At 61.1% G+C, this 57671-nt stretch carries 51 protein-coding genes and 1 pseudogene (1 of these 52 running past the window's edge); 31 read left to right on the top strand and 21 right to left on the bottom strand.

Annotated features, from left to right (window positions below; genetic code table 11):
* The 3 genes from PMI03_RS28245 to PMI03_RS28255 form a co-directional block, all read left to right on the top strand.
* The coding region (locus PMI03_RS28245) for an ABC transporter substrate-binding protein (RefSeq protein WP_007702229.1) at positions 1-1282 on the top strand (1282 nt) is incomplete at its 5' end.
* 89 nt (positions 1283-1371) lie between these two features.
* Positions 1372-2166 carry an ABC transporter ATP-binding protein gene (locus tag PMI03_RS28250; RefSeq protein WP_007702232.1) on the top strand — a complete coding sequence of 265 codons (795 nt, stop codon included), beginning with the start codon at positions 1372-1374 and terminating at the stop codon, positions 2164-2166.
* Positions 2167-2195: 29 nt separating this feature from the next.
* Positions 2196-3443, top strand: a complete 1248-nt coding sequence (locus PMI03_RS28255; RefSeq protein ID WP_007702234.1) for an SfnB family sulfur acquisition oxidoreductase — start codon at positions 2196-2198, stop codon at positions 3441-3443.
* A gap of 57 nt (positions 3444-3500) precedes the next feature.
* Here the strand turns inward: PMI03_RS28255 and PMI03_RS28260 are convergent, their stop codons facing one another.
* The 4 genes from PMI03_RS28260 to PMI03_RS28275 form a co-directional block, all read right to left on the bottom strand.
* Positions 3501-4673 (bottom strand): lactonase family protein, encoded by a 1173-nt coding sequence (locus PMI03_RS28260; protein WP_007702248.1) that lies wholly within the window; start codon positions 4671-4673, stop codon positions 3501-3503.
* A gap of 70 nt (positions 4674-4743) precedes the next feature.
* Positions 4744-5652, bottom strand: coding sequence for a 5-dehydro-4-deoxyglucarate dehydratase (gene kdgD / locus PMI03_RS28265; RefSeq protein WP_007702249.1), 909 nt, complete (start codon positions 5650-5652; stop codon positions 4744-4746).
* A 38-nt stretch (positions 5653-5690) separates the two neighbouring features.
* A complete protein-coding gene (locus tag PMI03_RS28270) occupies positions 5691-6665 on the bottom strand; it encodes a mannonate dehydratase (RefSeq protein WP_007702252.1) in 975 nt (324 codons plus the stop codon).
* A 67-nt stretch (positions 6666-6732) separates the two neighbouring features.
* Positions 6733-7443: a FadR/GntR family transcriptional regulator gene (locus PMI03_RS28275; RefSeq protein WP_007702254.1), complete on the bottom strand. Its 711-nt coding sequence runs from the start codon at positions 7441-7443 to the stop codon at positions 6733-6735.
* Between the two features lie 131 nt (positions 7444-7574).
* On the opposite strand from PMI03_RS28275, the gene PMI03_RS28280 reads away from it, so the two are divergent.
* The 5 genes from PMI03_RS28280 to PMI03_RS28300 are packed head-to-tail and all read left to right on the top strand — an operon-like array spanning position 7575 to position 12684.
* On the top strand, positions 7575-9170 hold the full coding sequence (locus PMI03_RS28280; RefSeq protein ID WP_007702270.1) for an ABC transporter substrate-binding protein: 1596 nt from the start codon (positions 7575-7577) through the stop codon (positions 9168-9170).
* 20 nt (positions 9171-9190) lie between these two features.
* The gene (locus PMI03_RS28285) at positions 9191-10219 is read left to right on the top strand and encodes an ABC transporter permease (RefSeq protein WP_007702274.1); all 1029 of its coding nucleotides are present in this window, start codon (positions 9191-9193) and stop codon (positions 10217-10219) included.
* Entirely contained in the window at positions 10216-11118 is a 903-nt protein-coding gene (locus PMI03_RS28290; protein WP_007702285.1) for an ABC transporter permease, read from the top strand. Before PMI03_RS28285 ends, PMI03_RS28290 begins: the two co-directional genes overlap by 4 nt.
* Complete coding sequence (locus PMI03_RS28295) at positions 11105-11950, top strand: ABC transporter ATP-binding protein (protein ID WP_007702289.1); 846 nt, start codon at positions 11105-11107, stop codon at positions 11948-11950. Before PMI03_RS28290 ends, PMI03_RS28295 begins: the two co-directional genes overlap by 14 nt.
* Complete coding sequence (locus PMI03_RS28300; protein WP_007702292.1) at positions 11947-12684, top strand: ABC transporter ATP-binding protein; 738 nt, start codon at positions 11947-11949, stop codon at positions 12682-12684. The genes PMI03_RS28295 and PMI03_RS28300 overlap by 4 nt, the downstream gene beginning before the upstream one ends.
* A gap of 35 nt (positions 12685-12719) precedes the next feature.
* Here the strand turns inward: PMI03_RS28300 and PMI03_RS28305 are convergent, their stop codons facing one another.
* A complete protein-coding gene (locus PMI03_RS28305; RefSeq protein WP_039974843.1) occupies positions 12720-13070 on the bottom strand; it encodes a GFA family protein in 351 nt (116 codons plus the stop codon).
* Positions 13071-13436: 366 nt separating this feature from the next.
* Here PMI03_RS28305 and PMI03_RS28310 point away from each other — a divergent pair, with 366 nt between their 5' ends.
* From PMI03_RS28310 to PMI03_RS28320, 3 genes are all read left to right on the top strand, one after another.
* The gene (locus tag PMI03_RS28310; RefSeq protein WP_015917948.1) at positions 13437-14159 is read left to right on the top strand and encodes a response regulator; all 723 of its coding nucleotides are present in this window, start codon (positions 13437-13439) and stop codon (positions 14157-14159) included.
* A complete protein-coding gene (locus PMI03_RS28315) occupies positions 14156-15538 on the top strand; it encodes an ATP-binding protein (protein ID WP_007702302.1) in 1383 nt (460 codons plus the stop codon). The genes PMI03_RS28310 and PMI03_RS28315 overlap by 4 nt, the downstream gene beginning before the upstream one ends.
* A gap of 176 nt (positions 15539-15714) precedes the next feature.
* Positions 15715-16374 carry a DUF3313 domain-containing protein gene (locus tag PMI03_RS28320; RefSeq protein ID WP_007702305.1) on the top strand — a complete coding sequence of 220 codons (660 nt, stop codon included), beginning with the start codon at positions 15715-15717 and terminating at the stop codon, positions 16372-16374.
* A gap of 121 nt (positions 16375-16495) precedes the next feature.
* Here the strand turns inward: PMI03_RS28320 and PMI03_RS28325 are convergent, their stop codons facing one another.
* A complete protein-coding gene (locus tag PMI03_RS28325; RefSeq protein ID WP_034515914.1) occupies positions 16496-16804 on the bottom strand; it encodes a helix-turn-helix transcriptional regulator in 309 nt (102 codons plus the stop codon).
* A gap of 317 nt (positions 16805-17121) precedes the next feature.
* On the opposite strand from PMI03_RS28325, the gene PMI03_RS28330 reads away from it, so the two are divergent.
* Positions 17122-17367 (top strand): hypothetical protein, encoded by a 246-nt coding sequence (locus PMI03_RS28330; protein ID WP_007702307.1) that lies wholly within the window; start codon positions 17122-17124, stop codon positions 17365-17367.
* On the opposite strand, the gene PMI03_RS28335 is transcribed toward PMI03_RS28330, so the two are convergent.
* From PMI03_RS28335 to PMI03_RS28355, 5 genes are all read right to left on the bottom strand, one after another.
* Positions 17349-18431 carry a siderophore-interacting protein gene (locus tag PMI03_RS28335; RefSeq protein ID WP_007702309.1) on the bottom strand — a complete coding sequence of 361 codons (1083 nt, stop codon included), beginning with the start codon at positions 18429-18431 and terminating at the stop codon, positions 17349-17351. The two genes, PMI03_RS28330 and PMI03_RS28335, sit on opposite strands and share 19 nt — an antisense overlap.
* 72 nt (positions 18432-18503) lie before the next feature.
* Positions 18504-19736, bottom strand: a complete 1233-nt coding sequence (locus tag PMI03_RS28340; protein ID WP_309574493.1) for an ABC transporter substrate-binding protein — start codon at positions 19734-19736, stop codon at positions 18504-18506.
* Complete coding sequence (locus PMI03_RS28345) at positions 19664-22138, bottom strand: TonB-dependent siderophore receptor (RefSeq protein WP_007702313.1); 2475 nt, start codon at positions 22136-22138, stop codon at positions 19664-19666. The genes PMI03_RS28340 and PMI03_RS28345 overlap by 73 nt, the downstream gene beginning before the upstream one ends.
* A gap of 128 nt (positions 22139-22266) precedes the next feature.
* Positions 22267-23274: a FecR family protein gene (locus PMI03_RS28350; RefSeq protein ID WP_007702316.1), complete on the bottom strand. Its 1008-nt coding sequence runs from the start codon at positions 23272-23274 to the stop codon at positions 22267-22269.
* Between the two features lie 163 nt (positions 23275-23437).
* Positions 23438-23953: an RNA polymerase sigma factor gene (locus PMI03_RS28355; protein ID WP_007702319.1), complete on the bottom strand. Its 516-nt coding sequence runs from the start codon at positions 23951-23953 to the stop codon at positions 23438-23440.
* Between the two features lie 648 nt (positions 23954-24601).
* Here PMI03_RS28355 and PMI03_RS28360 point away from each other — a divergent pair.
* From PMI03_RS28360 to PMI03_RS28385, 6 genes are all read left to right on the top strand, one after another.
* Positions 24602-25786 carry a M20 family metallopeptidase gene (locus tag PMI03_RS28360; RefSeq protein WP_007702320.1) on the top strand — a complete coding sequence of 395 codons (1185 nt, stop codon included), beginning with the start codon at positions 24602-24604 and terminating at the stop codon, positions 25784-25786.
* A 185-nt stretch (positions 25787-25971) separates the two neighbouring features.
* Positions 25972-27555, top strand: a complete 1584-nt coding sequence (locus PMI03_RS28365) for an ABC transporter substrate-binding protein (RefSeq protein WP_007702321.1) — start codon at positions 25972-25974, stop codon at positions 27553-27555.
* Between the two features lie 187 nt (positions 27556-27742).
* Positions 27743-28723, top strand: coding sequence for an ABC transporter permease (locus tag PMI03_RS28370; RefSeq protein ID WP_037220249.1), 981 nt, complete (start codon positions 27743-27745; stop codon positions 28721-28723).
* Positions 28720-29550, top strand: a complete 831-nt coding sequence (locus PMI03_RS28375; RefSeq protein WP_007702323.1) for an ABC transporter permease — start codon at positions 28720-28722, stop codon at positions 29548-29550. The genes PMI03_RS28370 and PMI03_RS28375 overlap by 4 nt, the downstream gene beginning before the upstream one ends.
* Complete coding sequence (locus tag PMI03_RS28380; protein WP_007702324.1) at positions 29543-31153, top strand: ABC transporter ATP-binding protein; 1611 nt, start codon at positions 29543-29545, stop codon at positions 31151-31153. Before PMI03_RS28375 ends, PMI03_RS28380 begins: the two co-directional genes overlap by 8 nt.
* Before the next feature lie 43 nt (positions 31154-31196).
* Positions 31197-32111 carry a homocysteine S-methyltransferase family protein gene (locus PMI03_RS28385; protein ID WP_007702325.1) on the top strand — a complete coding sequence of 305 codons (915 nt, stop codon included), beginning with the start codon at positions 31197-31199 and terminating at the stop codon, positions 32109-32111.
* A gap of 56 nt (positions 32112-32167) precedes the next feature.
* Here the strand turns inward: PMI03_RS28385 and PMI03_RS28390 are convergent, their stop codons facing one another.
* The gene (locus PMI03_RS28390) at positions 32168-33058 is read right to left on the bottom strand and encodes an SMP-30/gluconolactonase/LRE family protein (RefSeq protein ID WP_007702328.1); all 891 of its coding nucleotides are present in this window, start codon (positions 33056-33058) and stop codon (positions 32168-32170) included.
* Positions 33059-33137: 79 nt separating this feature from the next.
* On the opposite strand from PMI03_RS28390, the pseudogene PMI03_RS28395 reads away from it, so the two are divergent.
* Positions 33138-33556: pseudogene (locus PMI03_RS28395) on the top strand (GlcG/HbpS family heme-binding protein).
* A gap of 72 nt (positions 33557-33628) precedes the next feature.
* Here PMI03_RS28395 and PMI03_RS28400 read toward each other — a convergent pair.
* Both PMI03_RS28400 and PMI03_RS28405 read right to left on the bottom strand, forming a co-directional pair.
* Positions 33629-34660 carry an L-idonate 5-dehydrogenase gene (locus PMI03_RS28400; protein ID WP_007702335.1) on the bottom strand — a complete coding sequence of 344 codons (1032 nt, stop codon included), beginning with the start codon at positions 34658-34660 and terminating at the stop codon, positions 33629-33631.
* 10 nt (positions 34661-34670) lie between these two features.
* Positions 34671-35618 carry a 2-hydroxyacid dehydrogenase gene (locus PMI03_RS28405; RefSeq protein WP_007702338.1) on the bottom strand — a complete coding sequence of 316 codons (948 nt, stop codon included), beginning with the start codon at positions 35616-35618 and terminating at the stop codon, positions 34671-34673.
* Between the two features lie 87 nt (positions 35619-35705).
* Here PMI03_RS28405 and PMI03_RS28410 point away from each other — a divergent pair, with 87 nt between their 5' ends.
* The 4 genes from PMI03_RS28410 (at position 35706) to PMI03_RS28425 (ending at position 38965) form a co-directional block, all read left to right on the top strand.
* Positions 35706-36464, top strand: a complete 759-nt coding sequence (locus PMI03_RS28410) for an SDR family oxidoreductase (protein WP_007702339.1) — start codon at positions 35706-35708, stop codon at positions 36462-36464.
* A gap of 138 nt (positions 36465-36602) precedes the next feature.
* Entirely contained in the window at positions 36603-37490 is an 888-nt protein-coding gene (locus tag PMI03_RS28415) for an NAD(P)-dependent oxidoreductase (protein WP_007702341.1), read from the top strand.
* Complete coding sequence (locus tag PMI03_RS28420; protein WP_007702343.1) at positions 37487-37819, top strand: hypothetical protein; 333 nt, start codon at positions 37487-37489, stop codon at positions 37817-37819. Before PMI03_RS28415 ends, PMI03_RS28420 begins: the two co-directional genes overlap by 4 nt.
* Positions 37820-37951: 132 nt before the next feature.
* The gene (locus tag PMI03_RS28425) at positions 37952-38965 is read left to right on the top strand and encodes a LacI family DNA-binding transcriptional regulator (protein ID WP_007702345.1); all 1014 of its coding nucleotides are present in this window, start codon (positions 37952-37954) and stop codon (positions 38963-38965) included.
* A 67-nt stretch (positions 38966-39032) separates the two neighbouring features.
* Here PMI03_RS28425 and PMI03_RS28430 read toward each other — a convergent pair whose 3' ends face one another.
* The 3 genes from PMI03_RS28430 to PMI03_RS28440 are packed head-to-tail and all read right to left on the bottom strand — an operon-like array spanning position 39033 to position 42750.
* Positions 39033-40127, bottom strand: coding sequence for a substrate-binding domain-containing protein (locus tag PMI03_RS28430; RefSeq protein WP_007702347.1), 1095 nt, complete (start codon positions 40125-40127; stop codon positions 39033-39035).
* Between the two features lie 43 nt (positions 40128-40170).
* Positions 40171-41238, bottom strand: coding sequence for an ABC transporter permease (locus PMI03_RS28435; RefSeq protein ID WP_007702350.1), 1068 nt, complete (start codon positions 41236-41238; stop codon positions 40171-40173).
* Positions 41239-41253: 15 nt separating this feature from the next.
* A complete protein-coding gene (locus PMI03_RS28440; protein ID WP_007702352.1) occupies positions 41254-42750 on the bottom strand; it encodes a sugar ABC transporter ATP-binding protein in 1497 nt (498 codons plus the stop codon).
* A 575-nt stretch (positions 42751-43325) separates the two neighbouring features.
* Here PMI03_RS28440 and PMI03_RS28445 point away from each other — a divergent pair.
* The 8 genes from PMI03_RS28445 (at position 43326) to PMI03_RS28480 (ending at position 53750) form a co-directional block, all read left to right on the top strand.
* On the top strand, positions 43326-44312 hold the full coding sequence (locus tag PMI03_RS28445) for an AraC family transcriptional regulator (protein ID WP_007702354.1): 987 nt from the start codon (positions 43326-43328) through the stop codon (positions 44310-44312).
* Between the two features lie 566 nt (positions 44313-44878).
* Entirely contained in the window at positions 44879-46768 is a 1890-nt protein-coding gene (locus tag PMI03_RS28450; protein ID WP_007702365.1) for a methyl-accepting chemotaxis protein, read from the top strand.
* Between the two features lie 230 nt (positions 46769-46998).
* Positions 46999-47883, top strand: coding sequence for an AraC family transcriptional regulator (locus PMI03_RS28455; protein WP_007702368.1), 885 nt, complete (start codon positions 46999-47001; stop codon positions 47881-47883).
* A gap of 212 nt (positions 47884-48095) precedes the next feature.
* Positions 48096-49181: a sugar ABC transporter substrate-binding protein gene (locus tag PMI03_RS28460; protein ID WP_007702372.1), complete on the top strand. Its 1086-nt coding sequence runs from the start codon at positions 48096-48098 to the stop codon at positions 49179-49181.
* An 89-nt stretch (positions 49182-49270) separates the two neighbouring features.
* Positions 49271-50092 (top strand): ATP-binding cassette domain-containing protein, encoded by an 822-nt coding sequence (locus tag PMI03_RS28465; RefSeq protein WP_007702379.1) that lies wholly within the window; start codon positions 49271-49273, stop codon positions 50090-50092.
* On the top strand, positions 50089-51339 hold the full coding sequence (locus PMI03_RS28470) for a sugar ABC transporter permease (protein WP_007702382.1): 1251 nt from the start codon (positions 50089-50091) through the stop codon (positions 51337-51339). The genes PMI03_RS28465 and PMI03_RS28470 overlap by 4 nt, the downstream gene beginning before the upstream one ends.
* Before the next feature lie 36 nt (positions 51340-51375).
* The gene (locus PMI03_RS28475) at positions 51376-52104 is read left to right on the top strand and encodes an SDR family oxidoreductase (protein WP_007702385.1); all 729 of its coding nucleotides are present in this window, start codon (positions 51376-51378) and stop codon (positions 52102-52104) included.
* Between the two features lie 2 nt (positions 52105-52106).
* Positions 52107-53750 (top strand): FGGY-family carbohydrate kinase, encoded by a 1644-nt coding sequence (locus tag PMI03_RS28480; RefSeq protein ID WP_007702388.1) that lies wholly within the window; start codon positions 52107-52109, stop codon positions 53748-53750.
* A gap of 15 nt (positions 53751-53765) precedes the next feature.
* Here PMI03_RS28480 and PMI03_RS28485 read toward each other — a convergent pair whose 3' ends face one another.
* The 4 genes from PMI03_RS28485 to PMI03_RS28500 form a co-directional block, all read right to left on the bottom strand.
* Positions 53766-55088, bottom strand: coding sequence for an FAD-binding oxidoreductase (locus PMI03_RS28485; RefSeq protein WP_309574494.1), 1323 nt, complete (start codon positions 55086-55088; stop codon positions 53766-53768).
* Between the two features lie 14 nt (positions 55089-55102).
* Positions 55103-56002 carry an ABC transporter permease gene (locus PMI03_RS28490; protein ID WP_007702394.1) on the bottom strand — a complete coding sequence of 300 codons (900 nt, stop codon included), beginning with the start codon at positions 56000-56002 and terminating at the stop codon, positions 55103-55105.
* A 10-nt stretch (positions 56003-56012) separates the two neighbouring features.
* On the bottom strand, positions 56013-56963 hold the full coding sequence (locus tag PMI03_RS28495) for an ABC transporter permease (protein ID WP_007702396.1): 951 nt from the start codon (positions 56961-56963) through the stop codon (positions 56013-56015).
* 82 nt (positions 56964-57045) lie between these two features.
* A protein-coding gene (locus PMI03_RS28500; protein ID WP_007702399.1) for a peptide ABC transporter substrate-binding protein crosses the window boundary here: on the bottom strand, positions 57046-57671 show its final stretch. The gene runs 1048 nt beyond the window's last position; 626 of the gene's 1674 nt are visible here — the last part of the coding sequence; its start codon lies beyond the right edge, outside the window; its stop codon occupies positions 57046-57048.

Genomic DNA, 57671 nt, shown 5'->3' on the forward strand with positions numbered 1-57671 from the left:
CTCGCCCGCCATACCGGCGGCGCATGCGGACGAGCAATATTTCCCGCTGCAGAGCTACCGCGTCGGACCCTATGCGGCCGGCGGCACCGGCTTCTTCGGCGGCTTCATCGACTATCTCAATCTCATCAACACGCGTGACGGCGGCGTTAACGGCGTCAAGCTCACCTGGTCCGAGGCTGAGACTCAGTATGAAGTCGAGCGCGGCGTGGAGGCCTATGAGCGCCTGAAGAGCAATCCGAACATCGCCGCCTGGAACCCGCTTTCCGTCGGCATCGCCTACGCCATGATCGACCGTATCACCCAGGACAAGGTGCCGCTGATCACCATCAACCACGGCCGTACGGATTCCACCGATGGCCGCGTCTTCCCCTATGTCTTTCCGTTGCTCCTCAATCCCTATAGTGAGACGTCGGGCATCGTGAACTACATCGCGTCGAAGCTAGGCGGCGTCGACAAGCTCAAGGGCAAGAAGATCGTTGTGCTCTATCACGGCTCGCCCTACGGCAAGGAAACCATCCCGATCTACGAGCTGCTGTCGCAGAAATACGGCTTCGACCTGCAGCAGATCGAAGTGCCGCATCCCGGTAACGAGCAGCAGGCGCAATGGCTGACGATCCGTCGCGCCAAGCCGGATTACGTGGTGCTGCGCGGCTGGGGCGTCATGAACCCGGTTGCCCTGAAGACGGCGGCCAAGACCGGCTTCCCCGTCGACCACATCATCGGCAATGTCTGGTCGAACTCCGAGGAAGACGTGATCCCGGCGGGCGATGCGGCCAAGGGATACACCGCGATTACGACGCAGGCTTCCGGCACGGAATATCCGATCGTCCAGGAAATCGTGAAGACGCTCTATGACAACGGCAAGGGCAATCTCGAGGACAAGAAGCGTATCGGCTCGGTCTACCACAATCTCGGTATCGTCAACGGCATCCTGAACGTCGAGGCGATCCGTATCGCTCAGGGCAAGTTCGGCCACCGCACGCTGACCGGCGACGAGGTTCGCTGGGGCTTCGAGCACCTGCAGCTTGATCCGGCTCGCGTCGAAGCGCTTGGCGCCAAGGGTCTGTTCCACTCGATCAACGTCACCTGGGACAATCACGAGGGCAACGGCTACGTCACCTTCCAACAATGGGACGGCAAGAAATGGAATGTCGTCTCCGATTGGATCGCGCCGGACTGGGCGCTGCTGCGGCCGATCATCGAAAAGTCCTCCGAGGCCTATGCCAAGGAAAAGGGCATTAAGTTGCGCACGTCCGAAGACGCGCAGACCGTGACGAACTGAGCCCAGTGGCCGGGCGTTGGCAAGAGGCGGGCTCTCTCTTCTTGTTGGCGCCCGGCTGCCCTGCAAACCACACAGAGATCGGGTGGACCATGGCTGGAAAAGACGTCCTCTTGAGCGTCGATGGCATCAAGGCGACCTATAACGGAGCGATCACCGCGCTTCATGGAGTGAGCTTCACGTTGCGCCGCGGCGAGATCCTTGCCCTGCTCGGCGCCAACGGCGCCGGCAAGACGACGACGCTTAAAGCCATTTCGAACCTGCTGCCGGCCGAACGCGGTGAAATCACCGCCGGCAGCATTCTTTACGAAGGCCGGGATGTCACGACGGCAACACCTGCCCAGCTCGTGCGTGACGGCCTGGTGCAAGTGCTGGAGGGCCGGCATTGCTTCCGCAATTTGACCATCGAGGAAAATCTCGTTTCCGGTGGTCTCGGGCGCAGCGGTTCGCGCGCGGAGATCGCCTTCGATCTGGAGAAAATCTACGCGCTTTTCCCCCGGCTAAAGGAAAAACGCCGCGCTCTGGCGGGTCTCACCTCCGGCGGCGAACAGCAGATGACGGCGATCGGCCGCGCGCTGATGTCGCGTCCGGCACTGCTGGTCCTCGATGAGCCTTCCATGGGGCTCGCGCCGATCGTCGTGCAGGACATTTTCAAGACGCTGCGGCGGCTGAATGCCAAGACCGGCCTCTCCATTCTGGTCGCGGAGCAGAATTCTGCGATTGCGCTGCGCTATGCCGACCGAGCGACCGTCCTCGAAAACGGCGTCGCCGTGCTTTCGGGAGAAGCAGCCGAGCTGCGCCAGCGCGACGACGTCAAGGCGTTCTATCTGGGCCAGAAATCGGCTCCCGTGCCTGCGCTTACGCCAGCAAACCTTCCATCCGCCTGACTGTCCATCTTCAACGAGGAGAATTCAGCATGACGCTTTCACAGGTTAATACAGAAAACGCCGTTCAGGCCGTACCGGCCATACCTCGCCCGACCGCACCTGCCCATGTCATCAAGGATGATGCCGAGGCGATTGCCGTCGCCAGAGGGCTTGCCACCGAGTTCGTCAAGGAGTCGGCCAAGCGCGACCGGGAGCGGATCTGGCCGGTTGCCGAGCTGGATGCCTTCTCTCAAAGCGGCCTCTGGTCCATCAATGTGCCCAAGGCGTTCGGTGGCCCGGAGGTCTCCTACGCCACACTCGCCAAGGTCATCGAGATCATATCGGCGGCGGACTCCTCGATCGGCCAGATCGCCCAGAACCATCTGGGTGTGGTCGCCGCCATTCGGACCGTGTCGGATCCCGAGCAGCAAAAGCTTCTTTTCGCCGAGGTTCTGAAGGGCACACGCTTCGGCAATGCCTTCTCGGAGTTCGGCTCAAAGCGGGCTGTCGATTTCGAGACGCGTTTCACCGATGCCGGCGATCATGTTGTCGTCAACGGACGCAAGTTCTATTCCTCCGGCGCTCTGCTTGCCCATCTCGTACCGATCGTGGCGCTCGATGACGAGGGGCGGGCCTGGTATGCGATTGCGGAGCGCGACGCGCCCGGCCTCACCGTCATCGACGACTGGTCTTCCTTTGGCCAGCGCACGACGCTCTCCGGCACCGTGCTGCTCGACAATGTCAAGGTGCCGAAGACGCATCTCGTGCCGGGATACAAGGGATACGAAGTGCCGACCGCCGATGGAGCGATCTTCCAGATCATCCAGGTCGCGGTCGACACCGGCATCGCACAGGCAGCTATCGATGAGACGGTCTCCTTCGTACGCACCAAGAGCCGCGCCTGGGTGGATAGCGGTGTCGAGAACGCATGGGACGATCCCTATACGATCCAGGCAGTCGGCGACCTGACACTGCGGCTGCATGCGGCGCAAGCGCTGCTGGAAAAAGCCGGCTACGCGATCGACCGGGCGGTGTTGAACCCGACGGCCGATACCGTCGCCGAAGCGCAGATCGCGACGGCGGAAGCCAAGGTGCTGTCGACGGAAATCGCGATTGCGGCCACCAACAAGTTGTTCGAGCTGGCGGGCACCCGCTCGACGCTCGCCGAACACAATCTCGACCGCCATTGGCGCAATGCCCGGACGCACACATTGCACGATCCGGTGCGGTGGAAATATTCAATCCTCGGCAAGTTCTTCCTCAATGGCGAGAAACCGCCGCTCCACGCCTGGAGTTGATGCGGAGCGGCCACTCCGCCTCATCGCGAGGTGGGGTGGCCGGTATCATTCTTTCCCTTAGGGCAGGGTGACGATTTCGACCCAGTTCGCGCCGGCATCGACCGGATAACGGTCGATCGGCGTCAGCGCGCCGTTGACCTGGTCGATGACATAGACCGCTATCTTGTCGGATTTTTCACCAGTCGCGACAAGAAAGCGTCCCGACGGATCGATGCGGATGCCGCGTGGCTGCTTTTCTGTCGCGTAGTTGGTCACATAGCGCAGGTTTCCGCTCCCGTCCGCGACGTGGAAGAGGGCGATCTTGCTGGTGGTTCGCTCAGTCGTATAGAGGAACTTGCCGTTCGGGGTGATGCCGATATCGGCCGCCCAGACCTTCGGTTTGCCGTCATCGACAGTTGCTGCTGCCGGTGCCGTAGCATTGAATGCTGGCGGGGCCGGCGGGGCTATGCCCGGAGAAAGCCCCGCGTCATCCGGAACCGACGCAACGCTTTCGACTTCGCTCAGCGTCCCCTTGGCCGAGTCTAGCGCATAATGAATGACATGGCCGGTGAGTTCGGTGAGGACATAGACCGATTTTCCGTCCGGGGAGAAAATGATGTGGCGAGGCCCGAAGCCCGGCTTGGTGGCGACTTGCGCCGGAGTGTTCGGTTCCAGCATGCCGGTCGCGGGATTGAGCACGAACTGAAGCACGACATCGGAGCCGAGATTGGTCGCAAAGACGTATTTGCCGGAGGGGTCGCTGACGATCGAGTGAGCGTTGCGGCCGGTCAGGATCATCTGGCGAGCGCCGTCGGTCACGCGGCCATCGGCGCCGATCGGCAGTACGGCGATCTTGTTGCCGCCATAGGACGAGGTAAAGAGCAGACGTCCGGATGGATCGGTCGACACATAGGGCATGCTGTCGGGCAGGGCTGCGATCGCCTCTTGCGTGAGCTTGCCGGTGGCAGGGTCGATCGCCAGCGTCAGCACCCGGTAGGGCTGCGCGCGGACCACGGCATAGAGATGCTTTTTGTCCGGGCTAACCGTCATCGGCATGACCATCTTGCCCGCGTCGAAGGTCGAGCCAGGCGTCAGTGTGCCGGCCTTTTCGTCCATGCTGTAGCTGTCGATCTTCCCGTCGGTTGCGGCAGAGACGTAGACGAATGTCCTCGCAAGCGCGCTGTCGGTCGCCGTGAGTATTGCCGAGGCGGCAATAACCGAGGCGAAAATTCCAGATGATAACCTAACCACGAGTGTTCCTCCTCCTACCAAAAGACTGATCGCCGGCTTTGCCGACGATCATTTCCTACGCGACTATGATTTACGCGGCCTTGGCTGTCTCGATGATCTTTGCGAGAGCTGCCAGTTCCTCCGGCGTCAGGTCGGTCAATGGCGGGCGCACGGGGCCGGGATCCTGTCCGAGCACGCGCAGGCCGGCCTTGATGATCGAGACCGCATAGCCCTTTTTCCGGTTGCGCAGCGCAACGAACGGGAAGAAGAAGCCCTTGAGGATCTCATCGACGGTTGCCTGATCGCCGGTCCGCAGTGCGCCATAGAAGCGCTGGGCGAGCGCGGGCACGAAGTTGAAGACCGCGGAGGAATAGGTCGTGACGCCGGCGGCGAAATAGGCCTGGGCATAGACTTCATGGGTCGGCATGCCGCCGACATAGACCAGGCGATCCTGAAGCTTGGTGGTAATCTCGATCACCTTGTCGACATCGCCGACGCCGTCCTTGAAGCCGATGAGGTTCGGGCATTCGTCGGCAAGCCGGGCGATGCTATCGGCGTTGAGGATCGCATTGTCACGATTGTAGACGATGACGCCGATGCCGACGGACTGGCAGACCGCCTTGACGTGGGCAATCAAGCCTTCCTGTTCAGCAAACATTAGGTAAGGCGGCAGCAGGAGCAGGCCATCAGCGCCAGCTTTTTCAGCCGACTTGGCGATCTCGACGGCGATCGAGGTGCCGTATCCGGTTCCCGAAATGATCGGCGTGTTGCCGGCGACTGCCTTTGCAGCCTGGACGACCTGCGGGACTTCGGCGGGATTGAGGGAGAAGAACTCCCCGGTGCCGCCGGCTGCGAAGAGGGCGGCTGCATCATAGCCGGACAGCCATTCGACATGGCGGCGATATTTCGCCTCGTCGAATTTCAGGTCGTTGTCAAAATGAGTAACGGGGAAGGACAGCAGACCGCTGCCGATAGCCTTTTTCAGTTCAAGCGGGTTCATCTTGGAATCCTATTATCGATTGGTATGGGCAATGATTCTCAGGCGCCTTCGAGCGACTGAACGAGAGCGGCGATGTAGCCATAGCAGTAGGCGAAGGCGACGCCGGTCGGGTCGCGGCCGCTGATGGTCGGTACGTGATCGGGCATCAGCATGTATTGATAGCCGATCTCTTTATAGATCCGGGTGGAGCGGACCATGTCCATGTCGCCCTCGTCCGGGAATGTCTCCATGAAGGACAGCTTGCCGCCGCGGATATTGCGGAAGTGGACGTTGAAGATCTTTCCGCGCGTGCCGAACCAGCGAATGATGTCGTCGATTTCCTCGCGCGGATTGTCGAGCATTTCGCCGATCGAGCCCTGGCAGAAGTTCAGGCCGTGATAGGGGCTTTCGCGCATCAGCACGAATTTCTTCAGGCCTTCCACCGTGCCGAGGACACGCGTCACGCCACGATAGCCCGGCGGCGTATATGGGTCATGCGGATGGCAGGCGAGGCGGACGCGATTGCTCTCCGCAATGGGAACGACGCGCTCAAGGAAATAGTCGATCCGTTCCCAGTTTTCGTCTTCCGACAGGACACCGGCCAGACCGGGGGCGGCCTGGTGATCCGCCTTGTCCCAGCGGAAGCTGGCATTGAGCGAGCCGCCGCGTCCCAGCTCTTCCGGTGTGCGGGGGATGCCGATCAGGTTGAGATTGTATTTCGCGGCCGGAATCCCGGCGGCTGCGACATCCTCGATCAGCTTGCACACGGCGTCGATCTGCCGGTCGCGATCAGGGCCTGCCAGGAGGATATCGGGATAGGAAGCCTGCTCGATCGGGTTGGAAGGCAGGGGCAGTTGGATCATGTCCAGGATGAGCCCATAGCTTTCGACTTTGTCGCGGAGACGCTCCAGATCGGAAAGTGTCCAGCTTTCGGGCTTTCCGGGCGGGTCCGCACAAATATGCTTCAGCCCCAATTGCGCGAAAACGCGGTAATCATCATCGTCCCGCGCGCCGACCTGTGTTCCTACATACACTGAGCGTTCTCCCATGAGATTGTTTGATGTCATATGACATAATATGAATCTCGTGAGGTGTCGAGGGCTATTGCTGCTCGGCGAGCATCCGATAGCGTCTTTGGCTCGCGAGCATATGCGCCCGCATCGCCTGGCGTGCACGCTCCGGATCCTGTTCGGCGATCGCCGCCAGGATCTCACCGTGCTCGGCGTGGACCTTGGCGAGATAGGCGGGATCGTTGGCTTCGGGTAAGTTTGGGAACTGCCTGCGCGGGATGGTCCGTGCACCGAAATGCCGGAGAACATCGACATAGAACCGGTTGTTTGTGGCGGCTGCGATTGCCATGTGGAATTCGTAATCCGCTTCGACAGTCGGCTGGCCCAGCTCGATGAGAGCAGCCATTTTCCGGTTGGCGGTGCGAATCGCTGCCTCTTGCTCTGCCGTGCGGCGATAGGCGGCGATTGCGGCTGCTTCGCCTTCGGCTGCCATGCGAAACTCCAGCAATTCCAGGGTTTCCGGGATGCTCTTGATCTCCACCGGCGTTAGCGACAATCCGGGGCGTTCAGCGAGGTCGGCAACAAACACGCCCTTGCCCTGGATCGGCTTGACGAGACCGGCGGCGCGGAGATCGGCGATCGCTTCGCGCACGACCGTGCGGCTGACGCCGAATGTCGCCTCAAGCTGCGGCTCCGTCGGCAGCTGGTCGCCCGTGCGAAGCTTGCCGGTCTCGATCTGAGCGCGCAGCTGATCGATGACTTGTTGTGCCAGTCTTTGCCGGCCCCGGCTAAGTGTTGTCATTCCTGGTCCCCCGGTTCATTTGCATCAAGCCATCCGTGCGGTCTTGCAAACCCTGTCGATCTTCGATAAATCATCATACGACATACGGACGACATAATACGTATTCTATATTAATCCAGGGAGGAGGCATAATGAAGCACTTTTCGAAGGCGATGTTTATTGGCGCTGCAATCAGCATGCTGACGCTGACGGCACCGCAGCTTCAGGCCGCCACGCCCAAAGATCAATTGGTGATCGGCACGTCGCTGGCGCAGGTGCTTTCCCTCGATCCGCAGCAGGCTACCGAACCCAAGGCACTCGAAATCCTTGCCAACCTCTATGACCGGCTTGTCGCCACGACGGCGGACGGCAAGATCGTGCCGCAGCTCGCCGAGAGCTGGACGGATGACGGCAAGTCGCTGACCCTCAAATTGCGCGATGCCTCCTTTGTTTCCGGCAATCCGGTTACCGCCAACGACGTCGTCTTTTCGCTGACCCGGCTGCTGAAACTCAACCAGTCGGGCTCCTCTTATTTCAAGCGTATCGGCTATTCCACCGAGACGATCGCCGAGCAAATTCATGCGGTCGATGCCAAGACGGTGCGTATCGACCTGACGGACAAGGTGACCACCGAAGGCCTGCTCTATCGGTTGGCGCTGGGCGTTTCGAGCATCGTCGACAGCGTTGAGGTGCAGAAGCATGTTGTCGACGGCGATTCCGGAAATGCCTGGCTGCGCACCCATTCAGCCGGTTCCGGGCCGTTCACGCTGAACAAATGGACCCCGAACGAGATCGTCCTCCTGGACGCCAACAAGGCCTATGTCGGTGGAGCGCCGAAGATGCGCCGCGTCATCATCCGCCATGTGCCGGAAAGCCAGGTCGAACGGCTGATGCTGGACCGAGGCGATATCGATATCGGCAATGCCTTGTCCAAATCCGATCTCGAAACCTTCGAGACCAAGAGCAATTTCGTCATCCAGCGCGTGCCGACCGGCGGGTTCTATGTGCTGGCGATGAACGCCAGCAATCAGTATCTCGCCAATCCCAAGGTCCGCGAAGCCATTGCCTATGGCATCGACTACAAGGGCATCGAGAAGACCATCATGGGGCCATACGGGCGGGCAAGGAATATCCCCGTTCCGGAGAATTTCGAATATGCGATGCCCAACCCGGATTGGCACCTTGATGTCGACAAGGCTAAGCAATTGCTGGCCGAGGCGGGTTTCAAGGACGGCTTTTCGCTGACGCTGAAGACGATCTCGCAGACGCCGCGCATCGATCTGGCGACCGCCATTCAGGCTTCACTTGGCCAGATCGGCATCAAGGTCGAGATCCAGCAGGGCAATGGTTCTGAAATCATCGCCGCCCACCGTTCGCGCAACTTCGACCTGTTGCTGCCGCAGACGAGCGCGCTCATGCCGAACGTTCTCGGCTCGATGGACGATTTCGCCAACAACCCCGACAATAGGCTTGAAGCCAACAATGCCGGCAACTTCGCCTGGCGTTCGGCCTGGGATATTCCGGAGCTTACGGCACTCGCTCAGAAAACCTCCGTTGAGCCCGATGCCAAGAAACGAGCCGAACTCTATGGGCAGATGCAGCAGATGTTCGTCGACCTGAAGCCGGCACTGCTGCCGCTCTTCGAACGGTTCGAACCGCTGGTTCTTTCCGGCAGGGTCAAGGGCTATCTCGGGCATCCCAACCAGATGACCCGTCTTGAAAATGTGACCAAGGCTGAGGCCGAATAAGCAATCGAAAGCAGCCGATCATGAAGGAACTATCCGTAGCCGAATTCGGCCGACGCATCGCGCATCTGATCGTCAGCCTGTTCATCCTCCTATGTGTCACCTTCGTGATCGGCCGCGTCCTGCCGGCCGATCCGGTGGGGGCGATCGTTGGCGAACTGGCCGATCCCGCCGCCTATGCGGCGATGCGTCAGCGGCTTGGACTGGATCTTCCCCTTTACGAGCAATTCTTCATCTACCTGAAGGGCCTCGCCCATGGCGATTTCGGCACGGCGATCCTGACGGGAAACCCCGTCTCTGCGGATCTCGCGCAGGCCTTTCCCGCGACATTCGAGCTTGCAACGTTTGCCGTCATCATCTCGACCTTCGTCGGTGTTCCGCTCGGCCTCGTCGCGGCGTTATTCCGTGATCGGCTCATCGACAAGATCGCCCGCGTCGTCTCTCTCGTCGGTCACTCTATTCCGGTCTTCTGGTTCGGGATCGTCGGGCTTGTCGTTTTCTATGCGGGCCTCAACTGGGTCGGCGGTCCCGGCCGGGTCGATGTCTATTATGAAGGCATCGTCACGCCGCGAACCGGTCTGCTGTTGGTGGACAGTCTCCTGCAGGGCGAGACGGATATCTTCTGGAATGCGCTCAGCCACATCATCCTGCCGGCCTTCATCCTAGCCTATGCGGCGGTGGCCTATATCACGCGCATGACCCGCAGCTTCACCCTGGAGCAACTCAGCCAGGATTATGTGATCGCGGCTCGTGCCAAGGGCGTCAGCCCGGCCCAAACCATCATCGGTCATGTTCTCCCAAATATCGCCGTGCAGCTCATCACCATTCTCGCCATTTCCTATGGTGGGCTCCTTGAGGGCGCGGTGGTGACCGAAATCGTCTTCTCCTGGCCGGGTATCGGCCAGTACATGACGAACGCGCTGATGATCGGCGACATGAACGCCATTCTTGCCGCGACCATCATTGTCGGATTCTTCTTCATGCTTTTGAATTTCCTAGCGGATATCGCCTATGCGGTCTTCGATCCGCGCACCAGGGAGGCCGCTCGATGAGTGATGCGATCCATGCGGACGTAACCGTCCGCCCGCCGAATATGTTGAGCCGTATGGCAACATCGGTGAAACGCGCCGGCGGCAAGCTGACGCATGAGCCGCTTGGTCTCGTGGGCTTCATCATCCTTGGCCTGCTTTGCCTGATCGCGATCTTCGCGCCGCTTCTGGCGCCTTATGATCCGAACGTGCAGGTGCTCTCCAACGCACTGCAGCCGCCGAGCCTCGCGCATCTGGCAGGCACGGACGAATTCGGCCGAGACATCCTCAGCCGGCTGATTTTCGGTACACGTATCACCATCCAGACGGTGCTGTCGATTTCCGTGATCGTCGGGCCGATCGGCCTTGTGATCGGTGTCGTCGCCGGCTTCTTCGGTGGTCGCGTGGATGCGCTCCTGATGCGCGCTACCGATATCGTGCTGTCCTTTCCTTCGCTGATCCTGGCGCTGGCTTTTGCCGCGGCGCTCGGCGCCGGCCTCACGACGGCGATTATCGCCATCTCGCTGACGGCCTGGCCGCCGATTGCGCGACTGGCGCGCGCCGAAGCGCTCGTCGTCAGGAATACCGACTATGTCGCTGCAGCGCGGCTCTATGGCGCCTCTCGGCTGCGTATCCTGTTCTTCTATATTGCACCGATGTGCATCCCCTCGGTGATCGTGCGCCTGACGCTCAACATGGCCGGCATCATCCTGACGGCAGCGTCGCTCGGCTTCCTCGGTCTTGGCGCCCAGCCGCCGGCGCCCGAATGGGGCGCGATGATTTCCAACGGACGCAAATACATGCTTGATTTCTGGTGGGTCGCCGTCATGCCCGGCATTGCGATCCTTCTGGCAAGCCTGGCCTTCAACATCGTCGGCGACACCCTGCGTGATATTCTGGATCCCCGCCATGCAAGATCGTGATCTCCATCCCGTCCTCTCCGTCAAAGGGCTGAATGTCCGGTTTGGACGCAATTCTCTGGCGGCCGTCTCCAATGTCAGCTTCGATGTCGGGCGAGAACGCGTCGGGATCGTCGGCGAATCCGGCTCCGGCAAATCGACGACAGGGCGTGCGATCATGCGCCTGCTGCCGCCAAGCGCGAGCGTTGCGGCCGAACGCATGGATCTGGATGGCGTCTCCCTGCTCGACAGGACGGAGCGCCAGATGGGCGCCCTGCGCGGCAAGGATATTGCGCTGATCATGCAGGACCCGCGCTACTCCCTCAATCCGGTACTGACCGTCGGCAAGCAGATCGCCGAGGCGGCGCGGCTTCATATGGGATTGCGCGGCAGCAAGGCGCGCGATGCGGCGCAAGCCATGCTGGAGCGCGTCCGCATCAGCGATCCGGAGCGCGTCATGGCGCTTTACCCACATCAGATCTCGGGTGGCATGGGCCAGCGCGTGATGATCGCGATGATGCTTCTGGCAAAGCCGAAGCTGGTGATCGCCGACGAGCCGACCTCGGCCCTCGATGTCAGCGTTCGCAGGGACGTGCTTACCTTGCTCGATGAACTTGTCCGCGAGAACAATTCCGGGTTGCTGCTCATCAGCCATGACATTCGAATGGTCGCTGCCTTCTGCGAACGCATCATCGTCATGTATTCCGGCCGCATCGTCGAAACTCTGACGCGCCTGGAAGATGCCCAGCATCCTTATACGCGCGGCCTGATGTCCGCGCTGCCGGATCCGCACAATCCGGTGCGCCGTCTGGCGGTGCTCGACAGGGCGAAGCTTGATCTGGAGACCAGCCGATGATTAGCGTGCGTGATCTTGATGTCGTCTTTACCTCCGGCAAGACCGAGAACCATGTCGTCCGGCGGGTGAGCTTCGACGTCGGGAAGGGGGAGACACTCGGTATCGTCGGTGAATCCGGATGCGGCAAGTCGACGGTACTGCGTTGCCTCTCCGGCATGGAAAAAGGATGGTCTGGCAACATCGGGCTCGCCGGCAAAGCTGTCGGCAAGATCCGGACGCGCGATGAACTGCGGCATGCCCAGATGGTGTTTCAGGACCCCTATGGCTCGCTGCATCCCCGGCACCGCATCGGCACAGCCCTGGCGGAGCCATTGAGAGCGATGGGGCATGGCGATGTCTGGACGAAGGTGGACAAGGCATTGCGGCAGGTCGGCCTGCAGCCAGCCTTTGCCAACCGCTACCCTCATGAACTTTCCGGCGGTCAGCGCCAGCGCGTCGCGATTGCCCGCGCGCTGATCCTGTCACCGCCAATCCTGCTGCTCGACGAGCCGACCTCGGCGCTCGACGTCTCGATCCAGGCCGAAATCCTCAATCTCCTGGCCGATCAGCGTGACGAGCGTTCCCTGACCTATGTCCTCGTCAGCCACGATCTGGCTGTCATCGCGCATATGTGCGACCGGGTGCTGATCATGAAGGGCGGCACTTTTGTCGATGAGCTGACCAAGGCGGATTTGCAGGCGGGCATAACGCATGATGCCTATACCCGCGAGCTGTTCGAGGCGAGTTTTCTGTAAAGCGGATATAGGCGGCAGCGGCCGGCGCTGACCGCCTACTTGTCGGCGCCGTTATAGTACTGAATTTCCAGGGAATTCAAATCGAGAGCCGGGACGCAGCGCAGGTTGACCGCCCGCGTGGGTGTGCCATCGGGGCTCGTGGCCATAGAGAATGGCTGCGTGCCGCAATCGACGCAAAATTGATGATCGATCCGGTGTGTATTGAATTTATAGCTGCGGAGTGAGTCCTCGCCGCTGTCCAGTGTGAATTTTTCCGTCGGGAAAAAGGCAAGCAACATGCCCTTGCGGCGGCAATATGAGCAGTTACAGCTAAGGGCCTGGCCCGGCAGATCGGCGTCGACCATGAACGCCACTTTTCCGCAGTGACAACTTCCTTGGAATGCCATTTTATCTTCCCGATTCTCGAATCATTGTGCGGATATTCTGCAATATCCGATCGCAACATATCTCAATATTATCGAACACAGCATTACACTCGTCTTGCTATTCTAGGGGAACCCCAATCTCTGGAATATGATCGTGTCACAAAAATCCGACGGCAGGACCCGGGTCCTGCTCTGCCTGCCCGGCGCCGATGTGAGCACCACCACCAACGTCGTCTTAGGGCGACATTGCTTCGCGGTAACGGCAGCTGCTTTTCGATTGGCACAGGTCATGGAAGCATCAGCGTGACATATTCGTATCCAGGTGAGATAATTTCGCGCGCGATAGACCGTGCGATGGGCACTCAAACGAAGGCGATGGCCTCCGAAATGGCAATGTTCGACCAACCTCATATTCTGATCGTCGAAGACGATACCGACATAGCGCATATGCTGGTCGAACTGGTGAAGAGCAATGGTTTCGAGGCGACGTCGGCGGCAAGCGGCGGAGAGATGGATCGCTTGCTGGCACGACACAAGTTCGATCTGATCGTCCTCGATGGCATGCTTCCCGGCGAGGACGGCTTCAGCATCTGCCGGCGACTGCGCTCGTCCCGATCGATTCCGATCCTGATGCTGACCGCGTTGCGGGAGGATGTCGACCGCATCCTGGGTCTCGAGCTTGGTGCCGACGATTATGTCACCAAGCCCTTCAACTCCCGTGAGCTGATGGCCCGCATCAAGAGCATTTTGCGACGGGCGTCATTTTCCCAGCAACCGGAGGAGGACGTCGCGCCGATGACGTTCGCGGGTTGGCGCATCGATCCGAAAAGCCGGCAGCTCTTCGACGCCGAAGGCGCCGAAGTCTCCATGACGACGGCGGAGTTCGATCTGCTTTGGGCGTTTTGCAGTAATCCGAACAAGGTGCTGACGCGCGAACAGCTTCTGTCCATGACGCATGCCGGATCGGCCGGCCCGGTCGAACGCAGCATCGATGCCCATATCAGCCGCGTCCGCCAGAAGATCGAGCCCAACCTCAAGGATCCAACCTTCATCAAGACGGTGCGTCTTGGCGGCTATCTGTTTGCTTCCAAGGTGGAGCGTCTGCCGTGAAGGGCCTTCGCACCGCCTCCATACGAACGCAGATACTCGTATTGGCGACGTTGCTGATCATCCTCGTTTCCGTCGTGGCGACGCTTTCCGAGCCGTTTATCTACGGCCGGCATGACAAGGGCGTTGCGATCGGCTTGTTGGCGGGACGAATTGAAAGAGTGCTGGATCGGTACCGACAGGCGCGTTCGCCCGATGAGGAAGATGCTGCCTTAAAGTTCGCCGCAACCCTCGGGATTTCCGCGGAGAAAATGCCGGCAAGTCAAATCCCGCCGCAACAGGAAGCTATTGCTGCGTCGAGCGAGATCGTCGAGCGGGCTAGAGCGCTGCTCGAAACCAATGTTTTCAAGTCAGTTGAGAATGCATTCGCGGATCAGTCGGTGGGGAATGTCCTGACCGTCAAGGTCGATGCCGATCGCGCGCTGGTTTTCCACTTGCCTGTCTTCCCCAACTATCTATGGCTGTTCCCAGCCATGGCGAGCGGGATTTTGAAGATCGTCATTCCGCTGGCGCTGATGGCCTATTTCAGCAGCTGGCTCATTACCCGGCCGGTGGTCCGGTTCGCCGCCGCCGCCGAGCGTGCCAGCATGGACGACAGCCTGGAAAAGCCGTTCGTGGCTGACGGCGCCTCGGAAATGAGAAGCCTGGCCGCCTCGCTCAACGTGATGCGAAGCCGAATATTGGAAATGGTCGACAGTCGCACGCGCATGCTCAGTTCCATCAGTCATGATCTGAGAACACCGCTGACCCGTCTGCGGATGCGCGCCGAGCGCTGCGAGCAGCCGGAGCTTCAGCGTCAGATGCTGGCCGATATCGCCACCCTGGGCTCGATGATCGATGAGAGCCTGACGTTTCTGACAAACGCCTCCCATAGCGTGCCTTCGCGCAAGGTGGATATTTCAAGCCTGCTTCAGACGATCGCGACCGACTTTTCGGACACCGGCATCGAGGTGGGCTTCAAAGGCCCCCGCCGGCTTACCTGCATCTGCAAGCCGCAAGCCATTACCAGAGCGATTACCAATGTGGTCGAGAATGCCTCCCGCTATGCGACCGAGATTGAGATTGAGTTGCAAAGCGCCAGCAATGGCGGGGTTTTGATCAAGGTGAGCGACAATGGCCCTGGCTTGACGGATGCACTCAAAGTACGGGCTCTGGAGCCCTTCTTCAAGGCGGACAAAGCCCGGACGACGGGAATGGGCGGCGGCTTCGGCCTTGGCCTTCCGACCGCCGAGGGTATCGTCAGAAAGGGGCATGGCGGGACGCTCAAGCTGCTCGACCGCAAGCCCAATGGCCTGATCGTCGAGATCACCCTGCCGCCAACTCAGGACGAGGCGATGGGGCGCCTTGCGGGTGATCCAAAGAAGGTCCCGTCGGCAGGCTGAGTTTTCATTCTTGCGGATAATGGAACGGCTACCCAACCTTCGGTTGGCAACAGACTCTTTAAGTCCCGCCATCATCTTCGCGAACATTTCCATATATTAAAGAAAACACCGCAACACACCGATTCAATAGAACTGGCTCTGGCAACACTCTGCCATATTTTCCAGGAGCCAAATCTTTGCTGAGAACACCCACCACCAGTGTCGCGCTGATCGCCCTGTGTGCGACCATTGCGGGATGCACCACTGCCGACCCCACCGTTTACGCGGGCCTGGCCTCGGCACCGCAGCTTCAGCCGAACCCGGACGACAAGGGCGGCCGCGTACCGTATCGGTATAAGGGCAATGTCGACTGGAGGCAGTACAACAAGATCATCGTCGATCCCGTCACTGTCTACAACGGTCCAGACAACCAGTTCGTGAAGATCGCCGACGAAGACAAATCAGTCCTTGCCGGTTACATGCAGGACCAATTCACGCAAAAGCTGCGGACGCGCTTCGCTGTCGTCAACAATCCCGGCCCCGGTACACTTCGGCTCCATCTGACGCTGACAGGCGCCAAGGATACCACCCCGGTTCTTGGACCGTTCTCGCATCTTGATGTCGGCGGCAACGCGATCAATGCCGTTCAGGCGGTGCGTGGTCGCGAAGGGACGATGGCGGGCTCGGTGAACTATGCCGTGGAAATCTACGATGCGCCGAGCAATCGCCTGCTCTCCGCCTATGTCGCCAAGCAATATCCGAATGCAATGAACGCTGGTGCAACCTTCTCGCGCTTGAAGGGCTCCAAGATCGGGATCGAGAAGGGTGCCGATGCGCTTCTCGAGCAGCTGCAGTAAGCCAAGCGGCCTTGCCCGCCTCAGATAACGGAATTGGCCACGCGTACATTGACTGCGCGGGGCCTTGTCCGTCTGAAGCTCACAAAGCCTTCGGCGTTCTGCTGAGGGTCGGCATTTTGTCCTAACTCAGGTCGGGACTGTAAAGCTCTGTCAGGGTCTTCAGCAGTTCGAGTACGTCCGGATGATCGCAGGAATAGTATCTGAATTGGGCGTGGCTGCGAAATTTGATGATTCCCGATCGATGAAGGCGCGCCAAATGCCGGCTTAGGGCCGGCTGGGATATGCCGATCTTCCGGGCCAGGCTATTTACGTCCTCTTCGCGATCCGACAGAAAAATGCAAACCTGCAGCCTGCTCGGATTGGCAAGCTGGCCGAGGAGATCTGCATGCCATGCGAGGCGTTGGTCTCGTGTTGCGTGATCTGAATACATTGGACGTTCTATTGCTGAGGATGAATCTGATGGATTTGCGCGGGGGCATAATCCTGCCAGGATACACGCACTGGCTGTAAAGTTTTATTCTGATTTGTTGCGATATGTTGCGTCTTGCGGGGCGGTCTGCCGGCTTGAACAGCTCTGACGAACGGTGCACGACGAAACCGTCGACTGAATGTATCGATGTATCACCGCGACGCCGCTTGCGACAAACTGTAACAAAAACGAACCGATTGCCTTGTTTTGGTCCGGCTTTTGACATCACGCTGCTAATTAGACCGGTTATCTCTGTGTCTAGTGAACAGGAGGTAGCCATGACTTATAAAGAATTGACGATAGCCGATGTTCTCAACGATCCGTTGATCCGGCAGGTAATGCGCGCGGATCAGGTGTCTCTGACCGGGATGACGAACCTGCTGCAAGATGCAGCGCATAGGCTGAAGAGCGCGAAGACATTGCGCGGCAAGGCGGAGATCGGCTTGCCGAGTGGCATGAACCCGATCGTGGCCAACGTGGCTTGCAACGATGCGTGGCGGCCACATCAATCGTGTGGCCGTTGATGATCGCTTTCGCTGAAGCCCAGCTTCCAAAAACTGACGGCGCGCGTGTTTGCGCGTGAGAGGCCGAGATCCCTCCGCCAATAGGTCCTAAGCGCCCGCGCCGTCGCTGATTCCGCTCCGGCCCACAGGCCGAACGATACGTCACTCGGCGGCCGGATGGCCTTCACGGCCCCTTCGAGCAATCGTGAACGTCCGGCGGCCTCACCGTTTCTATGAAGCCATCTGATATCGATGCCGGCCGGGCCTAAAAGCGTCTGTTCTTCGCCCTTGTCTGCCACCTCGATCAGGACAATGCCCTGTGCCGTCTCAGGCAGAGCCTCGAGCATGCGGGCAATCGCAGGGATGGCCGTCTCGTCGCCGGCGAGCAGGCACCAATCCATCGCCGGCATGCTGCCGCCGCCGGGACCCATCATGCCGATGACATCGCCGGCACGCGCCGTCTCGGCCCAGGCACTCGCGACGCCCTGGTCGCCATGCAGCACAAAGTCGACATCGATCTCGCCGGCGGCAACATCGATGCGCCGGATCGTATAGGTGCGGGTCGTCGGCCGCTTGCCGTAGGGCGGCCAGGCCGGGCGTCCGTTCGGGCCGAGAACCGGCCATTCGGGAACCTCAAGGTCGGCCGGGGGAAACAGCAACCAGATATGAGGATCGCCAGTGGTGAACCAATCGAGGTTCTCGCCCTTCAGTGTGATGCGGCGCATGCGCGCCGTCAGGTCGGTCATGGTCGCGACCGTCATGATCCGCAGATTGGGAACGACGCTGCTGTCGCAGCCGTCGCCGTTCCAGCGAATATCCGGCTTTTCGCGCCAGGTGAATTCCTCAAGGTGGCTCGCCATCACATCCCTGACGGTCGCGAGTGATGGCAGGTCTCCAGCTTCCGCGTAGAGACGCAGGCCCTGATCGGTGACCTCCATCGTGCCGATCCCCCAGGGGAACACGGCGCTTCCCATCGCCCCCGAAAGGGTGGTGGGCACTTCCTCGGCGAAATGTTCGAAGACTTCGGCGAGATATTGCTTCGGCGTGGGCAGGGCGACTTCGGCGCGGGATGTCAGCTTTGTCATGAGGCGGTGTGTCCTGAGTTGGCGATGCCGAGGCGGAGCGATGGTGGGATCTCCGTTTCGGTGGGAGAGGGGTCACGGATCGAGAAGATCGGCCCAGTAGGTTCCTTGCATCGGAACCGCGAGAAATTTTTCGTTGATCTCCGCCAGCGTTTTCTGCGGGTCGATATCGGCGAACAGATCCGGATGAAACCACTTCGCCATCGCCTCGACCGCAAGCACATTGGTTGGGGAATGGAAGAAGAAGAGCCAAAGCGCATGCGCGCGGCCCTTTGCGAAAGCCGAGAGCGTGCCGATCCCCGGCTCTTGTGCCGCATCCTTCAGCGCGGAATGAACAAGCTCCGCGGAAGCGCCGGGACCGATCATGAAGCCGCCGCTGCCGGGAAGATCGGCTCCGCCGGCTGCGATATAGATGTCCGGGTCCTGCGATAGGACATATTCGAGGCTGAGCTGGCCAGTCGCGCCCTTGACAACCGATTTCGCGATGTTCTCGCCGCCGGCGAACTCGATGAATTCACCGACCTTGCCGCCTGCCGACCAACAGCATTCCCAGCCACCGGCGCGGGCATGCAGGAAGACCTTGGGCCTGGTGACGTCGGCACCGGCCAATCGCTCCGAAATCCGCCGCATATGGCTTTCGTAGAAATCGATATAGGCCTCGGCACGGCCTTCCTGCCCGAGCGCCTTGCCAAGAATCCGCATGCTGGCGGCGGTATTCTTGATCGGGTCGTTGAAGAAATCGACATAGGCGACGGCGACGCCAGCCGCGTTCAACTGCGTCTCCATGGTGCTGGACGTGCCGAACCAGAGCGGGACGATGACGAGGTCCGGCCGAAGGCTCAGCGCCTTTTCGACGGAGAACGTATCGGCGGTCGTCCCGCCAACGACCGAGATGTCCGCCATACGGGGAAAGCGCTGCCTGTATTGGCCATAAGTCGATGGATCGAACCGAACGAAATTATCCGCCCAACCGACGACTTGTTCAGTCGGATCGGACTCGAGTAAGGCCAGGGCGGTCAGCAACTGGCCATCGGCGAGGATGACGCGGCGGGCCGGATGGGACAGTTCGATGGTCCGTCCGGCGATGTCGGTGAAGGTCGCGAGCTGTGCGTTTGCCGCCTGTGCACCGCAGACGATCGCGGCGTAAGTGACAATGATCAGTATGCCGCGTGCGATGAGACGCGCGCGGCATACTACCGTTGTTCGAAGCAGGAGGTTCAGCCCGAGCACTTGCACTACCACCGATATTTGAGGTTGGCGGTAATCGTCCGGCCATTGCCGTAGAAGCACGAAGTCTCGCTCCAGCATGATGATACGAAGGTCTTGTTGAACAAGTTGGTCGCATTGACCGAGAGCTGCAGATTTTTAATGTCGGGGTTCAGTTTGCCGAAGTCGTAGCGCAGGGCAGCGTCCACCAGCGTGTAGGAGGGAACCTTCAAGCTGTTGGCGGCATCGCCATAGGACGAGCCGACATAGCGGACACCGGCTCCGAGGCTGAGGCCGTCCAACGTACCATCGTCGAATTCGTAGTTGGCCCAGAGCGAGGCGAGGTTGCTTGGCACGCCATAAGGACGCTTGCCCTGATAGGTCGTGTCCTCGGTATTCTTGATATCGATATGGGAGTAGGAGGCGATCAGACTCAGATTGTCGTTGACGTTGACATGAGCCTCCAGCTCGACGCCGCGTGACCGGACCTCGCCCGTCTGCACGGAGGCATAAGGATGCGAAGTATCCGGGTCCGCCGTCTTTACGTTCTGCTGGGTGATGTCGAACAGCGATGCCGTGAGGAAGCTTTCCCAGCCATCCGGCTGGTATTTGACGCCGACTTCATATTGCTCGCCCTTGGTCGGCTTGAACGGATTGCCCGACCAGTCCGTGCCGAGCACCGGTTCGAAGGACGTCGAATAGCTGGCATAGGGTGCGATGCCATTATCGAAATTATACATGAGGGCGGTGCGCCAGGAAAAAGCCTTGTCCGACTGGGGCACGTAGGCCGGCGCATAATTGTTGCGGGTCTCGGCGTCGACCCAGTCGCCACGGATACCCGTCAACAGCGACAGGTTGTCGAGTTTCATCTGGTCCTGAACGTAAACGCCGGTCTGGTTGAGCCTCTGGCTGGTCACATAATCGAGGCTCGGCGATGCGATGGTCTGGTAGTAGACCGGATTGAGCACGTCGAGCGGATCGACTGCCCCATAGCCCATCTTCACGTCGGCATTGTTGCGGCGATAGTCCAGCCCGAACAGCGCGGTGTGCTGGATCTCGCCCGTCGAAAACTCGGCCTGGGCCTGGTTGTCGATGGCGAGACCATCGAAGGATTCGACCGAATGGATCGACATGCGCGACAGCTGGGTCGGCGTCAGCCATCCATTCTGGAAGACCGATTTGTAATCATAGTCGGCGTGCATGAAGCGCAGGTTCTGCCGCACGGTCCAGATGTCGTTGAAGCGATGCTCGAACTCATAGCCGATCGAATATTGCGACCGCTGCGACTGGTCGAAATTCGGATCGGCCTCGGTGAAGTTGCGTGACAGCTTGCCCCAGGATGCCGATTTCACCGTGCCGACATAGGGGAGATAGTTGAAGTTCCCGGCATCCGGATCGCGCTGGGCATTGCCGAGAATAGTCAGCTTGGTGTCGCCGTCCGGCTGCCATGTCACCGCCGGAGAGATCGAGAGACGCTGATCTTTGGCGAAATCGACCTGAGAATCCGCGTCGCGCGCAACGCCGGTCAGGCGATAGAGTACCGTGTTGTCGTTGTTGACCGGACCGCTGAAGTCGAAGCCGATCTGTTTGCGGTTGAAGGTGCCGTATTGCAGGTCGACCTCGTGCAGGGGCTCTTCCGTCGGGCGCTTGCTCCAGAGGTTGACCACGCCGCCCGGATTGACGGCGCCGTAAAGGATAGAGGAGGGGCCTTTCAGCACCTCGACCCGCTCCAGCATATAGGGGTCGATTGACGGCGCGATGTAGTAGATGCCGCGCGGCATGCGCAGCCCATCCATGAGCCCGACCCAATTCGCCTCGGAGCCGCCCGGCGTACCGAAACCGCGGATGTTCGGATAGTCATAGCGCCCGGTGCGCGTCTCGGCGGCGACACCCGGCGTGTAGCGCAGTGCCTCCGAAACGGTCTTCGAATTCTGGTCTTCCATCTGCTTGCGCGTAACGACGGAGACCGACTGCGGCGTTTCGATCAGGGGCGTGCCGGTTTTCGTCCCTGTCAGGGCATTCTGCGCGATATAGCCGTCGGTTGGGCCGAATGCCCCATCCTGACCGGTCACGGTGATCGGCGCGAGCACGGTCGAGCCATCGGCCGCCGTTCCGCTTGCTGCCGTGGTGGTGGGATCGACGAGGGCGGCCGAGCCGGGTGCGCCGATGCGAAGGACGATGCCGGTGCCGGCAACGAGGCGCTGCAAGGCCTGCGTCGGCGTCATCGACCCGATCGCAGCACCGGATGTCTTGCCGCGTGCGATTGCCGAGGAATAGCTGATCTGCCAGCCGGTTGCGCGAATGAAAGCGCTGACGGCCGAGTCGAGCGGCTGGGCCGGGATCTGGAAATTCATCGCCTGCGTGGCGGCCGGACGCGCTTGCTGCCCCATGGCGGGCGATACGGAAGTGACACTGAGGCAGCTTAGAAGTGTCGATGCCAGAAGTGCCCGCGCCAGAATGCGCTCGTTCCCATGTTTCCTGATCTGCTGCCCATGCGATGACATTCGCCCCATTTCCATCTTGCCGATAATCCCTTCTGGCCCCAGAGGGTTCGGACCGCAACGCGCGCAACCGTCACCCTTCAATACCTAGACGCAGTGGGAATGCGGAACCGGCAAAAAAAGTTGAGGAATTATCGCAAGATTATGATTCCGCCTGGAATCCGGGTCATTCCTACGCCCGCCGCATCCGCCAGGGTGCGAATGGCGCCTTCGATACTGTCGAGACGATAGTTGCCGGTAACGATCAGGCGGCTGATGCGGCTGTCGGCAACAATGATCGTGCCGCCGTAATAGCGGCGCAGCTCGTTGAGCACGGTTCCAAGCGGCTGATCGTCGAAGATGATGCGTCCATCGCGCCAGGCGAGTGCGCGGGACGGATCGGTCTTTCGCACCGCCGACAATGACGTGGCTGTCGCCGTTACCGCCTCGTCGGGCTCCAGCCTGACCTGCTCGGCCGCATTGCAAAGACAGGTGACTTCGACATGACCGCGTTCCAGCACGACATCGTCGGAGTCGTCATCGGTCCGTACCGAAAACGCCGTGCCGGTGACTTCGACTTCGCCGAAATGGCCGGTCACCCTGAAGGGATGGGACGCATCGTGCTGCACGTCGAAGAAGGCCTCGCCCTTGAGCAGCCGCACTGTGCGCTGGCCGTTCTGGAAATCAAGCGCGACGGCCGACGCCGTGTTGAGGATCATGGTCGAGCCGTCGGGGAGGTGGATCGTGGATTGATCGCCGGTCGCGGTGATATAGTCGGCCTGCCAGGCCAGCATCAGTTTCGGATATTGCCAGGCACCCAGCACGGCCAATACCACCGCAGCCGCGGCCGCAAGGCGCGGAAGCCAGCGCAATCCCTGCCGCCGCGACGTGGCGGTCTGCTTGGCGGCGCTTTCCGCCATCGGGAGAGAGGCGACCGCTTTTGCAAAGGCGCTTGAGCCCCACATTGCCTCAAGGGCGTGAAACTCCTCCGCGTGTCGCGTGTTGTGATCGAGCCAGGCTTGAAAATCACGCATGGTGCCGGCGTCGGGTTCGGCGTTGCGCAGGCGGGCGAACCACTCGAGCGCCGCATCGGCGATCGGATCATCGTGAACGTAGCCTTCGCCCGTCTCGTCCTCATTGTCCGTGCCGTTCCGTCCCACTCAGGCCATCCCATCTTCAGTGCATCGCGGGTCCCTATAACCTAGACGTTCGGTAATCTGAAACCCGGCAAAAAAGGCTTCCCTCGGGCATACGATGTCTCGCAAGCCAGTGACGGGAAGGGTTAAACCCCGCAACGTGATAGATGTCATTACCATCAGGGGATCACTTCTTGTCGAGCCGCGCAAGCGCGTCCCGGCAATGCCCCATGGCGAGCTTCAGATCATTGAACACTGTCCGTTCGGAGACGCCAAGATGGTCGGCAATGCGGACATTCGACCATTCCTCCAGGCGACTGAGAACCATGATCGTCTGCGCCCGCTCGGGAAGTCCGGAAAGCGCCTTTTTGAACCAGCACAGCCTCTCCCGCTCGATGATCGCATCCTCGACGGAGGGGATATCGGCGGCGATGGCGGCGATGGCCGCTTCCTCGACGCCCTCGGCCTCGACGTTGGCGCGGGTGTTCTTGCGGCGCAGATGATCCAGCGCAAGATTGCGGGCCGTCTGGTGCAGGAAGGCCTCGACATGTTCGATCGGGCCGCTGTCGGCTGCCCGCCGCGCCCTGACATAGGTCTCCTGCGCGAGATCCTCGGCCGTCTGGGGATCACGCACGATACGCATCACGCTCCACAGCAGGGAGCGCCGCTGGGTCTCGAATATGGTGTTCAAGACGGAGGGCATGACGACGCCTCCTTCCTCAAGCCTGACGATACCCAATAGTCGAAATCAACGCATATCGCGGCGGCAGCCGCGAAACCTGCCGGTTTCCACGCCCGCTCGTGTCCCGTTCCCGTGTCCCGGTCAGTTCGCGTCGACAATCAATCACACCCGTGTCATCGGTCTTGGGCAAAGGGCTTTACCCAAACACCGATCCTGCCATAGGCGGACTGAAAAAACCTTGCAACGGCAGTGATTTAGAATGGATGCAAACTTTCGTGCGGACGCGAATAAAAGTGGATTGTAATTCACATGTTTTCTACTTGATTTTATTGCGCCTCTGCCGTCCGGCTGAATGATAGGCGGGGCGTTACACGCCCTTGGCAGTCTATGAATTGATCAGCCGGCGTTGCGCCCGTGCAACAGTTTCGTCATGCCGACTAGCCTGCGGGTGAAGCGCGGCGAAAAAAGTGGGGAATGAGCGAAGATCGGGGCGTCTTGGCCTTGCGGTGTCCGCGAATGATCGGGGATTTGCAGGATCAAGGCTTGGAAATGTTGCTCTCCAAGCAGCTCGAGGCTAATCGTTCAAATACTCAATGTCCGTTAGGTCGCTTGCCGCACCGAATGAAGGCAAAGCGCTCTTCTCCACAGGCTCTCCGGGATACCAGCAAGATGAATTCGCACGTCAATGATCTCAATGCGCTCATACAGCAGCTTTCATCGCAGCAAGAAGAGCATTTGATCGAGGTTCGCCGCGATATCCACGCCCATCCCGAGACCGGCTTCGATGTCGTCAGGACGAGCGGCGTGGTCGCCCGTGAGCTCGCAAACCTCGGGATCGAGCATCAGACCGGCATTGGCCGCACCGGCGTCGTCGGCTTTATCAAGGGCGGGCGTCCCGGCCCGACGCTCCTCATCCGGGCCGACATGGATGCCCTGCCCATGCAGGAGCAGACCGGCCTGCCTTTTGCCAGCCAGATCGAAGGCAAGATGCATGCCTGCGGCCACGACCTGCATACGGCGACGCTGATCGGCGTCGGCGCGATCCTCAAGGAGATTGCCCCCCGTCTCAGCGGCAACGTGAAACTGATGTTCCAGCCGGCCGAGGAAACCCAGGAAAGCGGCGCGGCGGCGATGATCGTCGACGGCGTGCTTGATGGTGTCGACTATGCGCTCGGCTTCCACAATTATCCGGATGAGCCCGTCGGAACGTTCAGCTTCATCCGGGGCATATCGAACGGCTCCTCCGACGAGTTCGACATTACCATCCATGCCAAATCCGGCCATGCCGCGCGCCCGCATGCGGCAATCGATCCGGTCGTTGCCACTGCGCATCTCATCACACAATTGCAGGCAATCGTTTCGCGCGAGGTCGACCCGATGCGCCCGGCGGTCCTGACCGTCGGCTCCATTCATGGCGGCAACACGCACAACATCATTCCCGACTCCGTTGCCATCATGGGAACGGTTCGTTGCCAGGACGCGGAATCCCGCGACGTGATCGAGGCTGCCATGCGCCGCGTCTGCGAGGGGCTGGAAGCATCCATGCGCGTTCGCTGCGAGGTGAACTACGTGCGCGGCGTGCCCTCGCTGATCAATGACGAGCATATTCTGACGACCACCATGTCGGCGATCCGCGAGCATTATGGCGACGTCGTCCTGGAGCGCGAGGCAGGCCTCGGCGCGGAGGACTTCGCTCTGGTCGGCGCGAAGGTTCCGGCCTTCCAGCTTGGCGTCGGCTCCTCCCAGGAAGGCCGCAACGATCGCGTCCACAATTCCGACTACCAGCCGGACGAGCGCTGTATCGCAAACGGTGTCGTAGCGCTGTCGTTGGCCGCCGCAAAGCTCCTGGCTTAGCCGGCGAAGCCTCTATTTACGACACGGGACCGGTCGCCAAACCGATTTTGCATTTTGTTTCTTCCGGATCGTTGATTTTTAGGAGGAAATTGCGGGCTTGATGTTAGCCGATACCATAGGAAATGTGCCACGCGGCCACCGCAATGCGGAGCCGGAAGCCATCAGATGAAGAGGAATAGATTTTAATGCCGGGCGAAAAGACGATTTCGAACATCCTGCAGCCGACACGGCGCCGGTTCCTGCAAACAGCGGGCGCCCTGTCGGCGACGCTTTCGGCAGGCGGGCTTTTGCTTCCCGGCAGCGCTGCGGCGCAGGCGGAAACGCCGGTCAAGGGCGGACATCTCGTGCTGGGGTTGGATACGGCGTCGAGCTCGGACAGGCTCGATCCCGCCTTCTATACCGAAGCCTATATGTACACGGTCGGCTTTCAGCTCTTCAACACCGTCGTCGAGCTCGGCCCGGATGGCAAGCTGATCGGCGCGCTCGCCGAAAGCTGGGAACCGGCAACGCCCGATGGCAGCAAGTGGGTCTTCAAGCTGAAGAAGGGCATCCAGTTCCACAATGGCAAGGAACTGACCGCGCAGGACGTCGTCTATTCGCTCAATCATCACCGCGGCGAAAAGAGCAATTCCGGCGGCAAGGGCCAGCTTCTGGCGGTTACCGACATCAGCGCCTCCGACACGCATGAAGTGACCGTGACGCTGAATTCGGGCAATGCCGATTTCCCGGCCGCTCTCGTCGACTACCATCTCGGCATCGGCCCCGACGGCGGCGACTTTGACAAGGGTGTCGGCACAGGTGCTTTCATCCTCGAAGACTTCCAGCCGGGCGTTCGCGCGCTGACCAAGCGCAATCCGAACTACTGGGCATCGGACCGCGCCTTCGTCGATTCCGTCGAAACCATCGCCATGAGCGATGCGACTGCCCGCATGGCGGCGCTGTTGAGCGGACAGGTGCATATCATCAACCGTGTCGAACCGCGATCCGTCAGCCGGCTTACCGCCCGCCCTGGCGTGCAGATCCTGCGCTCGCAGGAAAACACGATGTACTGCTTCCCGATGCGGGTCGATACTGCTCCCTACAACAATCTCGACCTGCGGCTGGCGCTGAAATATGCGATCGACCGCGAGGAGTTGCAGAAGAGCCTTCTCGTCGGCACCGGCGCTATCGGCAACGATAATCCGATCGCCTCCTGGAACCCCTATTTCGCCAAGGATATTCCGCAGCGCGCCTATGACCCCGAAAAGGCGTCGTTCCACTTCAAGAAGGCGGGCTCGCCAAGTGGCATCCAGCTTAGTGCGTCCGACAACGGTTTCCCCGGCTCGGTCGACGCGGCACAGCTCTATCAGGCTTCCGCCGCCAAGGCCGGCATCACCATTGATGTCGACCGTGTTCCCTCGGATGGATATTGGGACGAAGTATGGCTGAAGAAGCCGTTCGTCGCCTCCAACTGGTCGGTACGCCCGACGGCCGACGCCATGTTGTCGCTGATCCTCCAGTCCGACGCGCCGTGGAACGAAACCGCCTGGCGCGATGAGGCCTTCGACAAGCTGCTGGCGGCGGCGCGTGTCGAGCTGGACGAGACCAAGCGTAAGCAGATCTATCATGACCTGCAGGTGAAGCTGGTGGATGAAGGCGGCGAGATCATCCCGCTCTTCGTCGACAATCTGGCGGCGGCCAGCGACAAGGTCGGCGGCTATGTGCCGGTGCCGGGCGGCGGCGATCTTAGCGGCTACCGCATCGCCGAGCGCGCCTGGCTCAAGGCCTAAGACACCCGCAACAGAATGCCTATCGGTCCCCGGATTGCCATCCGGGGGCTCTTTTTTCCCGGTAGGGCTGCTAAACCGTTGCGCTACGCTGTCATTCACGATAGCGGCCATGCGTGGAATTTTTCGGAACAGACAGATGAACAACCAGCCTCTGGCTGAGGAGATCCAGCTCGAAACGCAGGCAGTGATGCCACCGGCACGCAAGTCGGCCGGCGGTCATCTCTTGCGCCTGCTCATTAAGCGTCTGGCTCTCGGTCTGGTGCTGTTGTGGGCGGTGTCGTTGGTCATCTTTGCCGGAACCCAGATCCTGCCCGGTGATGTTGCAACCGCTATGCTCGGCCAGCAGGCAACGCCGGAAGCGGTCGCCAGCATCCGCAAGGAGCTTGGTCTCGAGAAGCCCGCGCCGCAGCGTTATGTCGAGTGGTTGGGCGGTGCCGTGCGCGGCGATTTCGGGCGCAGCTACAGCAATCGCCAGGATATTGCCAAGAGTATCGCGCCGCGCCTGAAGAACACGCTTTATCTGGCGGCGATGGCGGCGATCATTGCCGTGCCTTTGTCCATCCTGCTCGGTATCCTCTGCGTGCTTTACGTCGGAACCTGGGTCGATCGGACCATCGGTATCGTGACGCTCAGCGCCATATCGCTGCCGGAGTTCTTCGCGGGCTATCTGCTGATCGCCTATTTCTCGGTCAGCCATTTCTGGCTTCCGAGCAGCGCGACAGTTTCCGATGCCATGCCCCTGGGGCAACGCCTCATCACCATGCTGCTGCCCTGCCTGACGCTGGTTCTTGCCGTCGTCGGGCACATGATGCGGATGACGCGGGTAGCGCTTCTGAACGTCATGGCGTCTCCCTATATCGAGACGGCGTTCCTGAAGGGACTGCCGGGCTGGCGTATCATCTGGAAGCATGCGCTGCCGAATGCCGTGTCGCCGATTGTCAATGTCGTCGCCCTCAATCTCGCCTATCTCATCGTTGGCGTCGTCGTGGTCGAGGTGATCTTCGTCTATCCCGGTATGGGCCAGTATCTCGTCGATCATGTCGCCAAGCGCGACGTGCCGGTCGTGCAGGCCGCCGGCCTGATATTCGCTGCCGTCTATATCCTGCTCAACATCGTTGCCGACATGGTCGCGATCCTGGCCAATCCCCGATTGAGGCATCCGCGATGAGAAATCTGCCGCGTTTGACGCCCCTGGCGGTGATCGGCCTTACCGGTTTGCTTATCTTTCTTATCATGGCGGTGCTGGCGCCTTGGATCGCACCGCATCCGGTCTCGCAAGTGGTCGGCGGCGTATGGGACATGCCATCCGCCGACGCACTACTCGGCACGGACAATATCGGCCGCGATCTCTTTTCGCGCCTGCTCTGGGGCGCGCGCATCACATTCGTCATCGCGGCGCTTGCGACCGTCCTTGCCTTCGTCACCGGCGTATCGCTCGGCTTCTACGCCGCCGTCCGCCGTGGCATCATCGATCAGGTGCTGTCGCGGCTGAACGATCTGGCGATGGCGATCCCAACGCTGATCCTGGCGCTGGTCGTGCTTGCCGTTCTGCCGAAAACCATGATCGTGCTCATCCTCGTCATGGCCGGGCTCGACGCGACGCGGGTCTTCCGCGTTAGCCGGGCGCTTGCCAGCGATCTGGTTACCCTGGATTATGTCGAGGTGGCGCGCCTTCGCGGCGAGGGTTGGAGCTGGATCATCTTCCGGGAAATCCTGCCGAACGCATTGTCGCCGCTGCTCGCCGAATTCGGCCTGCGTTTCGCCTTTGCCATTCTCTTCCTGTCGACACTTTCCTTCCTCGGCCTTGGCGTCCAGCCGCCGATTGCCGATTGGGGCAGCCTGGTGAAGGAGAACAAGGATGGGCTGGTATTCGGTGTCTTTGCCGCCCTCATTCCGGGTGCTGCAATCGCGATCCTCGTCATCTGCGTCAATCTCGTCGTGGACTGGATGCTCCAGAAGACGACCAGCCTGAAAGGCGTTCGCCGCCATGGCTGATACCTTGCTCAAAGTCATCGATCTGGAGATCAAGGCCGGCGATCAGACCATCGTCGACAAGGTGTCCTTCACGCTGGAAAAAGGGCGCGTACTCGGCCTGATCGGTGAATCCGGGGCGGGGAAATCCACGATCGGGCTCGCCTCGCTCGGCTATAGCCGCGACGGCTTGCGCATCACCGGCGGACGTGCGGACCTGAACGGCACCGATATCCTGGTCTTGCGCGGTCGCGATTCCAGGCGCCTGCGCGGCGCCGCGGTCACCTATGTCGCCCAGTCGGCCGCGGCGGCCTTCAATCCGGCCTATCCGCTGATTGAGCAGGTAATCGAAGCTACGCTCTGGCATGGTCTGATGAACCGCAGCGATGCCATAGCGCGGGCAAAGGAGCTTTTTGCTCTGCTCGGCTTGCCCGATCCGCAGAATTTCGGCGATCGCTATCCGCATCAGGCGTCGGGCGGACAGTTGCAGCGTGCGATGACGGCTATGGCGCTCTGCCCGCATCCCGAACTGATCGTCTTCGACGAGCCGACGACCGCGCTCGACGTGACCACCCAGATCGAAGTCCTCGCCGCCATCAAGCAGGCGATCGAGAAGACCGGAACTTCCGCGCTCTACATTTCACACGACCTGGCCGTGGTGGCGCAGGTAGCCGACGAGATCTTGGTGCTGCGCCATGGCCGAATGGTCGAGCAGGGGCCGGTCGATCGCATCTTCAACGCGCCGCGGGAAGACTACACCAAGCAGCTGGTCGCCATGCGCCAGTCCGAAAAGCCGGCTAAGCCGGCGGCAGATGCGGAGGCCCTTCTCAGCATCGAGGGCATAGAGGCGGGATACACGCCGGGCACGACCGTGCTGAAAGGCATCAGCCTGGACATTGGTCGCGGTGAAACACTGGCGGTCGTGGGCGAATCCGGCTCGGGGAAATCGACGCTGGCGCGGGTCGTCACAGGCCTGCTGCCGGCCGCCAAGGGTAGCCTGCACTTCGATGGGCAGGCCCTGCCGGGCGACCTTGCGTCACGCGGACGGGAGATCCTGCGTGACATCCAGATTATCAACCAGATCCCCGATCTTGCGCTCAACCCGCGCCAGACCGTCGAGGCGATCCTTGCTCGCCCGCTTGCCTTTTATTTCGGCCTTGGCGGCGTGGAACTCGACCGCCGCGTGATGGCGCTGCTCGATCAGGTCGAGCTGGCGCAGACCATGCGCGATCGCTATCCCTCGGAACTCTCCGGCGGCCAGAAACAGCGCATCTGCATTGCGCGCGCGCTGGCCGCGGCCCCCAAACTGATCATCTGCGACGAGCCGACATCGGCGCTCGACCCATTGGTGGCCGAAGGCATTCTTGGTCTCCTGACGCGGCTACAAAATGAGAGCGGCACATCCTATCTGTTCATCACGCATGATCTCGCCATCGTGCGGGCGATAGCCGATACGGTCGCGGTCATGCTGGACGGCAAGGTGGTGCGCTATGGCCGCAAGAGCGATGTTTTGGCGCCGCCCTTCGACCCCTATACGGAAAAGCTGATCGCATCGGTCCCGGAAATGCGCCCCGGCTGGCTGGACGAGGCAATCGCCAGGCGGGCGCCCGGAAAAGCGGCTCGCTGACTGCTGCCGAAATTACGAAATAGAAGACACAAGGAATGACACGATGACAAAGCGCGGACTTATTCTCGATGGCGGCACCGGCCGCGAACTCGAACGGATCGGTGCGCCTTTCCGCCAGCCGGAATGGTCGGCGCTGGCCTTGATGGAAGCCCCTGAATTCGTCCGCAAGGTCCATGACAATTACATCGAGGCCGGCGCTGACGTCATCACGACAAATAGCTATGCTGTCGTACCGTTCCATATCGGCGACGAGCGCTTCGAGGCCGATGGCGCCATGCTGGCCGCACGCGCCGGCCGCATCGCGCGCGAAGCGGCGGATGCATCGACGGATCGCAAGATCCTCGTCGCCGGCTCGCTACCGCCGGTCTTCGGCTCCTACCAGCCGGATCTTTTCGATCCCAAGCGGGCAGGGCACTATCTCGACACGCTGGTCGGCGGCATGGCGCCTTACGTGGATTTGTGGCTCGCCGAAACCCAGAGCAGTCTTGCCGAGGCGCGCGCCGCCCGCGAGGCTACGCTTTCGACCGGCAAGCCCCTCTGGATATCTTTCACCCTGCGCGATGATCTCGCTCCTTTGGACATGCCGGAGCCGCTACTGCGCTCGAACGAGACCGTCAAGGCCGCCGCCGAGCTCGTTGCCTCCTTCGGTGGCGAGGCCATGCTTTTCAATTGCAGCATGCCGGAAGTCATGGAAGCAGCCATCGAAACGGCGCGCGCCACCTTCGCCGCCTTGGGTGCGGACATTCAGGTCGGCGTCTACGCCAACGCCTTCCCGTCGCAGCAGGACGACGAAGAGGCTAATGCCACGCTGACCGAGATCCGCAACGATCTCGACCCCGACAGCTACGGCCAGTGGGCCGGACGCTGGGCCGCCTCCGGCGCCAGCATCATCGGCGGCTGCTGCGGCATCGGCGTGGATCACATCCACGCGCTGTCTGGCCGTTATCGCTGCGTCTGAGCAGTTGATGTTCCATGCTGGCGCGATGAGGCAAGGCCGGTCCGACCGGCCAAGTCTTAAAGCGCGCCGCTTCTGTTGAGCGAGATCGCGTAGACGCTGGTGGTCGCGGTAATGAAGAGCTTGTGCTTGCCGCGCCCGCCGAAGCAGAGGTTGGACACTGTCTCGGGAACCAGCAGCTTGCCCATGAGATGGCCGTCCGGCGCGATGCAATGGACGCCATCGCGCGCGGAGGACCAGAGATTGCCGTCGCTGTCCAGCCGCATACCGTCCGCGCAGCCCGGCGAGATCACATGAAAGACTTCGCCGCCGGTCAGCCGCCAGTTTTCGCCGACGTTGAAGACGCGGATATGCTGGGGATCGTTGCTATGCATGCGGCCGGTATCGGCGACATAAAGCTTCTTTTCGTCGGGGCTGAAGGCAAGCCCGTTCGGGCAATTGAAATCGGTGAGTACCGCTGACATCGAGCCTGAAGCATCGACGCGATAGACGTTGCAGGGCAATTCCTGCTCGCTTTTATAGCCTTCGTAATCGGTGGCGATGCCGTAATGCGGGTCAGTGAACCAGATGGCGCCATCCGAGGCGACAATGACATCGTTGGGCGAATTCAGCCGCTTGCCCTGATAGCTGTCGGCGATCACTGTGATCGGGCCATCATATTCCGTCCGGGTCACGCGCCGACCGCCATGTTCACAGCTCACAAGGCGCCCCTGCCGGTCGCGCGTATGGCCGTTGGAGAAGTTCGACGGCTCGCGAAAGATGCTGGTGCCGAGGCCCGGTATCCAGCGCATGATGCGGTTGTTGGGGATGTCGGAAAACAGCAGGCAGTTCTGGTCGCCGAACCAGACAGGCCCCTCCACCCAATCGAAGCCGGTGGCAATCTGCTTTACGGGAGCATTGCCGAGGACGAAGCGACCGAAAGCCGGATCCACGATTTCGAAGAACGACATTTTTGACATTACCTCCCATAATGTTGCATTCTGTTATCGATAACATAATCGGATGCGTCCGCAAGCGGGAGGATAATGCATGAGCCATATTGTGGCGTCGAGTGTCTTGAGCGACGAAGGCGTGATGACGCTGTTGAGCGCGGCGATCGGCGAAGCCACCGCAATGGGGCAGCCGCAATGCATCGCCATCGTCGATGCAAGTGGTGTGTTGCTTGCCTCTTTCCGCATGCGCGGCACGCGCTTCCTGTCGTTGAAAAGCGCGCTCGCCAAGGCACGGACGGCGGCATCCATCGGCGCACCGAGCCATTCCGTTCCCGAGCATGCCAAGCTCTTGTTGGCGGCTGCGACCCAAGTGAGGTGACCGGCCTCAGAGGTGGTCTTCCCATCCGCATTTCCGGTGTGCTTGTCGGCGGGATCGGCGTTGGCTCCGGCTCGGGAGAGCAGGACGAGGCGGTTGCCCTTGTTGCGCTGAAAGCAATCGGGGCGGATCTGGACTGAACAGCCTGATCATTTGTGAACGGCGCCCGCCAGCAAATCATCCTTGCCGGCGGCCCTCGTTCATTTGATGCGTCAGGCGAAGACGATCTGCGCCTTCATGGCTCGGCTGCGGTCCGAGGCGATCTCGAAGGCGCTGATGGCGTCATTCAGCGGCACGGAATGGGTGATCAGCGGCTTTACGTCGATTAGGCCCTTGCGCATCAGGTCGACCCCGAAGGCAAATTCCTCGTGGAAGCGGAACGAGCCGCGCAGGTCCAGTTCCTTCGCAGTGATGGCCAGCATCGGCAGCGTCATGTCGCCACCGATACCCAGTTGCACGATGATGCCGCGCGGCCGGAGCGCGGCGATGCCGCCGATGAGGGCAGCGGCAGCGCCTGAGCATTCATAAAGCACGTCGAAGGTGCCCTTGTCGGCTGAATAGGCGGCGAGTGCCTCAGGGTCTTCCTTCGTGTTGATGACCCTGTCCGCGCCCGCCTGCTTTGCAAGGGAAAGTGTGAAATCCGACAGATCGGTCGCGACGATTTCCACGGCACCGGCGCGGCGCGCGGCGAGGATAGACAGTACGCCGATCGGTCCGCAGCCGGTGACGAGGACGCGATGGCCGAGCAGCTCGCCGGCGCGCTTCGTCGCATGCAGGGTGACGGCGAGCGGTTCGGCCATCGCGGCTTCACCGGCCGTCAGGCCGTCGGCGGGGACGCATTGAATGGCATCGGCGACCAGCGTTTCGCGGAATGCGCCCTGAATATGCGGAAACGGCATGGCGCTGCCATAGAAGCGCATGTTCAGGCACTGATTGTGCAGGCCTTGCTGGCAGTAACGGCAGGTTCGGCAGGGGCGCGATGGCGAAACCGCGACGAGCTGGCCGAGCTCTAGCCCTTCGACGCCGGGGCCGAGAGCCGTAACCGTCGCGCTGACTTCGTGGCCGAGGATCATCGGCTGCTTCAGGCGGACGGCGCCGAAGCCGCCGTGATGGTAATAGTGCAGGTCGCTGCCGCAGACCCCGCCGGTGGCGAGCTTCAGCTTGACCTCTCCCGCACCCGGCTCTTCCTCCGGATAGTCCTCGATCCGCAAGTCCTTGGCGGCGTGAGCGACGATGGCTTTCATGTCATTCTCCTTACAGAACGGGTGTCAGCAACGGCTGGCCGGCAAAATGGGCGGCGAGATTGTCGCGGACGAGCTGTCCCATGGCCTTGCGGGTCTCGATAGTACCCGAGGCGTGGTGGGGCTGCAAAAGAACATTGTCCAGAGCCAGGAAACGCTCATTGAGTTTCGGCTCGCCCTCGAAGACGTCGAGCGCCGCCGACCCGAGCTTGCGGGTTTCCAACGCGTCCAGCAGCGCTTCCTCGTCGATGTTGGAGGCGCGCGAAATGTTGATCAGCATGCCTTCCGGACCGAGCGCTTCGATCACCTCTTGTCCGACGATGTGACGGGTCGCGGCAGACGCCGCCAGCGTCACGAACAGGAAATCGGATTGCTCCGCCAGCTTCACCGGATCGGCCACGAATTCCATGTCGGTCGCGTAGCTCTTTGCCTCGACGTCGGAATAGCCGATCTTCATGTCGAAGCCCTTCAGCCGCTTGGCAACCTCGAAGCCGATGCGGCCAAGGCCGAGCACGCCGGCGCGGCGTCCCCAGACGCGGCGCTTCAGCGGATAAAGGCCCTTGTTCGCCCAGCTTCCATCTCGTACCCATGTTTCGGCGCCGAGCATGCCGCGTGACTGGCAAAGCATCATGGCAATACCCAGATCGGCGACATCGTTGGTGAGGACGTCGGGCGTATTCGTCACGCGGATGCCGCGTTCGCGGCAGGCCTGGAGATCAACCGCGTCGAAGCCGACGCCGTAGACCGAGATCACTTCCAGCTTGGGGCAGGCCTCGATCATGGCGCGATTGGCTCCGAGTTCGCCGCGCGTGGCGATCGCTTTCACCGATGGGCCGACGTCCGCTAGAAGAGCCGTCTTATCCTCGGATTCGAAATAACGATGAACGCGAAACGCTGCGTCCAGAGGCTCCTGATCCCATTGCGGATAGGGTCCGATCTGAAGAATTATCGGCTTGTCCATCTTTTTGCATCTTCCCTTGACATCGAATGTTATCGATAACATAAACAAGAGGAACAGCATTTGTCGAGATAAAAAACGGAGGAAACGATGTCTCTTGGCCTCTTCGATCTGAAAGGGCGGCGTGCTCTTGTAACGGGCTCGTCCCAGGGCATCGGGCTTGCGCTTGCCAAAGGATTGGCGGCAGCAGGCGCTGAACTGGTGCTCAACGGCCGCGACGCGGAAAAGCTTGCCAGGACTGCGGCCCTGTTCGAGGGCAAGGTTCACACGCTGCCTTTCGACGCGACCGATCATGAAGCTGTCCGCAACGCCGTCGACGCGTTCGAGGCCGGGACCGGCGCCATCGATATTCTCGTCAACAATGCCGGGATGCAATTCCGCTCGCCGCTGGAAGAGTTCCCCGCGGATGCGTTCGAGCGGCTTCTTCGCACCAACATATCAAGCGTTTTCAACGTCGGTCAGGCCGCTGCCCGCCATATGATCAAGCGTGGTGCCGGCAAGATCATCAATATTGCGAGCGTCCAGACCGCACTGGCACGCCCCTCGATCGCTCCTTACACGGCAACCAAGGGCGCCGTCGGCAATCTCACCAAGGGCATGGCGACGGATTGGGCCAAGTATGGGCTGCAATGCAATGCCATCGCGCCGGGCTATTTCGATACGCCGCTGAACGCCGCGCTCGTTGCCGACGCCGATTTCTCGGCATGGCTTGAGAAGCGCACCCCGGCCGGCCGTTGGGGACGTGTCGAGGAACTGGTCGGCGCCTGCGTCTTCCTGGCCTCCGATGCCTCCTCCTTCGTCAACGGGCATGTGCTTTATGTCGACGGCGGGATCACCGCATCGCTTTAAAGGGATGCCGCAGGCGGTCTCGGCTGCGGCAAATTCCTGGTCGGCGCGATGAGGACGCGCAGACTATGACAACGAATATGGATCACCGTTCGAAACGGGCGCCGGGACTGATGTCGCGGCTTTGGAGGAGGAACAGCCATGAGCAACAAGGTTGCGCTGATCGGCGCGGGCGCAATGGGCGGAGCCATCGGCACGCGCCTCGCCGAGACCGGCAACAGTCTGACGGTCTTCGACCTCGACAAGGAGAAGGTGGCGGCGTTGACGGCCAAGGGCGCGAGCGCTGCGCCCAGCGCGGCGCAAGCGGCTGCCGTATCGGATTATGTCATTCTGAGCCTCAATTCCCCAAACATCGTACGGGCTGCGGTGTTCGGCGCCGGCGGCGTTGCCGAAGGTGCCAGACCCGGTACCTTGATCATCGACATGTCCTCGATTGATCCCGACGCCACCAAGGCACTGGCCGCGGACGCAGCGGCAAAGGGTCTGCGCTGGGTGGACAGCCCGCTATCCGGTGGCGCTCCGAAGGCGCTGATCGGCCAGTTGACGCTGATGGCCGGCGGCAGCGAGCAGGATGTCGCCGACGCGCATGAGGTGCTTAGGCATGTCGCTTCGAACTACACCCATATGGGGCCATCGGGCGCAGGCCAGACCACGAAGCTGATCAATCAGGTGCTCTGCGCACTGAATTTTCTCGCCGTTGCCGAGGCGACCCAGCTCGCGCTCGACGCCGGCGTGGATGCCGCCAAGATCCCGCAGGCACTGAAGGGTGGACGGGCCGACAGCGCCCTGCTGCAGGAATACATGCCGCGTTACGTGGCCAAGGATTATCGCCGCACCGGCCGGATCGACAACATGGTCAAGGATCTGAACGGCGCGCAGGACCTTGCCCGGCGCACCAACACCGCCATGCCACTGACCTCCGTCTGCGCCGAAGTTCACCGCATGCTGACCGCCGCCGGCCTCGGCGGCGAGGATCAGGCGGCGCTGATGGAATTCTTCAAAGGACCGAACAAGGAGATCGCCGAATGATTACCCGATACGCACTATTCGAAGGCAAGGTCAGGGATGGCGAAACGGAAGCATTTCGCGCGGCGGTCATGGAGACCATTCTGCCGAAATGGAAGCAATTTCCCGGCGCTCTCGATGTTCGCGTGTCCTTTGCCGAGGCCTGGGACGAAGGCGCTCCGGAATATCCGATGATCCTTGCCATCAATTATCCCGATACGGCCGCGGTCGAGGCCGCTCTTGCAAGTCCTGCTCGGGCCGAGGCGCGTGCGGCAACGGAAGCAGTGCTCTCGCGGTTCTTCGAGGGCCGCATCCACCATCACGTAACGGTTGCCAATGAGTTCGTGCTGTAAGCCTCTTGCCGCGACGTCTGTCCGACGGGAGCCATACCCCCGTCTTCTCGTCTTAGGATAAGCAAAGGGCATGCACTTGCCATTTAGAGGCGATGCATATTACTCTTGTGGTAACGATAACATAGGCTGTCGATGAGCAATATCCGCAAGCCGCCGACCATGGCTGACATTGCCCGCGTCATGGGAGTTTCCCCCATGACCGTGTCACGCGCATTCAAGGCGGACAGTCTCGTCAGCGCCGAGACCAGGGAGGCCATTCTCAAGACTGCCGAGGATCTGGGCTATGTCTTCGACAGCACGGCCTCCAATTTCCGCTCGCAAAAGTCGGATTTCGTCGCCGTCACCATTCCCTCCATCAACAACGCCAATTTCGCAGATACCGTTGGCGGGCTTGCCGATACGCTCGCCACGCGCAACATGCAGATCCTGCTGGGTTACACCAATTACGACATGCAGGAGGAGGAGCGGCTCATCGAGCAGCTTCTGCGCCGCAAGCCGCAGGCAATCGTCGTGACTGGCGGCAAGCATACGCCGCGCGCGCGCCGCCTGTTGGAGACGGTCAATATTCCGGTGATCGAGACCTGGGATATCCCGGTCGAGCCGATCGGGCATTATGTCGGCTTTTCCAATGCAGGCGCCGTTCGCCAGATGGTGGATCACTTTGTCAGCGCCGGCCATCGTCGCATTGCCTTCATCGGCGGCGATGTCGGGCGTGATACCCGCGGCAGCGAGCGCCGGGCCGGCTTCATTGCCGCAATGGAGGCGCACGGGCTTGATGCATCCCGCCTGATTGCCGCCGGAGTGCCGCCTATTTCGATGCGCGAAGGCGCCAATGCGATGGCAAGGCTGATCGAAATCCATCCGGACACGCAGGCAGTGGTCTGCGTGTCGGATCTCGCGGCCTATGGTGCGCTGACCGAATGTTGCCGTCTTGGCGTGCCCGTGCCGGAGCGTTTTGCGATCGGCGGCTTCGGCAATTATGAAATCGGCGAGGTCTGCGTGCCCACGCTGACGACGATCAACGCTTTCGCGCGCGAAATCGGCGAAAAGACCGCCCGATTAATCCTCGATATTCTGGATGAGGGGTCGGCTATCGAGGATGTCAGGATTACGCCGGAGCTGATCGTGCGCGACAGCAGCCGCTAGATTTTGCCTATTTGCCAAATGCAAAAGCGCGGCCCGAAGGCCGCGCCGTTTTCATATCAAGATGGGATCACTTGCCCCAGATCTTCTGGTACTGATCCTTGTATCCGTTGCCGGGATCGAAGGTGTTTTTCGGGCCTCCGTCCGTTTCCACATTATCAGCCGTCACCACATGCAGCGGCGACAGATAGCCGGACCATTTCTCTCCCGAAAAAGCCCGGTTGAGCTCGTCGACCAACTGCCAGCCTTGCAGGTTTAGAGGCTCGGCAACCGTCACCTTCTGATATTGGCCGGCGCGGATGCGTGCATAGGCGGATTCCGAACCGTCACCGGCGGCCACGTTGATCGGCGCGTCCGTGCCGCCCTTGCCGGCGGATGCGAGCGACGGCCCCATGAAGTCGAAATAGAGGTCGTTGATAGCCAGCGAATGGGTCCAGCTATCGCCATACTTCTGTAGGAGCGAAGTGGTGAGCTGCGGCATGCGCTGCGAGGTCTCGGCAATGGGTGTGTCGACATATTCCAGCACCTTGCCGCCAAGACGCTCGATCTCGGCCTTCATCTTGTCGGCCTTGGCAATGGCGATGGCATAGGTCGAGTCGGTGAAGATGATGACGCCGGGCTTGCCCTTGGCATCGACGAAGGCCCAGTCGGCGGCAGCCGTCGACACTTCCATCGCATCGGTGCTGACATTGGCGAACAGCCCGCTCTTTTCATCCGGGCCGATGACGGGGCCTGCATGCCAGGCAACCAGCGGGATCTTTGCGGCCTGCGCCTGCTCCAACGCCGGTGCCTGTTCGATCGCGTCGAAGCCGTCGATGATGATACCGTCCGGCTTCAAGGCCATGGCCTGGCCGAAGGCCGCGGTTCGTCCCCCGATCGAGCCCGCGCCATCGAGAACCTTGACCTGCCAGCCAATCGCCTTGGCCGCTTCCTCGACCCCGTTGCTGACGCCGAGGATACCGCCGTTCTTCAGGTCGCCGGCCAGCACGACGATGGTCTTGCCGGGCTGCGCCTTCGGACCGGTGGTGGGGCCGTCCCATTTGGTGACCGGCGAGGCATATTTATCGACGACGGCCTTCGCGTCAGTCAGCGGATCCGCATAGGCGTGGCTCGCGCATAGCATCAACAGGCCTGTGGTTGCCTGCAGGAAATATCTGCGTTTCATTGTCTGTCTCCTCCCTTTGGTAATCAAAACAATATGATCTTCACTATTCGGCTGCCTTGGCGGGCAGTTGCGGCTTTTGCGCCGGCGCCATTCGGCCGGCGAGGCTGCGTCGGCGCTGGGCGTAGCCAGCAATCCCGATGGCGACGAGCAGGGTCACGCCGTTGAACAACGGTTCCACATAGAAGGAGCCGCCGATCTGCTGGATGCCGGCAATGCCGACGGCCAGGATGATGACGCCGATCATGGTTCCCCAGACATTGACACGGCCGGGCTTGATGGTGGTGGAGCCGAGGAAGGCTCCGACGAGCGCCGGCAGAAGATATTCCAGCCCGACGCTGGCCTGGCCGATCCTGAGTTTCGAGGCGAGCAAGACGCCGGCCACGGCGGCAAGCGTGCCCGATGTCACGAAGGCACCGATGACGAAGCGGCGAACCGGGATGCCGTTCAAGGCAGCAGCCTTCGGATTGGCGCCGATGGCGTAGACGTAGCGGCCGATCGGCGTGTATTCGAGTATGATCCACATCACGAAAGCCAGAACCAGGACGTAGAGTCCGGTGATCGGCAGGCCGAAGATCATGGTTCCGTTGAGCGCGTAGAAGCCCTGCGGCAGCATGCCGACCACCTGCCGTCCGCCGGTATGCCAAAGGGCAATGGCGTAAAGGACGGTGCCTGTGCCAAGCGTCGCGATGAAGCTGTCGATCTTGGCGATCTCGACCAGCAGCCCGTTCAGGAAGCCGGTCAACGCTCCAAGCGCGAGAACGATCAGGACGGCGACCGGCCATGGCAGGCCGAACATGGTCTGCAGGCTGATCGCCAGTACATGCCAGAGCACGATGCCATAGCCGATCGTCAGGTCGATACGCCCGGCCGCCATCGGGATCATCGCGGCCAGCGACAGGATGGCGATGATGGTCTTGTCGGAAATGATCGACCGCAGATTGAGCAGCGTCGGAAAGGTCTGCGGCAGCAGGATGGAAAACAGCAGGATCAGGAAGGCCGTCAGGATGACGAGGCCATAGACCGGCAATAACCTTTGGATTTTCTGGCCGAAGCTCATTCCCGCCAGTTCGGCCCGGGTGGGTTCGAGCGCGTTGGATTCGATCGATTGCATGGGGTTCTCTCCGATTTAGGCGGCTTCGGATGCAGATGCGGCGGCGATGACCGCCGGCGTCGTCAGTTCCGCGCCGCTCAGTTCCCGCACGATTTGACCGCGTGAGAACACCAGGGCGCGATGGCAGATATGGGCAATTTCCTCGAAGTCGGTGGAGACGACGAGCACGGCAAGCCCTTCCTCCACCGCCTCGGCGATCAGCTTGTAGATGTCTGCCTTGGCGCCGACATCGACGCCGGCTGTCGGGTCCTCGGCGATCAGCAGCTTGCGGCCCGTGGCAAGCCATCGGCCGACCACGACCTTTTGCTGATTGCCGCCGGACAAGGCTTCGATCGCAAGCGCCTGGTCATTAGGCCTGAGGCCGACCCGGCTGCCGAGCGAATAGGCCATTTCGGCTTCGCGCTGCGGCGGCAGGAAGGACAGCATGCCTCGCCCGGACGCGCCGGGATTGAGGAAGGTGTTTTCCCTGAGGCTGAGCGACATGGCGACCGACTCCTCGGTCCGGTCCCTTGCGATCAGGCCGATGCCCGCAGCCATGGCGGCAACGGGGCTGGAAAGATCGGGCTCCGCGCCGTTCAATCGGACGGTTCCGCTCGATGGTTCGCAGCCGAACAGCGCGCGTCCGATCAATTCCTGGCCGGCGCCCCGGAGCCCAACGAGGCCGAGAAGTTCTCCCTGCCGGATGTCGAAGGATACGGGACCTGCGCCACGGCAGGCGAGATCTTTGACGGAGACGATGGCGGGACCGGCGGTCCGCTCGGCCTTGACGAAGAGCTGGTCGGCCTTGCGTCCGACGATCATGCGGATCAGCTCGTCCGGCGTCGTGTCTGCGACCGGCTTCTGTCCTACGAGTTGCCCGTCGCGCAGCACGGCGACCCGGTCGGCGATCCTGAAAATCTCATCCAGCCGATGCGAAACGTAGATCATCGCAACACCGCGCTCCTTGAGCGGGCGGATAGCTGCAAACAGCTTCTCGACCTCATCGGCGGGCAAGCTTGCCGTTGGTTCGTCGAGAACAAGAACGTCTGCCTCGACTGCGAGCGCGCGAGCAATCGCCACGAGAGATTTTTCGGTTCGTGTCAGCTCCTGGACCCGCGTCGATGGATCGAAATCGCATCCGACAAGCTTCAGGGCCTCCGCCGTGCGGCGCTCGGTCGCCCGCCAATCGATCAGCTTGCCGCGCAGCGAATAGCCCTGTGCCAGTCCGACATTCTCGCCCACCGTCATCCATTCGATCAGCCCGAGATCCTGATGGATGAAGGCGACCGGCTGGCGCTGATTGGGCTTTGGCGGGCGGTGCTGATACGGCTTGCCGCGAAACAGGATTTGTCCGCCATCGGGCTTGTAGATGCCTGCGAGCGTCTTGATGAGGGTGGATTTGCCCGCGCCGTTCTCGCCGAGAAGAGCCAGGATTTCTCCGGGCTTCAGATCTAGCGAGACATTCGACAGGGCGCGCGTTCCACCAAACTCCTTGGTGATGTCGCAAAACTCGAGCAGCTTTCCGTCGTCCATCCCGCTCCTCCCAAAGCTTCGATGAGAGGAGGCTATGTTATCGATAACATTCCGTCAAGAGGCTCCCGATTGACAACGCGGTTTCATCGCGGAGATGGCTTTGATTTCGCCACCGTGCCGATCGTCTGCTGCCTGCATGAATATTGATTTTGCCCGGCTGCTCACCTCATCTCGGTTCATTATTGCGTATCACGGCTACTTTTCGCGCATATCGGATAGGTTTGGCGTGCCCGTGGATATACTTTCAACTTAAAGTAAAGATTTGCTTTAAATAGATATTACTTACATATTACGAATGAATGTATGGGAATATTGTCGATTTATGGGGGAATTTGTAAGACATATGCGGCAAATAATTGGATCGTTCGACTGGGCTGCCTGAAAGATTTTTTGGAATTCGCGCCTCATTGTGACCAATACTGTCGTGCACCGGACAATGTTTGGATCGATAGTGCATTTACGCTGTCTGTGGTTTAGTATTATTTATCGGGAAAATCGCGATTTGCGGTCTGCTTTTTTTGTCGTTTGGGTGGCCCTCGGGTTCGCTCCCAAGGATTGCCTGTTCAGGAGTTTTGATGAGGTACGCTAGTCAATCCGTTTTCAAGATTGTGAAAGCCGATGCCGATGAAATGTCGGAGCACTATGCCAGGACCTTGTCGCCCGCAAAGGTGGAGCCGCTTCGGCAACATTCGCTGATCTCGGTGGAGGATCGCCATTTTTCAGTCGGACGCTACAGCGTCTGGAACGGGCGATGCCAATCCGGAATGCAGGTGACGCTTTCGCAGGCGCCGGATGCCTATGCCCTCTACTTGCCATCCTCCGGGGTGATGGAGATAGATGCGGGCAGCAAACGGCTCATTTCGAAGCCGACCACCGCTCTTCTCGGTGACATGTCATGCTTTGAGAGGCTGACGCTTCACGAGGGACGCAGCCATATGGGCGTGGCCTTCGAAAAGTCCGCAATGATCCAGCAATTGAGCGAATTGCTGGATGCCCCCGTCATCGGCGGCATCGATTTTGCCGACACGATCGACTTGGCAACGGCAAAAGGAGCGCGGGTAGCAGCGCTCAGTCATCTTGTCTGGAGCTGTCTGAACGTCGAGGAGACGGACCGGCCCTCGTCGGCATTCGTTGAGCGCCTTTTGCAGGCGATGATGATCGCGCTGCTGGAAACAGTCCCCAACAATTACTCGGCACGGCTGACCAAGCCTGTCTCGCCAGCGATCCCGAAGCGCCTGAAGAGGGCGATCGAATACATGCACAGCAATATTTCGTCGCCGATGGGTGTCGCCGATATCGCGCGGGAAGCCGGGACAAGCGTGCGTGCATTGCAGGCCGCCTTCCAGCAGTTCAAGGACACTACGCCGCTGAATTATCTGCGGACGATCCGCCTGGACGGCGCTCGTAAAACCCTGACGGATCCGGCTATCTCACTGTCGGTTGCCGAAGTTGCCCGGAACTGGGGATTTTCCCACATGGGTCGTTTCGCCGCGCTCTATCACCAATCTTTTGGTGAGATGCCGTCGAGCACGGCAAAGATGGGAAGAGGCGGAGCCAAGTAACGGACTACGGGCAGCGCTCCGGGAGCGATGCGATCAGGATCCGATCATCGGGGTCGAATTCCGGGGCGGTATTCAACAAACGCAGATTTTATACCGAACACGCAGGAAAGAAGATCGAGCGCAATTGCGATCTCATGATTGCATTGAAGTTTGCCGCGCATTGCCACTCTATGCAGCGGATGCTGTGGTCGGTAGCTACTGCTCCCAACGACAGCATCACCCGCCCGTCGACACCCCAACTTCGATGGGCGGGATTTGCCTATCAGGCCGTCGTCTTCCGTGTTCAGCGACCGTTGATGGTTCGCAAGCCGAATTCTTCCACGTCTCATGACACTGGTGAACACCCCGCCACCCCGGCGTTGCGAGCCATGGAGAGAATATTAAGCGGCTGTCGCGCAGTTCGTTTTATCCAGATGACGTCATTTGCATCCTGAACGCGAGCGCAAAATGGCGACTCTGGAGTGGCGGAACACGGTCTTAAGTAATTCTTAGCCATATCGCATCTGATTACCCGGATATTCCAGCGAGTTATTGTTCTGGCTGCAATTTCATAAAGGTATTTTCCGATGCGACTTACGATTAAATCTACCCTTCTTAGTCTGTTTGGAGTCCTTGCCACAATTTCCGTTGTGCAAGGCCTCGTCTCCGTAAACAGGCTGTCCCTGATCAGCGAAGCAACCCGTTCGATAGCCGATAATACGGTCCCCTCCGTGCTGGTGCTTGGCCAGCTGAATACGGACTACGGCGATTTACGCGTCGCCCATGAGGGTTATCTGCTCGCGCGCGCCGATGACCGGCAGTCCGTTCTCGCGGCGATGGCGGAGACGAAGGCGGAAATTGCCAAGGACATGAAGGTTTATCTGCCCATGATTGCGGGTGACAAGGAGCGCGCCATCTATCAGAAGTTCCTGGATGCAGATGCGGAGTATCAGCGGATTTGGGAGCAAGCCAAGGCCCTGAAGGACAACGGGAATGACGAGGGGGCCAGTGCTCTGCTGCTGGGTGAGGGCAAGAAGGCATATGACAAGGCTGGCGATACGATCCAGGAGGACGTGGACCAGAACGTCGCAGACAATAGCGGTAATCTCGACACGACGAATGCTGCGGTCGCATCAAGCCTGAGTGTTGCCTACATCGCCCTTTGCATTGCGATTGTCGGTGCTGTCGGTGCCATGATCCTGACATTGCGGCGCGTCATTTCTCCTCTTGCCCGGATCACCGGCTACATGAACCGGCTTAGCAACGGCAATACGGCGGAGGCCGTGCCGGATCGTGACCGACTGGACGAGATCGGCGAGATGGCCGGCGCCATCGAGGTGTTTCGTCAGGCGGCAATTGAAAACAAGCGGCTGGAGGAGGAGGCCGAGGCAAACCGTCGTCGTGCGGAAGAGGATCGAGTTTCCGCGCAGGAGATCGCAGAGGCGGACGCCGCCGCACGGCTCAAAGTCGCAACGTCTGGTCTTGCCGCAGGATTGAAGCGACTTGCAGCCGGCGACCTCGCCTTCCAGCTTACCGATGCGTTCGCGCCCGATTTCGAAGCGTTGAGGCATGACTTCAATGCGTCGGTCCGGCAATTGAATGAAGCGCTAACCGCGATTTCGCAGGCAACGGCAACGATCGACGGCAATTCGCTTGAGATCAGCCAAGGGGCCAGCGATCTTTCCAAGCGCACGGAACAGCAGGCCGCCTCGCTCGAGGAAACGGCCGCGGCGCTCGACCAGATCACGAACAATGTCGGTAATTCTGCCCATCGCGCCGACGAGGCGCGCGCCGTCGCCAACGAGGCCAATGTCAGTGCGAAGCGATCTGGAGAGGTGGTGGCCAACGCCGTCGATGCCATGAGCCGGATCGAGCAATCGTCAAACCAGATCTCCAACATCATCGGTGTCATCGATGAAATCGCCTTCCAGACCAATCTCCTGGCGCTCAATGCCGGCGTCGAGGCGGCGCGCGCCGGCGAGGCGGGCAAGGGTTTTGCGGTTGTCGCCCAGGAAGTGCGTGAACTGGCGCAACGCTCGGCTCAGGCGGCCAAGGAGATCAAGGCTCTGATCCGCTCCTCTTCGGTCGAGGTCGCAGGCGGTGTTCGCCTCGTCAGCGAGACCGGCGACGCGCTCCGGATCATCGAGGCGCATGTCGAGACCATAAACCGGCATATGGAAGCGATCGCCATTTCCGCCAAGGAGCAGTCGATCGGCCTTTCGGAGGTCAACATCGCCGTCAATCAGATGGATCAGGTCACGCAGCAGAATGCGGCGATGGTCGAAGAGACGACGGCCGCAAGCGCCACTCTGGCTGCGGAGGCGGTCAATCTGCGTAGCCTCGTGGCCCAGTTCATGCTGGAAAACGGCACCGCACGCCAGAACCAGTTGGCAGCGCTACGGGCGACTGAAAGCCGATTGGCAGCTCCGGATCGCTCGGTCAAGGCGAGGTACGGAACTGCCCGGCTGTATGGCTGAGGCGCCTTACGGCGAAAAGCAATGATCCGACCGCAGCCTCCATATCACCCTTTGATATGGAGGCTGCGGCCCCAAAAGTACCTTCAAATGTCAAAAAAGTATCAGTTCTTGGTGCAGGGCGTAGTAGCGGTTCATGACATCCACGCGTAACCTTTGATTATCAGATCGGGCAGCGTCTCTGGGAGGAGGTGCGACGAGACAATGATCGAAGGCGAAGGGAGGTGTGCAGGATGAACCCCGATTTGGAAGTGGTCGCCATCGGCAGCGGTGAATCCTTCAAGGCCTGGGAGCACGGCTATCCTTACCGCACCGTCCGCTGGCATTTTCATCCCGAATACGAGATCCATCATGTGGTCGCCACCACGGGGCAATATTTCGTCGGCGATTTCATCGGTGAGTTCGAGCCCGGCAATCTGATCCTGACGGGACCGAACTTGCCGCATAATTGGGTTAGCGACGTGCCACCCGGCACTTGCCTGCCGCTGCGCTGCCGTGTGCTGCAGTTTTCCGAATTCTTCCTGGCGGACGCGACCAAGATCTTTCCGGAGCTTTCTGCCTGCGCCGGCATCCTGGAGATGAGCCGCCGCGGCGCGCTCTTCACGCCCGAGACCGCTGCCATCGTCGGCCCGATCCTGGGTGATCTGGTCGAGGCGCAGGGTATCCGCCGCATCGAGCTCTTCATGAATGTGCTGAATGCGCTGAGTTCGGCGCAGGGCACCCGGACGCTTGCGAGCGCGCTTTATCATCCCGATCCGTCCGGCTTCATGTCGGCGGGCGTCAACAAGGCGCTTTCCTATATCAACACGCATCTGACTGAACCATTCAGCGAAAGCGATCTGGCCGAGCTTACCGGGCAGAGCCCAAGCTCGTTTTCCCGCAGCTTCCGCCGGCATACCGGCATGGCGCTGGTGCAATATGTCAATCGCCTGCGCGTCAATTTTGCCTGCCATTTGCTGATGAGCCAGTCGGACATGTCGATCACCGACATCTGCTTTGCGACCGGCTTCAACAACATCTCGAATTTCAATCGCCGTTTTCTGGAGCAGAAGGGCATGGCGCCCTCGCGGTTCAGAGCATTGCTGGCGCAGAACATAGGAGCGGTGGAGGCCGCCTAAAAAGGGGGAGGACAGGGAGGAGAAACCAACAATCCGGGCAGGATGAGACGGACGACCAGCTAGGCGCCCGAAGGAGACGTCTTGTCCGAAAATAAGCCCTTGGGCGCCGGCCGCAGAGCCCGCCTTAGGTCGAGACACACGCAAGGCCTCGGGCTCGATCAGCGAGCTTGAGGCTTCATCGAAAACGTTACCAATAGGGACGGAGATATCTAATGACCAAATTCGCATGGAGACTAACAGGTGCCGCGGTGCTTGCTGCCGGCCTCCTGAGCAGCGCTTCCGCCTTCGCGCAATCCGCAAAGGTGACGGACGCGACCGTTGCCTTCCTGATGCCCGACCAGGGCTCGACCCGCTACGAGGAACACGATTATCCGGGTTTCCAGGCCGAGATGAAGAAACTCTGCGCCGGCTGCAAGGTGATCTATCAGAACGCCAACGGCGATGCCTCGCGCCAGCAGCAGCAATTCAACTCGGTGATCTCGCAGGGTGCCAAGGCGATCGTGCTCGACCCGGTCGATTCAACGGCCGCGGCATCGCTCGTCAAGCTCGCGCAGAGCCAGGGCGTCAAGGTCATTGCCTATGACCGGCCGATCCCCTCGGTCCCCGCCGATTACTATGTGTCCTTCAACAACGAGGAAATCGGCAAGGCGATCGCCAAGTCGCTCGTCGATCATCTGAAATCGAAGGGCGTAAAGGCAGGTGATGGCGGCCTTTTGGAAATCAACGGCTCACCGACCGATGCGGCCGCCGGCCTCATCAAGAAGGGCATCCATGCCGGCCTTGCCGATGGCGGCTATCCGGTGCTTGCCGAATTCGATACGCCGGATTGGGCGCCGCCGAAGGCACAACAATGGGCAAGCGGCCAGATCACCCGCTTCGGCAAGAAGATCCTCGGCGTCGTCGCGGCCAATGACGGCACGGGTGGTGCTGCCGTTGCAGCCTTCAAGGCCGCCGGCGTCGACCCGGTTCCGCCGGTGACCGGCAATGATGCGACGATCGCGGGCCTGCAGCTGATCATCGCCGGTGATCAGTACAACACGATCTCCAAGCCCAGCGAAATCGTGGCCGCTGCTGCGGCCAACGTCGCCATCCAGCTGTTGTCGGGTGAAACGCCGAAAGCCGATACCAAGCTCTTCGACACACCGACACAACTCTTCACCCCGGCGCTGGTAACGGCGGAAAATCTGAAGGCCGAGATCATCGACAAGCAGGTCAACGGCAAGCCGATCCAGACGCCGAAGCAACTGTGCGGCGATCGTTACGCCGAGGGCTGCAAGACGCTCGGTATCATCAAGTAACACCCTCCCAAGCCAAAGCTCCGGCCGCCCAGCGCGGCGGCCGGGGACCTCTAGGGAAGCAGGCCCAATCAAGGAAAGGCTCGCGACACATGACTGGCGCTAGCGATCAGATAACCCCGGCAGGCGAGCTCATTCTCAGCCTCAAGGGCATCTCCAAACATTTCGGCGCGGTCTCCGCGCTCACCGATATCGATCTCGACGTCCATGCGGGCGAAGTGGTCGCCCTGGTCGGCGACAACGGCGCCGGCAAGTCGACACTTGTCAAGGTTCTGGCCGGTGTGCACCAGCCGAGTGCGGGCACGATCACCTTCGGCGGCAAGACAGTCACGCTCGACGATCCGAGCGCTGCGCTGTCGCTCGGGATCGCGACCGTATTTCAGGATCTGGCGCTCTGCGAGAACCTCGATGTCGTCGCCAATATCTTTCTCGGCCGCGAGCTTGCGCCGCTGAAGCTCGATGAGACGGCGATGGAGGTCCGCGCCTGGACGCTGCTGAACGAGCTTTCGGCCCGCATTCCAAGCGTCCGCATCCCGATCGCCTCGCTTTCGGGCGGACAGCGCCAGACCGTGGCGATCGCGCGCTCGCTGCTGCTTGAGCCGAAGATCATCCTGCTCGACGAGCCGACGGCCGCGCTTGGCGTCGCCCAGACGGCGGAGGTGCTGAACCTCATCGAGCGCGTGCGCGATCGCGGCCTCGGCGTCGTGATGATCAGCCACAATATGGAGGATGTCCGCGCGGTCGCCGATCGCATCGTCGTGCTCCGGCTCGGGCGCAACAACGGCGTCTTCTACCCCGACACGTCGAACCAGGAACTCGTCAGCGCCATTACCGGTGCGACGGAAAATGCCGTTTCGCGCCGCGCCGGCCGCCGCCAGGCGCAGCAGGACATCAGCCAGGAGGGTCAGATATGACCGGCAATGCAAAACAGACCGCGACATTGCTCGACCGTAGCGATATCCGCGTCAACCACGATGCCGGGCTGGCGGCAACGATCCGTTCGTCGATCGACAAGGTGCGCTCCGGCGATCTCGGATCGTTGCCGGTGGTCGTCGGCCTCGTCATCATCTGGACGGTCTTCGGCACGCTCAATCCGATGTTCCTCTCCAGCAGCAACCTCGCCAATCTGCTCTTCGACGCCTCGACCGTCGGCGTGATCTCGCTCGGCATCGTCTGCGTGCTGATGCTCGGCGAGATCGATCTCTCCGTCGGCTCGATCAGCGGTTTCGCCTCGGCCATGGTCGGCATACTCTGGGTCAACGAAGGCTGGCCGGTGGCAGCCGCCATCCTCGCCGCCCTGATCGTCGGCGGCATTATCGGATCGCTCTACGCCTTGCTCTTCAATCGGCTGGGCATGCCGAGCTTCGTCTCGACGCTCGCAGGCCTGCTCGCGGTGCTCGGTATGCAGCTCTATCTGCTCGGCAATACCGGCTCCATCAACCTGCCCTACGGCTCGGCGGTCGTGAATTTTGGTCAGTTGCTGGTCATTCCGAAACCGCTCGCCTATGTCTTCGCGCTGCTTCCGGGCATTGCCATGCTGTGGACGGGCTATCGCGACGCGGAACGTCGCCGCAAGGCCAATCTGTCGGCGCGTTCCATCGGTGGCCTCTTTGCCCGGTCGATCGCGCTGACGGCGGCCCTTGAATTCGTCGCCTTCTATCTTAACCAGGAGCGCGGCATTCCCTGGATGTTCGGGCTCTTCGTCGTGCTCGTGATCATCATGAACTACGCGCTGACCCGCACTCAATGGGGCCGGTCGATGGCCGCGGTCGGTGGCAATCGCGAGGCGGCGCGGCGCGCGGGTATCAATGTTCGGCGCATCTATACGAGTGCCTTCGTTCTCTGCGCCATGTTTGCCGCACTCGGGGGCGTGATGGCGGCCGCGCGTCTTGCCTCGGCAAGCCAGCAGGCGGGCACCGGCGACGTCAATTTGAATGCGATCGCGGCCGCCGTGATCGGCGGAACCAGCCTCTTCGGCGGACGTGGCAGCGCCTATTCCTCGCTGCTCGGCATCATCGTCATCCAGTCGATCGCCAGCGGGCTGACCATGTTGGATCTGTCGTCCGCCCTTCGCTACATGATCACCGGCGCGGTTCTCGCCATCGCCGTCATCGTCGATTCCGTCGCTCGCCGCTCCCGCGCTTCGCACGGGCGAGCCTGATATTCCCTAAAACTAAGAGCATAAAGTAGGACCATCATGAGACAGGATCTTTCCGGAAAAGTCGCGGCAATCACCGGCGCCGCCTCCGGCATCGGGCTCGAATGCGCCAGGGCATTGCTGAACGAGGGCGCAAGTGTCGCCCTTGTCGATAGGGCAGAAGACAGGCTGAAGGAACTTTGCGCCGAATTGGGGCCACGCGCCTTTCCCGTCGTCATCGACCTCACCGATCCTGCCAGCGTCGCAACGATGCTGCCGCAGATCCTCGATAAGTTCGGCAAGCTCGATATCTTCCACGCCAATGCCGGCTCCTATATCGGCGGCGAAGTGGTGGAAGGTGATCCGGATGCCTGGGACCGGATGCTCAACCTCAACATCAATGCCGCCTTCCGCTCGGTGCAGGCCGTCTTGCCGCATATGGTGGAGCGGCAGACGGGGGATATCATCATGACCAGCTCCATCGCCGGGCTGGTGCCGGTGGTGTGGGAGCCGATCTACACCGCCTCGAAACATGCCGTGCAGGCGTTCACCCATACGGTGCGGCGTCAGGTCGCCAAGCACGGCATACGGGTCGGCGCAGTGGCGCCGGGGCCGGTGGTCACCGCACTCATCAGCGATTGGCCGCAGGCAAAGCTTGACGAGGCCGTTGCGGCTGGTGGATTGATGGAGGCGACGGAGGTCGCCGAAGCGGTGATCTTCATGCTGTCGAGGCCGCGTAACATCACGATCCGCGACCTCGTCATCCTGCCGCTCAGCACGGATCTTTGACTATGACATCGTATTTTATCGGCATCGACGTAGGCACCGGCAGCGCCAGGTCAGGGGTCTTCGATGGCAGCGGCAAGCTGCTCGGTTCCGCAAAACGGCCGATCACCATCTGGCACGAGGCCGGCCATATCGTCGAGCAGTCGAGCGAGCAGATCTGGCAAGCCATCTGCGGCAGTGTTCGCGATGCCGTTGCTCAAGCGGGGATCACAGCCTCCGACGTGGCGGGTATCGGCTTCGACGCGACATGCTCGCTGGTCGCCGTCAAGGCCGATGGATCGCCGGTCGCGGTCGGTCCTTCTGGCGATCCCGCCCGCAATATCATCGTCTGGATGGATCATCGCGCCGCCGGGGAGGCGGCGGAGATCAATGCCGGCGATCATGAGGTGCTGCGCTATGTCGGCGGGCGTATCTCGCCGGAGATGGAGACGCCGAAGCTCCTCTGGCTGAAGCGGAACCTGCCGCAGTCCTTCGCCGCCGCCGACCATTTTTTCGACCTGGCCGACTATCTGACATGGCGCTCCACGGGTTCTCTCAGCCGCTCGGTCTGCACCGTCACCTGCAAATGGACTTATCTCGCCCACGAGAAGCGTTGGGATGCGGCCTATTTCAGGGATATCGGCCTGTCCGAGCTTGCCGACGAAGGATTCTCAAGGATCGGCACAGACATTGTCGATCCGGGCTCGGCCCTTGGTGGCGGCCTCATTGAAAGTGCCGCCCGCGACCTCGGCCTTGTCGCTGGCACGCCGGTCGCCGCATCAATGATCGATGCCCATGCGGGCGGGATCGGCACGCTCGGGGCTCAGGGCGCGGACGGTAAGGTCAATCTCGAAAGCCGTCTCGCCTATATTTTCGGAACCTCGGCCTGCTCGATGGCGTCGAACCAGGTGCCGATCTTCGTCGACGGCGTTTGGGGTCCCTATTATTCGGCCATGGTGCCGGGGCTGTGGCTCACCGAGGGAGGCCAATCCGCGGCCGGTGCTGCCATCGACCATCTCGTCACCATGCACCCAGCCTCCGTCAAGGCGCAATCCAAGGCTGAGGCCGCCGGTCTATCGCTCGTCGCCTGGCTCGACCGTCGGGCAAGCGAAGCCTGCCCAAATTCGAAAGAGGCGGTGACGCTTGCGAAGTCGATCCATGTCGTGCCGGAGTTTCTGGGCAACCGGTCTCCCCATGCCGACCCTGACGCGCGCGCGGTGATTGCCGGGCTTGGTCTGGAGGATGATATTTCGAACCTCGTTTCGCTCTACGTTGCCGGCCTTTGCGGCATCGGTTACGGCCTCAAGCAGCTCATCGAAACACTCGCCACGAATGGCATCGTCATCGACACCATCGTTGCCAGCGGCGGGGCGGCGCAAAGCAAGCTGGTGCGCCAGCTTTTGGCCGACACGACGCATATCCCGGTTGCCGTGACCGACACGGATGAGCCGGTGCTCCTTGGCGCTGCTATGCTGGGCGCTCTTGCGTCCGGGCGCTACCAGTCGCTGGATGCCGCCATGCGGGCTATGTCGCGATTTTCGCAGGTTTTCGAACCTGCCGGTGGTGCGACGGCTTCTCTGCATGGGAAACGCTACGAGGCGTTCGAACGATTGCAGCGCGCCGAGAGAGAGGTGCGGGCGCTCTTTGCCGATGCCGCATCCGCTGGATAATGTGGATGTCCAGGATCAGGCATGCGGTGGCAAAGCCGCACCGGCGAGCTTCGTTTTGACCCAGTCGGCAACGCGGTAATAGCGCAGCGTCATCTGCGGTGCGAAACCCATATAGAAGGGTGCCGCCGAGAGCTGCTCGATCTTCAACGCGAGATCCTTGTCGGGGACACCCTTGGCCCATTCGGAGAGAATACCGCCGAGCATGCTGCCGGTCGGGACGCCGCGGCCGGAAAGGCCGGTGAGCGCGACGACGCCCGGCGCCAGGTCGTAAAGCCGCGGCACGGTCCTGTATTGCATGTCCAGCTCGCCGTACCAGAGATAGTCCCAGCGGATATCCCGCTTGATCTGCGGGTGCAGCCATCGCAACCGGTCCGACATCACCTGATGGGTATAGGCGAGATCGCGGCCGCGCCGCCCCATGGGAAACATTGAGGCGACGATCCGGCCTTCGGCATTGTACTTGTAGACGTAGATATCGCCACGCCCGTCGTGGATCGTGGTGTTTCGCGGCAGGACGCTCAGCCGTTCGTCGTCGGAAAGCGGCTGGGTCGCCGCGACGAAGACCTTCTGGATCTTGAAGGTGCGGTCGAGCTTAGGCCAGCCGCCGACGGTGTAGGCGCCTGTGGCGAAGATAACTTTGTCGGCAAGCACGGAGCCTTTTTCGGTTTTCACCGCCCAGCCCGCACCTTCGCGTTCGCAACCGGTGACCGGCGAGCGCGTATAGACGTGGCCGCCTTCCTGGATGACGGCGCGTGCCAGTCCGCGCGCGTAACCGAGCGGATTGAGATGGCCGCCCTCTTCATGCAGCCAACCGCCGTAAAACCGCGGACTGCCGGTGATCGCCTCCGCCTCGGCTCTGTCGATAACCCGGGTGCGGGCACCGACGGCGTTATAGTCGCGGGCTTTCGTTTTGAGCGTCTTGATAGCCCAGGGCGTATGGGCGCCCATGACATAGCCGTTCTGCTGCCACTCGCATTCGATCTGATAGCGCTGGATCATGTCGGAGACCTGATCGTTGGCGCGCGTCTGACGGGCGATCAGCCGTTCGGCCCAGGGCTCGCCCAGCATGCGGCGAAGCTCCGGCAGGCTGTAATGCGTGAAGGTCGGCGTGCAGTGGCCGGCATTGCGGCCTGAGCCGCCGAAGCCGATCTCCTGCGCCTCAAGCAGCACGACGCGCACGCCATCCTTGGCCAAAGCGAGAGCGGTGGTGAGGCCGGTATAGCCGCCGCCCACCACACAGACATCGGCCTCCACGCGGCCCTCAAGCGCCGTCGTTACTGGAGCTGCGGTCGCAGTCGCATACCAGAGCGACGTTGCGAAAGGAGAAAAGACCGGCACCGTCATCACCTTTCTCAGTTGAGGTCGCTGCGCGCGTCCAGCGCATCGCGCAAGCCGTCGCCAATGAAGTTAAAGCTGGTGACGGCAAGCGTGATGGCGACGCCGGGGACGATGGCGAGCCATGGCGCGCTGGCCAGATATTGCTGCGCGCCGTTCAGCATGTTGCCCCAGCTCGGCAGCGGCGGCTGGATGCCGTAGCCGAGGAAGCTGACATAGGCCTCGAGCAGGATGGCGCGCGCGACCGTCAGTGTGGCGGCGACGATGATCGGGCCAATGGCGTTCGGCAGCAGTTCGCGGAACATGATCCATCTGTTGGTAAGCCCGAGCATGCGTGCGGCAAGCACGAAGTCGCGTTCGCGCAGCGAGCGCACCTCCGCCTCGACGATGCGTGCTGTTTCCATCCAGCTCGTCACTGCGATGATGACCGTGATCATGAATGGGCTCGGCTTGATGAAGGCGGCGAGCGCCAGCAGCAGGAAGATGCCGGGGAAGGACAGGAAGGCATCAACGAAGCGCATCAGAAACATGCCGACGCGCCCGCCATAATAGCCCGCGACAACACCGATCGTGGTGCCTATCAGGGTGCTGAGCACCATGGCGAAGAAGCCGACCAGAAGCGAGATGCGGCCCGCCATGAACAGTCGCACGGCAACGTCGCGCCCGAGCGGATCTGTTCCGAAAATATGGTAGCCGGCCGTAAAGGGCGGCGCGAAACGGGCGCGCAGGTCGATGAAGAGCTCGTCATAGGGAAGCAGCGACGGCCCGATCAGGCAGGCAAGAATGATGGTCGAGATCATGGCGACGCCGAGGAGGGCGAGCTTATGGCGGGCAAACCGGCGCAACGTCCGGTTCTGCCACCAGCGGCTAGGCGCGAAGACCGGCGGGGAGAGAGTTGCGGGGGAAGAGGAAGACATGTCGTTTCTCCTAACCGAGCCGGACGCGCGGATCGACGAAGGCAACCAGCAGATCCGCGAGCAGATTGCCGATCAGCACGAATATCGCCGAGAACATCAAAAGGCCCATGACGACGGGGTAGTCGCTGTAGCCCAGGCTATCGAGAAAGAGCCGCCCCATTCCAGGCCAGGTGAAGACCGTTTCGGCCACCAGCGCGCCGCCGAGGATCGTCGGCAATTGCACGCCGGCAAGCGTGATCATCGGCAGCAGCGCGTTTCCGACGACATGCCGCATCAAGACGCGCCGTGGCGACAGGCCCTTGGCCTTGGCGGTGCGGACGAAATCCTGGTTGATGACATCGAGCGTGGCGGTTCGCATATAGCGGCTCCACACGGCGATGTTGACGAGAGCGAGCACCAGGCTCGGCATGATCAGATGGATCGCATAGTCGCTGAACGAGCCGTTGCCGACCGTGTACATGTTGCCGGCCGGCAGCCACTTCAGTTTCAGCGAGAAGATATAGATGGCGATAAGGCCGAACCAGAAGGTCGGGATCGACAGCGCCACCATGGCGCCGATGGTGGCGCTGTAGTCGAAGATCGAATAGCGCTTGGTCGCGCCCTTGATGCCGATCCAGGTGCCGGCCGCGATCGCGATCACCATCGAGGTGCCCATCAGGAGCAACGTTGCGAAGAGGTGGCCGAGAATGATCGACAGCACCGGCTGGTTATCGCGATAGGAGTGACCCCAGTCGCCCATCAGCATGTGCCGCAGCCAGTCGAGATACTGGATGGGCAGGGGACGGTCGAGGCCCATCTGCGCAGCGATACGGTCGAGCGCCTCCTTGGTCATGCCCGGCGTCAGCGTAAATTGCGACAGCGGGCCGCCGGGTGCGAGGGTGAGAACAGCAAAGCCGATCATCGATACGAGCAGCAGCAGTATCAGGCTCTGCCACAGGCGACTGAGGAGATAGCGCAGCATGGCATTCGTCTCCGATGGTTGCGAGATGGGAAGCGTTCCAGCCCTTCGGCCCCTCATGGGTCGAAGGGCTGGAACGGGACGATCAGGCCTTGGCCCAATACCAGGTACCGACATTCCATGTGTCGATACGCACGTTGATGTTGGGGGTGACGTTTTCGACCCCCACCTTGTGACCGCGCACGGTCGCATACTGGAACAGCGGCAGGAAGGGCAGGTCGTGGCGCATGACCTCCTGGATCTTCTGATAGACCTTCTTGCGCTCCTCCGGCACGAAGATCTGACCGCCTTCCGCCAGGAGCTTGTCGACTTCCGGATTGGCATATTGCCAGGAGTTCTGACCGGCTCCGCCCTTGGCGGTGATTGCGGTGGAGCGGAAGTAATCCGACGTGTCGGGATCGGAACCGGTCTGGAAGTTGATGCCGACGACGACGGAATCGAACTTCGACATTGTCCAGTAGTCACCCCACATGACCGCCGGCGGCAGGTTGGAGATGGTGAGTTCCACGCCGATGTCCTTGAAGGTCTGCTGCATGAACTGCTGCACCTGTTCGCGGATATGGTTGCCGGCGGTGGTGGAGTTGGTGAAGGCAAGCCTGACGCCGTCCTTCGCGCGAATGCCGTCGGCACCGGGCTTCCAGCCGGCATCGTCGAGGATCTTCTTGGCCTTGTCAGGGCTGAATTCCTGCTTCGGCAGATCCGGATTATAGT

This window comes from Rhizobium sp. AP16, assembly GCF_000281735.1.
Classification (GTDB): Bacteria; Pseudomonadota; Alphaproteobacteria; order Rhizobiales; family Rhizobiaceae; genus Rhizobium; species Rhizobium rhizogenes.

What these genes read in the sequence shown, in the direction of transcription:
- PMI03_RS28250 (WP_007702232.1), top strand. Translation starts at nt 1,372, where the DNA reads ATGGCTGGAAAAGACGTCCTCTTGAGCGTCGATGGCATCAAGGCGACC.
- PMI03_RS28255 (WP_007702234.1), top strand. Translation starts at nt 2,196, where the DNA reads ATGACGCTTTCACAGGTTAATACAGAAAACGCCGTTCAGGCCGTACCG.
- kdgD (WP_007702249.1), bottom strand. Translation starts at nt 5,652, where the DNA reads ATGAACCCGCTTGAACTGAAAAAGGCTATCGGCAGCGGTCTGCTGTCC.
- PMI03_RS28275 (WP_007702254.1), bottom strand. Translation starts at nt 7,443, where the DNA reads ATGACAACACTTAGCCGGGGCCGGCAAAGACTGGCACAACAAGTCATC.
- PMI03_RS28280 (WP_007702270.1), top strand. Translation starts at nt 7,575, where the DNA reads ATGAAGCACTTTTCGAAGGCGATGTTTATTGGCGCTGCAATCAGCATG.
- PMI03_RS28285 (WP_007702274.1), top strand. Translation starts at nt 9,191, where the DNA reads ATGAAGGAACTATCCGTAGCCGAATTCGGCCGACGCATCGCGCATCTG.
- PMI03_RS28290 (WP_007702285.1), top strand. Translation starts at nt 10,216, where the DNA reads ATGAGTGATGCGATCCATGCGGACGTAACCGTCCGCCCGCCGAATATG.
- PMI03_RS28295 (WP_007702289.1), top strand. Translation starts at nt 11,105, where the DNA reads ATGCAAGATCGTGATCTCCATCCCGTCCTCTCCGTCAAAGGGCTGAAT.
- PMI03_RS28300 (WP_007702292.1), top strand. Translation starts at nt 11,947, where the DNA reads ATGATTAGCGTGCGTGATCTTGATGTCGTCTTTACCTCCGGCAAGACC.
- PMI03_RS28305 (WP_039974843.1), bottom strand. Translation starts at nt 13,070, where the DNA reads ATGGCATTCCAAGGAAGTTGTCACTGCGGAAAAGTGGCGTTCATGGTC.
- PMI03_RS28310 (WP_015917948.1), top strand. Translation starts at nt 13,437, where the DNA reads ATGGCAATGTTCGACCAACCTCATATTCTGATCGTCGAAGACGATACC.
- PMI03_RS28325 (WP_034515914.1), bottom strand. Translation starts at nt 16,804, where the DNA reads ATGTATTCAGATCACGCAACACGAGACCAACGCCTCGCATGGCATGCA.
- PMI03_RS28330 (WP_007702307.1), top strand. Translation starts at nt 17,122, where the DNA reads ATGACTTATAAAGAATTGACGATAGCCGATGTTCTCAACGATCCGTTG.
- PMI03_RS28335 (WP_007702309.1), bottom strand. Translation starts at nt 18,431, where the DNA reads ATGACAAAGCTGACATCCCGCGCCGAAGTCGCCCTGCCCACGCCGAAG.
- PMI03_RS28340 (WP_309574493.1), bottom strand. Translation starts at nt 19,736, where the DNA reads ATGCTGGAGCGAGACTTCGTGCTTCTACGGCAATGGCCGGACGATTAC.
- PMI03_RS28345 (WP_007702313.1), bottom strand. Translation starts at nt 22,138, where the DNA reads ATGTCATCGCATGGGCAGCAGATCAGGAAACATGGGAACGAGCGCATT.
- PMI03_RS28355 (WP_007702319.1), bottom strand. Translation starts at nt 23,953, where the DNA reads ATGCCCTCCGTCTTGAACACCATATTCGAGACCCAGCGGCGCTCCCTG.
- PMI03_RS28360 (WP_007702320.1), top strand. Translation starts at nt 24,602, where the DNA reads ATGAATTCGCACGTCAATGATCTCAATGCGCTCATACAGCAGCTTTCA.
- PMI03_RS28365 (WP_007702321.1), top strand. Translation starts at nt 25,972, where the DNA reads ATGCCGGGCGAAAAGACGATTTCGAACATCCTGCAGCCGACACGGCGC.
- PMI03_RS28370 (WP_037220249.1), top strand. Translation starts at nt 27,743, where the DNA reads ATGCCACCGGCACGCAAGTCGGCCGGCGGTCATCTCTTGCGCCTGCTC.
- PMI03_RS28375 (WP_007702323.1), top strand. Translation starts at nt 28,720, where the DNA reads ATGAGAAATCTGCCGCGTTTGACGCCCCTGGCGGTGATCGGCCTTACC.
- PMI03_RS28380 (WP_007702324.1), top strand. Translation starts at nt 29,543, where the DNA reads ATGGCTGATACCTTGCTCAAAGTCATCGATCTGGAGATCAAGGCCGGC.
- PMI03_RS28385 (WP_007702325.1), top strand. Translation starts at nt 31,197, where the DNA reads ATGACAAAGCGCGGACTTATTCTCGATGGCGGCACCGGCCGCGAACTC.
- PMI03_RS28390 (WP_007702328.1), bottom strand. Translation starts at nt 33,058, where the DNA reads ATGTCGTTCTTCGAAATCGTGGATCCGGCTTTCGGTCGCTTCGTCCTC.
- PMI03_RS28400 (WP_007702335.1), bottom strand. Translation starts at nt 34,660, where the DNA reads ATGAAAGCCATCGTCGCTCACGCCGCCAAGGACTTGCGGATCGAGGAC.
- PMI03_RS28405 (WP_007702338.1), bottom strand. Translation starts at nt 35,618, where the DNA reads ATGGACAAGCCGATAATTCTTCAGATCGGACCCTATCCGCAATGGGAT.
- PMI03_RS28410 (WP_007702339.1), top strand. Translation starts at nt 35,706, where the DNA reads ATGTCTCTTGGCCTCTTCGATCTGAAAGGGCGGCGTGCTCTTGTAACG.
- PMI03_RS28415 (WP_007702341.1), top strand. Translation starts at nt 36,603, where the DNA reads ATGAGCAACAAGGTTGCGCTGATCGGCGCGGGCGCAATGGGCGGAGCC.
- PMI03_RS28420 (WP_007702343.1), top strand. Translation starts at nt 37,487, where the DNA reads ATGATTACCCGATACGCACTATTCGAAGGCAAGGTCAGGGATGGCGAA.
- PMI03_RS28425 (WP_007702345.1), top strand. Translation starts at nt 37,952, where the DNA reads ATGAGCAATATCCGCAAGCCGCCGACCATGGCTGACATTGCCCGCGTC.
- PMI03_RS28430 (WP_007702347.1), bottom strand. Translation starts at nt 40,127, where the DNA reads ATGAAACGCAGATATTTCCTGCAGGCAACCACAGGCCTGTTGATGCTA.
- PMI03_RS28435 (WP_007702350.1), bottom strand. Translation starts at nt 41,238, where the DNA reads ATGCAATCGATCGAATCCAACGCGCTCGAACCCACCCGGGCCGAACTG.
- PMI03_RS28440 (WP_007702352.1), bottom strand. Translation starts at nt 42,750, where the DNA reads ATGGACGACGGAAAGCTGCTCGAGTTTTGCGACATCACCAAGGAGTTT.
- PMI03_RS28445 (WP_007702354.1), top strand. Translation starts at nt 43,326, where the DNA reads ATGAGGTACGCTAGTCAATCCGTTTTCAAGATTGTGAAAGCCGATGCC.
- PMI03_RS28450 (WP_007702365.1), top strand. Translation starts at nt 44,879, where the DNA reads ATGCGACTTACGATTAAATCTACCCTTCTTAGTCTGTTTGGAGTCCTT.
- PMI03_RS28455 (WP_007702368.1), top strand. Translation starts at nt 46,999, where the DNA reads ATGAACCCCGATTTGGAAGTGGTCGCCATCGGCAGCGGTGAATCCTTC.
- PMI03_RS28460 (WP_007702372.1), top strand. Translation starts at nt 48,096, where the DNA reads ATGACCAAATTCGCATGGAGACTAACAGGTGCCGCGGTGCTTGCTGCC.
- PMI03_RS28465 (WP_007702379.1), top strand. Translation starts at nt 49,271, where the DNA reads ATGACTGGCGCTAGCGATCAGATAACCCCGGCAGGCGAGCTCATTCTC.
- PMI03_RS28470 (WP_007702382.1), top strand. Translation starts at nt 50,089, where the DNA reads ATGACCGGCAATGCAAAACAGACCGCGACATTGCTCGACCGTAGCGAT.
- PMI03_RS28475 (WP_007702385.1), top strand. Translation starts at nt 51,376, where the DNA reads ATGAGACAGGATCTTTCCGGAAAAGTCGCGGCAATCACCGGCGCCGCC.
- PMI03_RS28480 (WP_007702388.1), top strand. Translation starts at nt 52,107, where the DNA reads ATGACATCGTATTTTATCGGCATCGACGTAGGCACCGGCAGCGCCAGG.
- PMI03_RS28490 (WP_007702394.1), bottom strand. Translation starts at nt 56,002, where the DNA reads ATGTCTTCCTCTTCCCCCGCAACTCTCTCCCCGCCGGTCTTCGCGCCT.
- PMI03_RS28495 (WP_007702396.1), bottom strand. Translation starts at nt 56,963, where the DNA reads ATGCTGCGCTATCTCCTCAGTCGCCTGTGGCAGAGCCTGATACTGCTG.